At 38.7% G+C, this 57,671-nt stretch carries 55 protein-coding genes and 1 riboswitch (1 of these 56 only partly in view); of the genes, 53 read left to right on the forward strand and 2 right to left on the reverse strand.

All coding sequences use genetic code 11. The features are described from left to right. Positions 1–747 carry the 3' portion of an agmatinase gene (speB, locus tag LZ480_RS01370; RefSeq protein WP_241367535.1) on the forward strand. 126 nt of this gene lie to the left of the window's left edge, so 747 of the gene's 873 nt are visible here — the last part of the coding sequence; its start codon lies off the left edge, out of view; it ends in the stop codon at positions 745–747. 21 nt (positions 748–768) lie between these two features. Here speB and LZ480_RS01375 read toward each other — a convergent pair whose 3' ends face one another. Then, entirely contained in the window at positions 769–1,863 is a 1,095-nt protein-coding gene (locus LZ480_RS01375) for a GGDEF domain-containing protein (RefSeq protein ID WP_241367536.1), read from the reverse strand. A 190-nt stretch (positions 1,864–2,053) separates the two neighbouring features. On the opposite strand from LZ480_RS01375, the gene LZ480_RS01380 reads away from it, so the two are divergent. From LZ480_RS01380 to LZ480_RS01480, 21 genes are all read left to right on the forward strand, one after another. Next, on the forward strand, positions 2,054–2,494 hold the full coding sequence (locus LZ480_RS01380; RefSeq protein WP_241367537.1) for a DUF1934 domain-containing protein: 441 nt from the start codon (positions 2,054–2,056) through the stop codon (positions 2,492–2,494). Beyond that, positions 2,494–4,161 carry an arginine--tRNA ligase gene (gene argS, locus LZ480_RS01385; protein WP_241367538.1) on the forward strand — a complete coding sequence of 556 codons (1,668 nt, stop codon included), beginning with the start codon at positions 2,494–2,496 and terminating at the stop codon, positions 4,159–4,161. Before LZ480_RS01380 ends, argS begins: the two co-directional genes overlap by 1 nt. Before the next feature lie 316 nt (positions 4,162–4,477). After that, positions 4,478–5,656 carry an acyl-CoA dehydrogenase family protein gene (locus tag LZ480_RS01390; protein WP_241367539.1) on the forward strand — a complete coding sequence of 393 codons (1,179 nt, stop codon included), beginning with the start codon at positions 4,478–4,480 and terminating at the stop codon, positions 5,654–5,656. Then, positions 5,653–6,525, forward strand: a complete 873-nt coding sequence (locus tag LZ480_RS01395) for a transporter substrate-binding domain-containing protein (RefSeq protein ID WP_241367540.1) — start codon at positions 5,653–5,655, stop codon at positions 6,523–6,525. Before LZ480_RS01390 ends, LZ480_RS01395 begins: the two co-directional genes overlap by 4 nt. Positions 6,526–6,774: 249 nt before the next feature. Next, positions 6,775–7,485, forward strand: a complete 711-nt coding sequence (locus tag LZ480_RS01400; protein ID WP_241367541.1) for an amino acid ABC transporter permease — start codon at positions 6,775–6,777, stop codon at positions 7,483–7,485. An 11-nt stretch (positions 7,486–7,496) separates the two neighbouring features. Next, the gene (locus LZ480_RS01405; protein WP_241367542.1) at positions 7,497–8,207 is read left to right on the forward strand and encodes an amino acid ABC transporter permease; all 711 of its coding nucleotides are present in this window, start codon (positions 7,497–7,499) and stop codon (positions 8,205–8,207) included. Between the two features lie 12 nt (positions 8,208–8,219). Continuing rightward, positions 8,220–8,975, forward strand: a complete 756-nt coding sequence (locus LZ480_RS01410) for an amino acid ABC transporter ATP-binding protein (protein WP_241367543.1) — start codon at positions 8,220–8,222, stop codon at positions 8,973–8,975. A gap of 77 nt (positions 8,976–9,052) precedes the next feature. Then, a riboswitch (cobalamin riboswitch) is annotated at positions 9,053–9,237 on the forward strand. Between the two features lie 187 nt (positions 9,238–9,424). Continuing rightward, positions 9,425–10,372 carry an ABC transporter substrate-binding protein gene (locus LZ480_RS01415; RefSeq protein ID WP_241367544.1) on the forward strand — a complete coding sequence of 316 codons (948 nt, stop codon included), beginning with the start codon at positions 9,425–9,427 and terminating at the stop codon, positions 10,370–10,372. After that, a complete protein-coding gene (locus tag LZ480_RS01420; protein ID WP_241367545.1) occupies positions 10,362–11,360 on the forward strand; it encodes a FecCD family ABC transporter permease in 999 nt (332 codons plus the stop codon). Before LZ480_RS01415 ends, LZ480_RS01420 begins: the two co-directional genes overlap by 11 nt. Further along, positions 11,360–12,826, forward strand: coding sequence for an adenosylcobinamide amidohydrolase (locus tag LZ480_RS01425; RefSeq protein ID WP_241367546.1), 1,467 nt, complete (start codon positions 11,360–11,362; stop codon positions 12,824–12,826). Before LZ480_RS01420 ends, LZ480_RS01425 begins: the two co-directional genes overlap by 1 nt. 20 nt (positions 12,827–12,846) lie before the next feature. Next, positions 12,847–13,407: a cob(I)yrinic acid a,c-diamide adenosyltransferase gene (locus tag LZ480_RS01430; protein WP_241367547.1), complete on the forward strand. Its 561-nt coding sequence runs from the start codon at positions 12,847–12,849 to the stop codon at positions 13,405–13,407. A 205-nt stretch (positions 13,408–13,612) separates the two neighbouring features. Continuing rightward, the gene (locus LZ480_RS01435; RefSeq protein WP_241367548.1) at positions 13,613–15,925 is read left to right on the forward strand and encodes a heterodisulfide reductase-related iron-sulfur binding cluster; all 2,313 of its coding nucleotides are present in this window, start codon (positions 13,613–13,615) and stop codon (positions 15,923–15,925) included. 208 nt (positions 15,926–16,133) lie between these two features. Continuing rightward, positions 16,134–17,324 carry an acetyl-CoA C-acetyltransferase gene (locus LZ480_RS01440; protein ID WP_241367549.1) on the forward strand — a complete coding sequence of 397 codons (1,191 nt, stop codon included), beginning with the start codon at positions 16,134–16,136 and terminating at the stop codon, positions 17,322–17,324. Positions 17,325–17,336: 12 nt separating this feature from the next. Then, complete coding sequence (locus tag LZ480_RS01445) at positions 17,337–18,191, forward strand: 3-hydroxybutyryl-CoA dehydrogenase (protein ID WP_241367550.1); 855 nt, start codon at positions 17,337–17,339, stop codon at positions 18,189–18,191. A gap of 11 nt (positions 18,192–18,202) precedes the next feature. Continuing rightward, positions 18,203–19,339, forward strand: coding sequence for an acyl-CoA dehydrogenase (locus LZ480_RS01450; RefSeq protein WP_241367551.1), 1,137 nt, complete (start codon positions 18,203–18,205; stop codon positions 19,337–19,339). A 225-nt stretch (positions 19,340–19,564) separates the two neighbouring features. Further along, complete coding sequence (locus tag LZ480_RS01455; protein ID WP_241367552.1) at positions 19,565–20,701, forward strand: acyl-CoA dehydrogenase; 1,137 nt, start codon at positions 19,565–19,567, stop codon at positions 20,699–20,701. A gap of 3 nt (positions 20,702–20,704) precedes the next feature. Next, the gene (locus LZ480_RS01460; RefSeq protein WP_241367553.1) at positions 20,705–21,337 is read left to right on the forward strand and encodes a TetR/AcrR family transcriptional regulator; all 633 of its coding nucleotides are present in this window, start codon (positions 20,705–20,707) and stop codon (positions 21,335–21,337) included. A 94-nt stretch (positions 21,338–21,431) separates the two neighbouring features. After that, positions 21,432–24,674: a fused isobutyryl-CoA mutase/GTPase IcmF gene (gene icmF / locus LZ480_RS01465; RefSeq protein ID WP_241367554.1), complete on the forward strand. Its 3,243-nt coding sequence runs from the start codon at positions 21,432–21,434 to the stop codon at positions 24,672–24,674. A gap of 384 nt (positions 24,675–25,058) precedes the next feature. Then, entirely contained in the window at positions 25,059–25,646 is a 588-nt protein-coding gene (gene rpoE / locus LZ480_RS01470) for a DNA-directed RNA polymerase subunit delta (protein ID WP_241367555.1), read from the forward strand. Between the two features lie 321 nt (positions 25,647–25,967). Beyond that, positions 25,968–27,572, forward strand: a complete 1,605-nt coding sequence (locus LZ480_RS01475; RefSeq protein ID WP_241367556.1) for a CTP synthase — start codon at positions 25,968–25,970, stop codon at positions 27,570–27,572. A 74-nt stretch (positions 27,573–27,646) separates the two neighbouring features. Further along, a complete protein-coding gene (locus tag LZ480_RS01480; protein ID WP_241367557.1) occupies positions 27,647–27,799 on the forward strand; it encodes a hypothetical protein in 153 nt (50 codons plus the stop codon). Here the strand turns inward: LZ480_RS01480 and LZ480_RS01485 are convergent. Beyond that, positions 27,785–28,348 (reverse strand): DUF2529 family protein, encoded by a 564-nt coding sequence (locus LZ480_RS01485; protein WP_241367558.1) that lies wholly within the window; start codon positions 28,346–28,348, stop codon positions 27,785–27,787. The two genes, LZ480_RS01480 and LZ480_RS01485, sit on opposite strands and share 15 nt — an antisense overlap. A gap of 137 nt (positions 28,349–28,485) precedes the next feature. Here LZ480_RS01485 and LZ480_RS01490 point away from each other — a divergent pair, with 137 nt between their 5' ends. The 31 genes from LZ480_RS01490 to LZ480_RS01640 all read left to right on the forward strand — a co-directional run bounded on the left by LZ480_RS01490 (position 28,486) and on the right by LZ480_RS01640 (position 57,263). Next, positions 28,486–28,857 carry a response regulator gene (locus LZ480_RS01490; protein WP_305037306.1) on the forward strand — a complete coding sequence of 124 codons (372 nt, stop codon included), beginning with the start codon at positions 28,486–28,488 and terminating at the stop codon, positions 28,855–28,857. A gap of 183 nt (positions 28,858–29,040) precedes the next feature. Then, on the forward strand, positions 29,041–29,895 hold the full coding sequence (locus LZ480_RS01495; protein WP_241367560.1) for a class II fructose-bisphosphate aldolase: 855 nt from the start codon (positions 29,041–29,043) through the stop codon (positions 29,893–29,895). 173 nt (positions 29,896–30,068) lie between these two features. Then, positions 30,069–30,719, forward strand: a complete 651-nt coding sequence (gene fsa, locus LZ480_RS01500) for a fructose-6-phosphate aldolase (protein ID WP_241367561.1) — start codon at positions 30,069–30,071, stop codon at positions 30,717–30,719. 61 nt (positions 30,720–30,780) lie between these two features. Beyond that, complete coding sequence (locus LZ480_RS01505; protein ID WP_241367562.1) at positions 30,781–32,058, forward strand: UDP-N-acetylglucosamine 1-carboxyvinyltransferase; 1,278 nt, start codon at positions 30,781–30,783, stop codon at positions 32,056–32,058. A 53-nt stretch (positions 32,059–32,111) separates the two neighbouring features. Continuing rightward, a complete protein-coding gene (glpX, locus tag LZ480_RS01510) occupies positions 32,112–33,077 on the forward strand; it encodes a class II fructose-bisphosphatase (RefSeq protein WP_241367563.1) in 966 nt (321 codons plus the stop codon). A gap of 238 nt (positions 33,078–33,315) precedes the next feature. Beyond that, positions 33,316–34,599: a transcription termination factor Rho gene (gene rho, locus LZ480_RS01515; protein WP_241367564.1), complete on the forward strand. Its 1,284-nt coding sequence runs from the start codon at positions 33,316–33,318 to the stop codon at positions 34,597–34,599. 186 nt (positions 34,600–34,785) lie between these two features. After that, on the forward strand, positions 34,786–34,986 hold the full coding sequence (rpmE, locus tag LZ480_RS01520; RefSeq protein ID WP_241367565.1) for a 50S ribosomal protein L31: 201 nt from the start codon (positions 34,786–34,788) through the stop codon (positions 34,984–34,986). A gap of 378 nt (positions 34,987–35,364) precedes the next feature. Continuing rightward, on the forward strand, positions 35,365–35,937 hold the full coding sequence (locus tag LZ480_RS01525; RefSeq protein ID WP_241367566.1) for a thymidine kinase: 573 nt from the start codon (positions 35,365–35,367) through the stop codon (positions 35,935–35,937). A 239-nt stretch (positions 35,938–36,176) separates the two neighbouring features. Then, a complete protein-coding gene (prfA, locus tag LZ480_RS01530; RefSeq protein ID WP_241367567.1) occupies positions 36,177–37,253 on the forward strand; it encodes a peptide chain release factor 1 in 1,077 nt (358 codons plus the stop codon). Continuing rightward, positions 37,246–38,100: a peptide chain release factor N(5)-glutamine methyltransferase gene (gene prmC / locus LZ480_RS01535; RefSeq protein WP_241367568.1), complete on the forward strand. Its 855-nt coding sequence runs from the start codon at positions 37,246–37,248 to the stop codon at positions 38,098–38,100. Before prfA ends, prmC begins: the two co-directional genes overlap by 8 nt. Before the next feature lie 44 nt (positions 38,101–38,144). Continuing rightward, a complete protein-coding gene (locus tag LZ480_RS01540) occupies positions 38,145–38,741 on the forward strand; it encodes a stage II sporulation protein R (protein ID WP_241367569.1) in 597 nt (198 codons plus the stop codon). Positions 38,742–38,789: 48 nt separating this feature from the next. Then, positions 38,790–39,824 (forward strand): L-threonylcarbamoyladenylate synthase, encoded by a 1,035-nt coding sequence (locus tag LZ480_RS01545; RefSeq protein WP_241367570.1) that lies wholly within the window; start codon positions 38,790–38,792, stop codon positions 39,822–39,824. Between the two features lie 217 nt (positions 39,825–40,041). Then, on the forward strand, positions 40,042–40,536 hold the full coding sequence (locus LZ480_RS01550) for a manganese efflux pump (RefSeq protein WP_241367571.1): 495 nt from the start codon (positions 40,042–40,044) through the stop codon (positions 40,534–40,536). Positions 40,537–40,549: 13 nt separating this feature from the next. After that, positions 40,550–40,996 (forward strand): low molecular weight protein arginine phosphatase, encoded by a 447-nt coding sequence (locus tag LZ480_RS01555; protein ID WP_241367572.1) that lies wholly within the window; start codon positions 40,550–40,552, stop codon positions 40,994–40,996. 1 nt (position 40,997) lies between these two features. Beyond that, positions 40,998–42,287 (forward strand): methyl-accepting chemotaxis protein, encoded by a 1,290-nt coding sequence (locus LZ480_RS01560; protein ID WP_241367573.1) that lies wholly within the window; start codon positions 40,998–41,000, stop codon positions 42,285–42,287. Between the two features lie 235 nt (positions 42,288–42,522). Next, a complete protein-coding gene (gene rpiB / locus LZ480_RS01565; protein ID WP_241367574.1) occupies positions 42,523–42,969 on the forward strand; it encodes a ribose 5-phosphate isomerase B in 447 nt (148 codons plus the stop codon). An 8-nt stretch (positions 42,970–42,977) separates the two neighbouring features. Then, a complete protein-coding gene (locus LZ480_RS01570) occupies positions 42,978–43,523 on the forward strand; it encodes a TIGR01440 family protein (RefSeq protein WP_241367575.1) in 546 nt (181 codons plus the stop codon). 81 nt (positions 43,524–43,604) lie between these two features. Then, positions 43,605–44,849 (forward strand): serine hydroxymethyltransferase, encoded by a 1,245-nt coding sequence (gene glyA / locus LZ480_RS01575; protein ID WP_241367576.1) that lies wholly within the window; start codon positions 43,605–43,607, stop codon positions 44,847–44,849. A 227-nt stretch (positions 44,850–45,076) separates the two neighbouring features. After that, positions 45,077–47,167, forward strand: coding sequence for a putative bifunctional diguanylate cyclase/phosphodiesterase (locus LZ480_RS01580; protein ID WP_241367577.1), 2,091 nt, complete (start codon positions 45,077–45,079; stop codon positions 47,165–47,167). A gap of 106 nt (positions 47,168–47,273) precedes the next feature. Further along, on the forward strand, positions 47,274–47,903 hold the full coding sequence (upp, locus tag LZ480_RS01585; protein WP_241367578.1) for a uracil phosphoribosyltransferase: 630 nt from the start codon (positions 47,274–47,276) through the stop codon (positions 47,901–47,903). A gap of 85 nt (positions 47,904–47,988) precedes the next feature. After that, on the forward strand, positions 47,989–49,104 hold the full coding sequence (wecB, locus tag LZ480_RS01590; RefSeq protein ID WP_241367579.1) for a non-hydrolyzing UDP-N-acetylglucosamine 2-epimerase: 1,116 nt from the start codon (positions 47,989–47,991) through the stop codon (positions 49,102–49,104). A gap of 729 nt (positions 49,105–49,833) precedes the next feature. Then, positions 49,834–50,205: an ATP synthase subunit I gene (locus LZ480_RS01595; protein WP_241367580.1), complete on the forward strand. Its 372-nt coding sequence runs from the start codon at positions 49,834–49,836 to the stop codon at positions 50,203–50,205. 30 nt (positions 50,206–50,235) lie between these two features. Then, positions 50,236–50,964, forward strand: coding sequence for a F0F1 ATP synthase subunit A (gene atpB / locus LZ480_RS01600; RefSeq protein ID WP_241367581.1), 729 nt, complete (start codon positions 50,236–50,238; stop codon positions 50,962–50,964). Between the two features lie 78 nt (positions 50,965–51,042). Further along, entirely contained in the window at positions 51,043–51,267 is a 225-nt protein-coding gene (gene atpE / locus LZ480_RS01605; RefSeq protein ID WP_241367582.1) for a F0F1 ATP synthase subunit C, read from the forward strand. A 167-nt stretch (positions 51,268–51,434) separates the two neighbouring features. After that, positions 51,435–51,956 carry a F0F1 ATP synthase subunit B gene (gene atpF, locus LZ480_RS01610; protein WP_241367583.1) on the forward strand — a complete coding sequence of 174 codons (522 nt, stop codon included), beginning with the start codon at positions 51,435–51,437 and terminating at the stop codon, positions 51,954–51,956. After that, the gene (locus tag LZ480_RS01615) at positions 51,953–52,489 is read left to right on the forward strand and encodes a F0F1 ATP synthase subunit delta (RefSeq protein ID WP_241367584.1); all 537 of its coding nucleotides are present in this window, start codon (positions 51,953–51,955) and stop codon (positions 52,487–52,489) included. The genes atpF and LZ480_RS01615 overlap by 4 nt, the downstream gene beginning before the upstream one ends. A 29-nt stretch (positions 52,490–52,518) precedes the next feature. Beyond that, on the forward strand, positions 52,519–54,027 hold the full coding sequence (gene atpA, locus LZ480_RS01620) for a F0F1 ATP synthase subunit alpha (RefSeq protein WP_241367585.1): 1,509 nt from the start codon (positions 52,519–52,521) through the stop codon (positions 54,025–54,027). A 98-nt stretch (positions 54,028–54,125) separates the two neighbouring features. Next, positions 54,126–54,983: an ATP synthase F1 subunit gamma gene (gene atpG / locus LZ480_RS01625; RefSeq protein WP_241367586.1), complete on the forward strand. Its 858-nt coding sequence runs from the start codon at positions 54,126–54,128 to the stop codon at positions 54,981–54,983. A gap of 48 nt (positions 54,984–55,031) precedes the next feature. Beyond that, on the forward strand, positions 55,032–56,447 hold the full coding sequence (atpD, locus tag LZ480_RS01630) for a F0F1 ATP synthase subunit beta (protein ID WP_241367587.1): 1,416 nt from the start codon (positions 55,032–55,034) through the stop codon (positions 56,445–56,447). Between the two features lie 23 nt (positions 56,448–56,470). Further along, positions 56,471–56,878: a F0F1 ATP synthase subunit epsilon gene (locus tag LZ480_RS01635; RefSeq protein ID WP_241367588.1), complete on the forward strand. Its 408-nt coding sequence runs from the start codon at positions 56,471–56,473 to the stop codon at positions 56,876–56,878. Between the two features lie 142 nt (positions 56,879–57,020). After that, positions 57,021–57,263 (forward strand): DUF1146 family protein, encoded by a 243-nt coding sequence (locus LZ480_RS01640; RefSeq protein WP_241367589.1) that lies wholly within the window; start codon positions 57,021–57,023, stop codon positions 57,261–57,263. Positions 57,264–57,671 lie beyond the last annotated feature (408 nt).

The raw sequence follows: 57,671 nt of genomic DNA on the forward strand, positions 1-57,671 counted from the left end.
TTTGGCCCAGCGCGCATTCGTGAAGTATCGATTGGATTAGAAGAATATAGCTTCTATTTAAATCGTGAATTAGCAGATGTACCATTTTTCGATGCGGGTGATATTCCTTTACCATTCGGAAATGCAGAAAAATCATTAGCAGAAATTAAAACGTTTGTCCGAAAAGTATTAGCAGATGACAAAGTGCCAGTTGGTATGGGTGGCGAGCATTTAGTATCGTTACCGGTAATGGAAGCCGTTTACGAAAAGTATCCAGACTTAGCGATCATCCATTTTGATGCGCATACGGATTTACGTACGGATTACGAGGGTGAAGAGTATTCACACGCGACACCAATTCGTAAAATTGCCGATACAATTGGACCGAACAATGTGTATTCATTCGGGATTCGTTCAGGATTAAAAGAAGAGTTACAATGGGCAAAGGAAAATGGTATGCATATTTCATTGTTTGAAGTGTTCGAGCCATTAAAAGAAGTGCTACCTACATTAAAGGGTCGTCCTGTTTACGTAACGATTGATATCGACGTATTAGACCCAGCACACGCACCAGGTACAGGTACTGTGGATGCGGGAGGAATTACACCGAAAGAGCTTTTAGCGTCCATTCATGAAATTGCACGCGCTGAAGTAAATGTCGTAGGGTTTGACTTAGTAGAAATCGCACCCGTATATGACCACTCGGATATTACTGTAAACACAGCAGCAAAATTAATTCGAGAAATGATTTTAGGCTGGGTGAAATAATAAAACGCATGACGATTATTACTATTCGTCATGCGTTTTATTTTGCCTATTTTTTAATTGATTATCGTGACAAATCCAAGTCGTAGTTTGATTTTTAGCAAATCTTAAGGCACGATAGGTAGCGTTTAATAACTGAGGTAATTGTACATAATTGCTTGAAGAGCAAATGCCAATAGCCGATGTGATTTGAAGCGTTAAATCTTGCTTAAAAGCACTATTTTTTATGGCCTCATTGATCTGATACGCCTGCATAATTGCTTCTGCGGGCGTAGTGTTTAGTAACGCGATATAAAATTCGTCACTATCGATTCGCCCGATAAAACTTTCTTCTGGTAACTGACGTTGAATGATGTTCGCTATTTTGGCAAAAAACTCATCACCTAATTCATAGCCATATTGATGGTTAACGGTACTAAATTTTCGCAAATCCAAATGAAGCAATTCGAATGGAATTTTTGTTTGCATGAGGCATTTTAGTTTTTGCTCTGTCGCCACATGATTTGGAAGCTGTGTTAATAAATCCATTTGCTTCAGTACATATATTTGCTTGATTTGTTTATTACGATGATCAAGCTGCAATAAAATTACACGCAGTAAATAAAAGATAATTGAAGTAAAAATTAAAAGCAACATTAGGTAGTGGATAATTTCTAACGAAAAACGCCAATAGATGAGCAATAGTAAAATATGTTCAAATGTAACGGCTAGAAAATAATATGTAATGTTACGATACGTTATGGGATATTTTCGGGCAGCGTAATACAGCGCGATTGTTATGATAAACAAGTTCAACATCATAATAAACGAGATTGTAGATGTAAAGCATAGGTCATAGCGGCTAATCAAAATGATCATACCTGAAATAAGCATCGAAACCGGTCCCCCGAGTAATCCACTAAAAAGAACAAGAATATTGTAATTGTGAATTAAAATACCATCTACAAAAGGTGCAGTAATTATTGTTAAAGTAAACGCAGCAACACCAAATAAAAGACCGATCAGCATCGAATTATATTTTTTAATAAACGGCACATCTTCGGATAGAATAAATGACCAATGGATTATGGTAGTAAAGCAAAATAAAATTGAAAAATAAATAATAAATTCTAGAAACATATCATTTCCTCATAATATATAGTAATACCTACTATATTAAGTTACTCACATAAAAATAGGAAGAACTTGATTTTCCTTTGCATGATGTTGTGCAAGTATGTGCAAAGATTATGTTTCCGTCTTGCTTAAAGCGAGCAATCTATCCTATAATAAAAAGGTTATAGAAATACATGCATAGGAGCTGACTGCTGTGGCGAACGAGAATGGGAAAACAGTCAAAATTAAGCTAGTTTCCTCGATCATTCCAACCGAGGGCGAGCTTGAACAATACGAAATGTGGCTAGAGGGTAGCTGTATTGAGAAGGGCGAAAGTCATTATTTGCGCTATGAGGAAGTTCAGGAAGAATTACCAATACAAACAACGATTAAATTAAACGACAAACGTGGATTTATTAATCGAAGTGGTGGTGTCAATATGCGCTTACCATTAAATCCTGGCATGCGTGAAAATGGCCATTATGAAAGTCCATTTGGCTCTTTACCAATCGTTACCGATACACATCAATTAGCGATTGACGTACAAAAAAATGAAAAAGTATCAGGGCGCTTTAATACGCAATATGATCTTATTATAGGCGGCAATTCAGTTGGCCGTTACACATTAGATATTCAATTTACGGAGGTACAGTAATGAACGCAGTAGAACAATTACAGCAATCCATTAAAGCCGCATTAGCTGCAGCAATCGAAAAAGCGGGCTTAGTAGAAGCTGGCACAGAAGTGAACATTCACTTAGAAACACCAAAAGACAAAGCGAACGGCGACTACGCAACAAACGTAGCAATGCAGTTAACAAAGTTAGCGAAAAAGCCACCTCGTGCGATCGCTGAAGCCATTTTAGAAAACTTAGAAACAGCTGGCACAGATATCGAGAAAATCGACATCGCAGGCCCAGGTTTCATGAACATTACAGTGCGCAAAGACTTTTTAGCAGGCGTTGTCAAAGCTGCATATGAGCAAGGCGAAAACTACGGTCGCTCAACAGCTGGTAACGGTGAAAAGGTACAAGTAGAGTTCGTATCAGCGAACCCAACTGGTGACTTACACTTAGGTCACGCGCGCGGTGCATCTGTAGGGGATTCGTTATGTAACGTAATGGATTTCGCAGGCTACGACGTTTCTCGCGAGTACTACATTAACGATGCAGGTAACCAAATTAACAACTTAGCGTACTCACTAGAAGCACGTTACAAGCAAGCTTTAGGTATGGACGCACAAATGCCAGAAGACGGCTACCACGGTCCAGACATTATCGGAATCGCAGGCAAATTAGCTGAAGAATTCGGTGCAGCAATTTTAGAAAAAACAGACGAAGAGCGCTTTAAATTCTTCCGTGAGCATGGCTTAAAATTAGAGCTAGCAAAATTACAAAACGATCTTAAAAACTTCCGCGTAGAATTTGATGTTTGGTATTCAGAAACTTCTTTATATGAAAACGGCAAAATCAACGTAGCATTAGATAAATTAAAAGCAAACGGTCACGTATTTGATGAAGAGGGTGCGACTTGGTTCCGCTCAACAACATTTGGTGACGACAAAGATCGTGTATTAATTAAAAACGACGGTTCATTCACATACTTAACACCGGATATTGCGTACCACGAAGATAAATTACAACGTGGTTTCAATAAATTAGTGAACATTTGGGGCGCTGACCACCATGGGTATATCCCACGTATGAAAGCTGCAATTGAAGCATTAGGCTATGACCGCGGCACATTAGAAGTGGATATTATCCAAATGGTTCAACTATATAAAAACGGCGAAAAATTCAAAATGTCGAAACGTACTGGTAACGCAGTAACAATGCGTGAACTAGTTGAAGAAGTAGGCTTAGATGCAGTACGTTACTTCTTTGTAAAAACAGCAGGCGACTCACATATGGACTTCGATTTAGATTTAGCGGTTTCTCAATCAAACGAAAACCCAGTGTATTATGCACAATATGCACACGCACGTATTTCTTCCATTTTACGTTCGGCGGCAGAGCAAAGTTACGCGCCTTCTATAGAAAACTTAGAGCTACTAACTGCTGAAAAAGAGGAAGATGTATTGAAGAAAGTAGGCGCATTCCCACAAATCGTGGCTGATGCAGCGAAACACCGCACTCCGCACCGTATCGCTAACTACATTCAAGAACTAGCGGCAGCATTCCACAGTTTCTACAATGCAGAAAAAGTATTAAACCAAGACAACAAAGCGTTAACTGAAGCGCGTCTTGCTTTAATTACAGCGGTAAAAACAACTCTTGCAAATGCACTGAAATTAATCGGTGTATCTGCTCCTGAAAAAATGTAATGATTAACTCAAATCCCTGTACTATTTGCTTTACGCAAATAGCGCGGGGATTTTTTTTGGTTAAGATAGTATACATTTTTCAAAGAAATCCACAAAAAATGCAAAAACATTTCACCCTATTTGGAGTGAAATGTTTTTTTCTTATGTTAAAGCGAGAGACAATCCGTTCATTCCATTATCAAAAATCTTCAAAATTTAAAAGTTAATAATACCTATAAAAAAACTTGGAAATAACTATTGACTTCCGAAAATTCAGAAAGTATCATTAAGACTAATAATAAAACTGAGTAATGAACTTGGAATTAGGTGGTGCATTATGAGTAAGCAATTATTTATAAAATCAGATAACCAACGCGAATGGTTAACAAAACTGGAGTCACTGGAACAAAGCTTTAAACAACAGGCACAACAAATCGATGAAGCTGCAGTTTTTCCATTTGACAATTTTAAAAAGCTACGTGAAGTTGGCTATACAAAAATTACATTACCGAAAGAATTTGGCGGAGAAGGCTTTTCGCTTTACGATACAATTCTGTTACATGAAACATTATCAAGTTATTGTGGAAGCACTGGTTTAGCAGCTTCTTGGACGATTCAAAATGTCGGTGAAATTTTTGAAAATCGTTATTGGGATGAAAACAAACTAAAATGGTTTGGCGAGCAAGTTAAAAATGGAGCAACAATAAACCGTGCTGTAAGTGAATTTGCAATGGGCAGTCCAGTTCGTGGCGGAAAACCAGCAACATCTGCAAAGCGTAAAGGCGATGGATATGTATTAAATGGTCGAAAAAATTATACGAGCGGTGCGCCTGATTTAGATTATTTCTTAGTTTCAGCTTGGGTAGAAGATGATAATCATTTGGGCTTTTTCTTAGTACCTAAAACAGCTGAAGGCGTATCAGTGGAAAATACCTGGGATGTTGCATCAATGCGAGGCACAGGTAGCGATGATCTCGTACTTCAAAATGTAGTGATGGAGCAATCTTCGTTAGTTGAAATTCCGAGTTATTCTACAGGTTTTAAGCTAAATGGCTGGTTATTATTAATTCCAGCAACGTATTTAGGTATTGCTCAGGCAGCGCGCGATTATGCCGTAAAGTTTGCTACAGAGCATTCACCGAACAGCATTCAAGGAACAATCGCCGAGCTTCCGAATGTGCAAACACTAATTGGCGAAATGGATATAGCGTTAACCAAAGCCCGCTTTACGCTTTATGGTGTAGCGGGGTTATATAAGGACCCGGCAAAAAAATTAGCCATTATTAATGAAGTAAATATCGCGAAGCATGTGGTGACAAATACTGCAATTGAAGTTGTTGACAAGGCTATGCGCTTAGTCGGTGCAAAAAGCCTACAGCGTTCCAATCCATTACAGCGTTATTATCGCGATGTACGTGCAGGTCTTCATAATCCGCCAATGGACGACATTACCATTAAGCGCTTAGCGGAAACAGCCATTCAAAATCAATTAAAACAGAAAGAGGTAACTGTATGAAATTCAAGCAAATTGTGAAATTAGCAACAATTAGTATTGCTGCTTCAGCATTATTAGCTGCATGCGGTAATAATTCAGAATCGGGTTCAGCTTCATCATCAACAGAAAGTAAAGATGGCGTAACAGTTGTCAAAGTCGCTTATGACCAAGCAAGTAAACCAATGACGTATTTAGACGAAAACGGTAATCCAACAGGCTATGATGTCGAAGTAATGAAGCTAGTGGATGAAGCATTACCAGAATACGAATTTGAATATGTTGGTACAACAAGTGATGATTTATTAATCGGCGTGGAGCAGGGCAAATATCACGCAGGTGTCAAAAATGCTTTCTGGACAGAAGAACGCACACAAAAATATATTTTCCCGAAAGAATTTTTAGGGTTAAGTAGTGCTGGCTTAGTGTTGAAAAAAGAAAATGAACATATAAAAAATTTAAGTGATTTCGCTTCAGCAGGCTATACGCTAGCACCAATCGCGGCGAATAACGCACAGTATACTATAATTGCAGAATACAACGAAGCAAACCCAGACAATCCAGTAAAATTACAAGCGGGTGAAGAATTTACAGTGGATGTTGTGCAATGGGTAAATGAAGGTCGTGTAGATGGTGGCGTTCAAATCGAAGGTGCATTCACAGGTCAAGTATTAACAGAGGGTGGTCCATACTACAACTTAAAAGATGAAGTCGTTTATAACGAATTTGCCGTTATTAAAACATGGCCTCTATTCAACAAAAAACAGCAAGAATTTGCAGATGCCTATGACAAAGCAATTGCAGAAATTAAAAAGACGGACGCTTTAAAAGAATTAAGTAAAGAATTTTATGGCAAAGACTTATTCGAAGTATTAGATTCAGTAAAACGCTAAACTGCAAGGGGTCTGCCCGAGAAGTAATTCTGGGGTAGACCCTTTGCGCCGAGGATGGAGGCCGGCACGATGCTGGTCATGAATGCGTTGTCACACGATGTGACGATTTTAGCATTCGTTCCTACTTCTGACCACCGCAGAAGCACCGCCTCAAGCGGATAATTAATACATGAGGAAGCATCTGTCTAAAAAGTTTTGACTTTTTAGACAGCCTCTTTTTTATCACAAACATACGAAGGTGGGGAGCACATGGAAAAGTATTTTGATGTGTCATACATTTGGTCGGCATTGCCGAATTTATTACCGTACTTATGGATTACATTATATATCGCAGCCCTTTCAGTAATATGCGGAACATTATTTGGCTTAATGCTTGCAGCGGCGAAGTTAAGTAATCATAAATGGCTACGTAGGCTCGCGAATGGCTATACGACGATTATTCGTTGTACGCCATCCATCGTTTTATTATTTCTAGTGTATTACGGAATCCCATCGTTTTCAGAAGGGCTATTCGGCATTTACTTGCAAAATGTTCCGACTGGTGTATTTGTTGTTGTGACGTTTAGCTTACAGTTTGCAGCGATGATGTCAGAAGTCATTCGTTCATCGTATTTAGCAATTGATCGAGGACAATTTGAAGCGGCAGTAAGTGTTGGTTTAACGCCTCTTCAAGCATATCGTCGCATTATTTTCCCGCAAGCTTTGGTCGTTGCATTTCCTAATTTTGGGAATGGCTTAATTTCGGTACTTCAGGAAGGTGCACTTGCTTATACAATTGGTTTTATTGATATTGTGGGCAAGGCAAATTTAATTATTGCGAATAACTATGGTACACATACACTAGAAATCTATATCGCTTTAGCGGTGATATATTGGGTGTTATCGATCTCAATTGAAAAGATCTTCGCACTCTTAGAAAAAGCGTTTAGTAAAGGAAAACAACCAATTAAAGCGACGTAGGAGGTACGCATATGGACATTATGAACTGGCAATTTTTATTTGATACTTTTTTTGTTGCGTTAAGCGGCGTGCCGGTAGCGTTACTCGTAACGGTTGTTTCACTTTTTATTGCGGTTCCACTCGGTTTTTTGTTAGCACTAGCACGTGTATATGAAGTGCCAGTCATTAATTTCTTCGCGAAAATATATATATCATTTGTGCGTGGGACACCAGTAATTATTCAAATTTTCGTGCTGTATGCAACGATTCCACTTTTACTGAAGGGTCTATTTGAGAAATATAATATTGATTATCCGATTTATGAAGTGAATCCACTTTGGTATGCGTTTATTATTTTCTCGTTCAATACAGCAGCTATTTTAATAGAAGTATTTCGTTCGGCATTACAAACGGTTCCAAAAGGGCAGCTTGAGGCGGCACAATCGGTTGGCTTAACGGCTACACAAGCATATCGCCGTATTATTATTCCGCAGGCACTTGTTGCAGCAATGCCGAATCTTTGTACAGCGACGATAAATTTAATAAAAGCTACGTCGCTCGGTTATGCGATTTCATTGCAAGAAATTACGTTAAAGGCAAAGGTAGAGGCAAATTTGGGTTACAACTATTTAGAGGCTTATATTGATATTTTCATAGTCTATTTAATTGTTTGTATGACGGTCGAATATTTATTTAAATGGTCTGAAAAACGATTAAGCCGTTACAAAGTGGCCACGGTATAAGGAGGGAAAGCGATGCTAGAAATTAAAAATGTGCATAAAACATTTGGTGATAATGAAATATTAAAAGGTGTTAATTTAACAATTGATAAGGGGGACGTTGTCGTTATTTTAGGTCCGAGTGGTTCAGGGAAAACGACATTGTTACGCTGTATTAACTTTTTAGAACGTGCCGATGAAGGAAGCGCAAATTTTGATGAAATCGAAGTGGATTTACATAAAGCTTCGAAAAAGGAAATTTTAGAAATCCGCAAAAAAACCGCATTTGTATTCCAAAACTATAATTTATTTAACAATAAAACGGCGCTTGAAAACGTGGCAGAAGGGCTAATTGTTGGTCGTGGTATGAAAAAAGATGCTGCTTATGATATTTCAAAAAAAGCACTCGCTAAAGTAGGGCTATCGGCAAAATATGATGCCTATCCAAGTCAATTATCGGGTGGGCAGCAGCAACGTGTTGGTATTGCACGAGCGGTTGCGTTAAATCCAGATATTATTTTATTTGATGAACCAACATCGGCACTAGATCCTGAGCTAGTAGGAGAGGTACTTAGTGTCATGAAGGATATCGCCAAAGAAGGAACAACAATGCTTGTAGTAACGCATGAAATGTCCTTTGCGAAAGATGTAGCAAATCGCGTCATTTTCATGGATGGCGGCAATGTTATTGAAGAAGGCTCACCACATGAAATTTTTGTCCAGCCAAAAGAGGAACGTACGAAGCAATTTTTACGCCGTGTCCTTCCAGATGATTACACGTACCATATTTAGTTGTTGATGAATTATCTGAAAATTTATATGGGGTTGCATACAAAAGTGATTTTTTCCGCTATAATGAAATGTAAGAATTTCATAAGGATTGTAAAGGTTCTTATTTTTAACAAGTAAGAAGTAAAAGGGAAATCGGTTGAAATCCGATGCGGTCCCGCCACTGTAAATGCGAGTTTAGAGCACGTTGCCACTGTTCACACGGGAAGGCGCTCACAAACGCTATAGCATAAGCCAGGAGACCTGCCTTTATAATGCCCAAAGTAAACCTACGAGGATAGGATGTGGCGGATAAGTTCTCTTTTTACGTTGAATTTTATTTGCAAACACAAGGCTTCCTTCTCATAAGAGTGGGAGGCTTTTCTTTATGTCAAATAACGAGCGCTAAAGAGCTTATGAATCAACGAGCACATCATAATGTGTTTTTCTAAATCTAAGGAGGCAGTTTTACAATGAAAAAATGGCAAGTACTTTCTTCAGTTGCATTATTATCATTATCATTAGCAGCATGCGGCGAGAAAGAAACAGACAAACAGTCAATAAATGATAGCGCGGAAGTTACTGAAACAGCACAATTTCCAATCACACAAATGGATGCACTAGGCAAAGAGATTACAATCGAAAAAGCACCAGAACGTATTATTTCATTAGTTCCATCAAATACCGAAATATTATTTGGTCTAGGTTTAAATGATCAAATTATTGGTGTTTCTGACAATGACACATACCCAGAAGAAGCGTTAACAAAAGAAAAAGTTGGCGGTACGGAATTTAACTTAGAGCAAATCATTGCTTTAGAACCAGATTTAGTATTAGCACACGAATCAGGTATGTATAGTTTTAACGAGGAAGCGATTGCACAGCTAGAAGCAGTTGGGATTCCCGTATTTGTTGTGAAAGATGCAAAAACATTTGAAGAAACTTACTCGACGATTGAACAAATTGGTCGTATTACAAATAAAGTACAAGAAGCAAAAGATATTATTGCTTCAATGAAAGAAGGCATTGAAGAAATCGAAGTGAAGGTGGCCGACTTAGAAGAGAAGTCTGTGTTCATCGTTGTAGGGACAGACCCAAATCTTTATGCGGTAGGACAGGATACATTTATTAATGAAATGTTAGAAGTACTAAATGTTGAAAATGCTGTACCAGAACTAGGTTGGCCAATGTATAGTGCTGAGCAATTTGTCAGCAGTAATCCAGATACCATCTTGGTGACTTATGAAAATGATATCGAGGAAATTACAACAAATGATGCTTATGCAGAGATGACTGCGGTGAAAAATGGCGAGGTAAAATTAGTTGATGCCGATACAACAAGTCGCCAAGGTCCACGTTTAGTTGAGGGCATTGAATCAATAGCAGAAGCAATTTACCCAGAGGTATTTAATGAGAAGTAAATATTCAATCGCCTATTTTTCATCGATTGGATTGCTATTAGGGAGTATGTGGATCGGTATTTCATTTGGTTCGGTCGATATTCCGCTATCCACTCTGTGGGATAAAACGACAGACCCGGTTGCGTACAGCATACTATGGAAAATCCGAATGCCACGTGTTATTTTAGCAGCACTTATTGGGGCATCACTTGCAATTGCAGGTGCTGCTTTCCAAGGATTACTTAAAAATCCGTTAGCTGATCCTTATACACTTGGTGTTTCTTCAGGTGCTTCAGTTGGTGCAGTAATGACAATTTTTTTAGGCATATCCCTACCTGTGCTAGGCGCGTTTACGCTACCGATTTTTAGTATGCTAGGCGCGGCTATTACAATGGTTATCGTGCTCCTATTTGCCCGTTTAGTAGACCGTACTATGAAAATGGAAACACTTATTTTAACAGGGATTATTTTTAGTTCTTTTTTAGGTGCTTGTATTTCATTAATGGTGGCATTAACAGGTGAGCAGCTTCGTGAAATTATTGGCTGGTTGCTTGGCAGTGTGTCAATGCGTGGTTGGCCGTATGTGAGAATGGTTGTTCCGTTTATGATAATTGGCGTGTTGATTATTTGGCTGAATCGTCGTGAGTTAAATGCGATGATTTATGGGGAGGAGCGCGCACAATATTTAGGGGTCAATGTTAAGCGTAGTAAATACATGATTTTGGCAGGTGGCTCGATTTTGACGGGTGCTGCGGTTGCAGCATCAGGAACGATTGGTTTTGTTGGGTTAGTTGTCCCGCATATGATTCGTATTTTAATCGGTGCTGATCATCGCCATTTGCTCAGCCTGTCGTTTTTAAATGGCGCGAGTTTACTTGTAATTTGTGATTTAGTGTCGCGTACGATTATCGCGCCTGTCGAATTGCCGATTGGTGTCATCACGTCATTTATAGGTGCCCCAGTATTTGCGTATATTTTCTTCAAGCAACGTAGAAAGGGTGTCGCATAATGTTAAAGGTAAATGACTTAAGCGGTGGCTATAGTGGCAAGAGCATTGTGAAAAACGTGACGTTTCACGTGAAAAAAGGTCGAATTTTAGGGATACTTGGTCCGAATGGTAGTGGGAAATCGACATTGTTAAAAATGATTAGTGGCATTATTAGTCCAACTTCTGGTGAAGTATTGATTGAAAACCAACCGATTAAAAGCTATGACGTTAAGCAATTGGCAAAAAAAATGGCGGTACTACCACAGTTAAACGCGAGTACATTTTCAAATCTTGTATATGATGCGGTTTCATTAGGTCGTTACCCGCATCAAACTGGTTTTTTTTCAAGTTGGTCGGATGAGGATGAATACATAGTACTGCAGGCTATGGAAAGCACCGGTGTTACAGGTTACAAAGATCATTATTTGGAATTTTTGTCTGGCGGTGAACAGCAGCGAGTGTTTATTGCGCAGGCACTTGCACAAAATTCCGAGCTACTACTGCTTGATGAACCGACGAACCATTTAGATATCGCGCATCAAAAACAAATATTAGATATGATTCGTTTACAAGTTGAACAGCATGGATTAACGGTTGTGTCGATTTTCCATGATATCAATTTAGCTTCGTTATATTGTGATGAATTATTACTTTTAGAAGGCGGCGAAGTGCGAGCATTTGGTTTACCACATGAAGTTATTCTGGAAGAGCAAATTGCGGATGTGTATAAAGCTCGTATCGCAACGTACCCACATCCCGAAGTACCAAAGCCACAAATTACAATGCTACCTACAAATGAATTACAGCGTAAAGAAGTACAAATTCAAGTATCTGATTTTTCGATTACAAAAGAGTACATTCAATTAAAAGTCAGTTCGCCACTAAAGGTAATTTCGTCTGCAGTCCTTAATGCAGGAATTGGTTGGTATGATACGTTTTTAAATCGCACCGTTGCACCAAATTATGATATTTATCATGTAAAAGATGAGACGGTTAACTTTTTAGTAGCAAATCATTTTGCACCAACGAGTACAGTTGTTATGCTGACGGCTGTTGAAACAAAATGTGTTGAAATTCAGTCATTTACACAGCGGGAATTAGAAATTATCATTATGGTAACAGCTGGTGTTGGTAATAGTGTAGATGTAACGAAAACGTATTTACGTGAAGAGAAGCCGCATGCTGGAACAATTAATACATGGGTATTTATAAACGGCAAATTGACAGATGAAGCGTTTATTCAAGCGATGATTACCGCGACAGAAGCAAAAACAAAAGCGCTCGCAGATCAGCAAATTAAAGATTCTGTTACTGGAACGATTGCAACGAGTACCGCAACAGATAGTTTACTCATTGCGGCAACACAGCACGGTCAAGAGATTCAATACGCAGGGCCCATCACAGAAGTCGGTAAATTAATTGGGCGCGGTGTTTTCGAAACAACGGTAGCGGCGATAAAAAAATATAAGGAATTACAAAATTCGTGAAAGAAGGAAAGGTGAAGGCTATGAAATTATATACAAAGCAAGGTGACACGGGGAAAACTAGTATTATCGGAGGCCGTGTTGACAAAGACCATTTACGTGTCGAGGCATATGGCACGATTGATGAATTAAATTCATTTATCGGAAAAGCAATTTCAGAGTTAGGTCCAGACAAGTTTAAAGATGTCATTAAAGATTTAACAGCCATTCAGCACGAGCTATTCGACGGTGGAGGCGACTTAGCAAATGTCATGAAAGAGCGCCATTACAAGCTGACAGAACAACCTATTACTATTTTAGAAGAGCGAATTGATGTACTTTCAGATGAGGCGCCACCATTAAAACGTTTTATTTTGCCAGGTGGTGCACCAGCAGCAGCAACGCTTCATATCGCCCGTACTATAGCACGTCGAGCTGAACGTCAAACGGTGTCATTAACGAAGGAAATTAAAGATGTTTCACCGGTTGTACAAAAATATTTAAACCGTTTATCGGATTATTTATTTGCAGCTGCACGAGTTGTTAATCACCGCTTAGGGATTCAGGACGTCGAATATATTCGTAGTGCCGACGTATTTAAATAACACAAAAATGCTAGCTTAAACAATGAAAATTGTCGAGCTAGCATTTTTTATGGATTCATTTAATTTTCAGAATTAATAACAAATTTTGTTGACTGAATGCTCATTCATAATTACAATAGATTTATAGATTAATATGGAAAAATAGCTTATTAGTTGGGGGAAAGTAACTAATCAGTTTAGCATTCAGGTTTCTAGGGGGAAAAGTATGAATACATTTTTAATTATTAACTGGATTGCATTCATCGTTGTGTTGGCATATGCGCTTGGTTTATTCGCATATTTGTTAAAAACACGATACGCCTATGTTCAATTAGGTCGTAGAGAAGAATTCAATATTAAAATGTCGCAGCGTATTAATGACATCGTCGAAAAAGTATTTGGTCAATCGAAATTATTGAAAGATAAAAAGATGGGTCTTGTACACGTACTATTTTTCTATGGATTCCTAATGGTACAGCTTGGTGCGATTGATTTAATTTGGAAGGGGTTAGCGCCAGGTTCACACATTCCATTAGGCGGCTTATATCCTATGTTTACATTTACGCAGGAAATTGTTGTTTTAACAATTTTAATTGCGGTAGCTGTCGCATTTTACCGTCGTTATTTAGAAAAATTAGTTCGTTTGAAACAAGGGTTTAAAAACGGTTTAGTATATTTATTCTTATCGGTGTTAATGTTTGCGACATTGTTCGGGAATGGCTTTTATTTAATTTGGCAAGACCATGGCTTATCAGGTTCTGAGCCAGTTGCTTCGGCCATAGCATGGGTATTCCAGTGGATGAGTCCAACAATTGCAGCAGTAGGTTTCTTCATCATGTGGTGGGCGCACTTACTAGCATTACTGTCATTCCTTGTATACCTTCCACAAGGCAAGCACTTCCACTTAATTACGTCGATTTTAAATGTTTACTTCAACCGTCAAGATAGAATCGGAACATTACGCCCGATTGACTTCGCGGCATTAGAGGAAGCAGAAGATGAAGAAAGTATGCCACCACTTGGCGTAGGGAAAGTTCAAGATTTCACGCAAAAGCAAATGTTGGATTTATATTCTTGCGTAGAATGTGGTCGTTGTACAAATATGTGTCCAGCTACAGGGACAGGGAAAATGCTGTCACCAATGGACTTAATCGTTAAATTACGCGATCATTTAACATTCACTGGTGCGGTGGAAACAAAGCAAAAGCCTTGGGTACCGTTCCAATTCTTTAACAACACACAGGGGAATCAGTTAGCAATGGCTGCTGGAGCTGAAGGTGCGGTTATTGAAAACATCTATAGCCCATCATTAATTGGTGATGTGATTACAGAAGAAGAAATTTGGGCTTGTACAACATGCCGTAACTGTGAAGATCAATGTCCAGTAATGAATGAGCATGTCGATAAAATTATCGATTTACGTCGTTATTTAACGATGACAGAAGGGAAAGTAAACCCAGATGCACAGCGCGCAATGACAAATATCGAGCGTCAAGGCAATCCTTGGGGTTTAAACCGTAAAGAAAAAGAAAATTGGCGTGAGCTTGATGAAACCGTTACTATTCCTACAGTAAAAGAACTAAAAAAGTCAGGCGAAGAAATGGAATATTTATTCTGGGTTGGTTCAATGGGTTCATTCGACAACCGTTCACAAAAAATTGCGTTGGCATTTGCACGTTTAATGAACCAAGCAGGTGTGAAGTTTGCGATTTTAGGTAACAAGGAAAAGAACTCGGGAGATACACCACGCCGCTTAGGGAATGAATTCTTATTCCAAGAAATTGCTGGGGAAAATATTGCAGAGTTCGAGAAAAATAATGTCACAAAAATCGTAACAATTGATCCGCATGCATACAATATTTTTAAAAATGAATACCAGGATTTCGGCTGGAAAGGTGAAGTCCTGCACCATACGGAATTACTATACGATTTAGTGCAAGCTGGTCGTTTAACAATGAATCACCGTGTTGACGAAACAATTGTGTTCCATGATTCATGTTACTTAGGTCGTTACAACGATGTTTATGATCCGCCTCGTGAAATTTTAAAAGGTATTCCAGGTGTGAAGCTTGTTGAAATGGCACGTAACCGTGAAGAAGGAATGTGCTGTGGCGCAGGTGGTGGTTTAATGTGGATGGAAGAACATGTGGGTAACCGTATTAATGTTGCACGTACTGAGCAAGCAATCGCGACACAAGCTTCGGTTATTTCTTCAGGCTGTCCGTACTGCTTAACGATGCTTTCAGATGGTACGAAGGCGAAGGAAGTAGAGGATACAGTAGGCACGTACGATATTGCAGAGCTATTAGAGCGCGCGGTATTCGGTACACCACAAGCAGCACCAGTGGATAAAGTTGAAGAAGTAGAAGTTGCATCGACTATAGAAACGGTAGAACAACCAGAAGTGTCTATTAAGGAAACTGCAACAGATCAACTAAGTGAGTTGGAAGTGGTTTCAGAAGAAGTAGCTACTGTAGAAGAATGCCAACAAGCTGGTGAAACAGAAAACGTATCGTTAAACGAAGAAAATAAGAATTAGTGAGCACAAATTATTAATTTCAGTATATTCTAATAATATTGTTGCGAAATAATTAAGGATTTAATACAATGAAATTAATTAAAAAATGAGAGTCCTTGTTACTCTCATTTTTTTTAAAACATCAAATTGAGCGAGCGTTCAGTCGGATGTCAAACAAAGGGGATTTTCATAAAAATAGTTCGATTATTCAAACAAAGGGGTGTGTGGATTGTCGAGAACAGTCATTTTAGATGGGGCAAGAACGCCATTTGGTAAATTTGGTGGTGCATTAAGCACATTAACTGCAAGTGATTTAGGTGGTATTGCCATAAAAGCCGCTTTATCAAAGGCAAATGTAGCGGCTGAAGAGGTTGGAGAAGTAATTATCGGAAACGTTTTACAAGCGGGACAAGGGCAAATTCCGTCTCGTCAAGCAGCGACAAAAGCAGGTATTGCATGGGCTGTGAAAACAGAAACCATTAACAAAGTATGTGCATCAGGCATGCGTAGTGTGACGTTAGCCGATCAGCTCATTCGTTTAGGGGACGAAGAGACGATTGTAGCAGGGGGCATGGAATCGATGTCAAATGCACCGTACTATATGCCGAAAGGCCGCTTTGGTTTACGCATGGGTGATGCGAGTTTAGTAGATGGCATGATTTATGATGGCTTGTCTTGTGCATTTCATCCGAATCAAGTGCATATGGGGATTTACGGCAACGAAATTGCTGACAAATTCACAATCTCTCGTGATGCCCAAGATGGATGGGCAGTACGTAGTCATAATAAGGCTTTGGAAGCAATTGAAACAGGAAAATTTGCTGAGGAAATTGTGGCAGTCGAAATTCCGCAGCGTAAAGGAGATCCAATCGTAGTCGCACAAGATGAAGCACCACGAGTAGGCACAACAATGGAAACGCTTGCAAAGTTAAAATCAGCCTTTAGTCAAGACGGTACGATTACGGCAGGGAATGCACCAGGGGTCAATGACGGAGCATGTGCGTTAGTACTAATGAATGAAGAGAAAGCAAAGCAAGAAAATCGTCCAATACTCGCAACGATTTTAGGCCATGCTGAAGTAGGTGTTGCACCAGAGGATTTCCCGCAAACACCAGGGCTAGTTATTAATGAGCTATTACAGAAAACAGGGAAGTCGCTTGAGGAAATCGATTTAATTGAAATTAACGAGGCCTTTGCGGCAGTAGCACTTGTTAGTAATCAAATTGCAGGGTTAGATGCAGAAAAAGTCAACGTCAATGGTGGCGCGGTGGCACTTGGTCATCCAATTGGTGCAAGTGGCGCGCGTATTATTTTAACGCTTGCCTATGAGTTAAAGCGTCGCGGTGGGGGATTAGGGATTGCCGCGATTTGTTCAGGTGGCGGTCAAGGAGATGCGGTATTAATCGAAGTATCAAATTAAGGGGATGTAGAAATGAACATTGAAAAAGTAATGGTTATTGGCGCGGGCCAAATGGGTTCAGGGATTGCTCAAGTTTGTGCTCAGGCTGGTTTTACAGTCATTTTAAACGATGTGAAAGACGAATTTTTTGAGCGTGGTTTAGCGACAATTACGAAAAATTTGGCGCGTGATGTGGAAAAAGGGCGAAAATCAGAAGACGAAAAAGCGCAAATACTCGCACGCATTACAAAATCAACATCAATTGATGATGCAAGGGATGCGGATATTGTCATCGAAGCAGCCGTTGAAAATATGGAAATTAAACAATCGATTTTCAAGCAGCTAGATGCCATTGCGCCAGCACATACGATATTAGCGACGAATACATCAAGTTTACCAATTACGGAAATTGCAGCGGTGACAAGTCGTCCTGAAAAAGTAATCGGTATGCACTTTATGAACCCGGTTCCAGTGATGAAGCTTGTTGAAGTTATTCGTGGTTTAGCAACAGCGGATGAAGTTTATGAAGCTGTTGCAGAGATGACGAAGCATTTAGGGAAAACAGGTGTTGAAGTAAATGATTTCCCAGGCTTTATTTCGAATCGAATTTTATTACCGATGATTAATGAAGCAATTTATGCGCTTTATGAAGGGGTTGCGACGAAGGAAGCAATTGATGATGTCATGAAAATGGGCATGAATCATCCGATGGGCCCATTAACATTAGCTGACTTTATTGGTTTAGATACATGTCTATCCATCATGGAAATTTTACATGAAGGGCTTGGCGATAGTAAATACCGCCCTTGTCCACTTCTACGTAAATATGTGGCGGCTGGCTGGTTAGGTAAAAAATCTGGTCGTGGCTTCTACGTGTACGAAAGCTGAGGTGCACATGCATGAACTTACAATTTACAGATGAACAGTTGATGATGCGTAATATGGTCCGTGATTTTGCACAAACAGAAATTGCACCGTTTGTTGAACAAATGGAGGCGGGCGAGTTTCCGCGCCATTTGCTAAAAAAAATGGGCGAGCTTGGCTTAATGGGGATTACAGCACCTACAGAATACGGCGGGGCAGAAATGGATTTTACGTCGTATATCATTGCGATTAATGAGTTATCGAAGGTTAGTGCAGTAATGGGCGTCATTTTATCAGTACATACATCAGTTGGAACAAACCCAATTTTGTATTTCGGAAATGATATACAAAAGCAAAAATACGTCCCAAAGCTTGCAAGTGGTGAATTTATTGGTGCATTTTGCTTAACCGAGCCAGGAGCGGGTAGTGATGCAGGTTCTTTAAAGACACGTGCTGTCCGTGACGGCGATGACTATGTATTAGATGGCTCGAAGGTGTTTATTACAAATGGTGGTGAGGCAGACGTTTACATAGTGTTTGCTTCAACGAATTCTGAAGCAGGGACACGTGGAATTTCAGCATTTATTGTAGAAAAAGGAACACCAGGATTTATTATCGGAAAAGACGAGAAAAAGATGGGGCTTCACGGTTCTAGAACAGTGCAATTAACATTTGAAAATATGCGTATTCCAGTTGGAAATCTACTTGGTAATGAAGGGGAAGGTTTTAAAATTGCGATGGCGAATTTAGATGCTGGTCGCATTGGGATTGCCGCACAAAGCTTAGGTATAGCAGAAGCAGCGCTTGAAGCGGCAACAGATTATGCCAAAGAGCGTGTGCAATTTGGTAAGCCAATCGCACAGCAACAGGCAGTCGGTTTTAAGTTAGCCGATATGGCAACGGCAGTGGAAGCCGCCAAGCTACTCGTTTACCGCGCAGCTCATTTACGCAGTGAAGGATTACCGTGTGGTAAGGAAGCAGCAATGGCGAAGTTATTTGCCTCACAAGCGGCAATGGACTCAGCAATCGAAGCCGTTCAAATTTTTGGTGGCTATGGCTACACCGAAGATTACCCAGTAGAGCGCTATTTCCGCGATGCTAAAGTAACGCAAATTTACGAAGGAACAAGCGAAATCCAGCGCATTGTCATTAGTAAGCATTTACTTGGCTAACGCTTAAACTTGATTCAGCTGAAGTCCCCTACTTCTATAAGTGGGAGATGAATGCCAAATATACAATTCGATTCAGTGGGGGTTCAAACCCAGGCTGAATCAAGTTAAGCCCCGGCGGATGTCACAGATTTTTAAGAGGAGTTTTTCGAGCGAGCTCGAAAAAAATCTGGACGCAATTACGCCGAGGCGTAAATGATAAATAAACAATAAAGGGGTTATGGGGAAATGAACTTTCAATTATCAGAAGAGCATCAACAATTACGCGAAATGATTCGCGACTTTGCAATGAACGAAGTAGCACCAACCGCAGAACACCGTGATGAGCACGAGGAATTTGATCGTGGGATTTTCGATAAAATGGCGGAGCTTGGTTTAACAGGGATTCCATGGCCAGAAGAGTACGGCGGCGCAGGCTTTGACTATTTAGCATACTGTATCGCAGTAGAAGAATTATCACGTGTTTGTGCATCAACTGGAGTAACATTATCTGCGCATACTTCACTAGCAGGTTGGCCGATTTTCAAATTCGGTAACGAAGAACAAAAGCAAAAATACCTACGTCCAATGGCAGAAGGTAAAAAAATCGGAGCATACGGTTTAACAGAGGCCGGTTCAGGGTCTGATGCGGGTGGTATGAAAACATACGCAGTAAAAGATGGCGATGATTACGTATTGAATGGCTCAAAAATCTTCATCACAAATGGTGGCGTTGCAGATATTTACGTTGTATTTGCTGTAACAGATCCGAATTCAAAAAATGGGACTTCGGCATTCATCGTAGAGGCAGATTTCCCTGGCTTCTCTGTTGGGAAAAAGGAGAAAAAGCTTGGAATCCGTTCATCACCGACGACAGAAATTATTTTTGACAACTGCCGCGTACCAAAAGAAAACCTACTGGGCGAAGAAGGTCAAGGCTTTGTTATCGCGATGAAAACATTAGACGGTGGCCGTAACGGGATTGCAGCACAAGCAGTTGGGATCGCACAAGGTGCACTAGATGCAGCAGTGGATTATGCCAAAGAGCGTGTACAATTTGGTAAGCCAATTACTGCAAATCAAGGCGTATCATTTAAATTAGCGGATATGGCAACAGAAATCGAAGCATCTCGCTTATTGACGTATCAAGCAGCATGGTTAGAATCAAATGATTTATCATACGGAAAAGCATCAGCAATGGCAAAATTATTAGCTGGGGATACAGCGATGAAGGTAACGACAGAAGCTGTACAAGTATTTGGTGGTTACGGCTATACAAAGGACTACCCAGTCGAGCGCTATATGCGTGATGCAAAAATTACGCAAATTTACGAAGGCACACAAGAGATTCAACGACTTGTAATTTCTCGTATGATTACGAAATAATGTATGACAAACATAGATAAGCTGCATGTAGAATCGTCAATAAAAGATGGAAACAAAATTATCGAAAGACGCCAACAAATTGTTGATGCCGGTGTAAAGCTCTTTAAAGAAAAAGGCTTTCACCGCGCGACGACACGAGAGCTCGCAAAAGCAGCAGGATTTAGCATCGGTACGCTGTACGAATATATCCGTACAAAAGAAGATGTGCTGTTTTTAGTATGTGACAATATTTTCAACGAAGTAACAAAATGCTTATCGCAATTTCCAGCTGATAATGGCACGATTACAGCATTGGAGGAAGCGATTCGTCAATATTATTTATTGATCGATAAAATGCCTGAAGAATTTACGATTATGTATCAAGAAACGAAGTCATTGCAAAAAGAGGCAATGCATTACATTTTGGATAAGGAGCTTGAAATGGTCGCTATTTTTGAACGCATGTTAAAGGGCTGTGTCGAGGCTGAAAGTTTAACTTTGAGCGACGAAGCAATTTATTTGGCTGCTAATCAAATTGTGATTCAAGGCCAAAGTTGGGCGTTTCGTAAATGGGCATTGCAAAAGCGTTATACCATTGAACAATATATAAAATTACAAACAACAATGTTTTTACAAGGCATTATGAAGTTTGAATAATACCAAGAAATCTGCCATGTAGAGCGCTAGTAATGAATACGTGCTTTATATGGTGGGTTTTTATTATTTTGATATAACAAAGGGGTAGAGAGACATGGGGAAAATCGAAGTATATAAACCAAAAAACCACGTTCGTTTTGTTACTGCATCAAGCCTTTTTGATGGTCATGATGCATCCATTAATATTATGCGTCGAATTTTACAAGGAAGTGGCGTGGAAGTAATTCATTTGGGGCATAATCGTTCTGTTGAAGAAGTAGTAAATGCGGCGATTCAAGAAGATGCGCAAGGGGTGGCCATCTCTTCTTATCAAGGCGGGCATATGGAATACTTTAAATATATGTATGACCTACTGCGTGAAAAAGGTGCACCACATATTAAAATTTTTGGCGGTGGTGGTGGTGTTATTTTACCGCGTGAAATTAATGAGCTACATGCATATGGGATTGCGGGTATTTTTTCTCCAGAAGATGGCCGTCAATTAGGGTTACAGGGCATGATCAATAAAAATATAGAAGGTGCTGACTTTTCAACATTAAAAGGAAATTACAGTGAGTTACTAGAAGAATTATCAACAGATACGCCAGAAATTTTGGCAAATTTAATAACAGCTGCTGAAAATGGTCATGATGTAGAGATTGAATCGATGTTAGAACTAGCTCGTAAAAAATCAAAAAATACGCCAATTATCGGCATTACTGGAACAGGTGGCGCTGGGAAATCTTCATTAACGGATGAATTGATTCGTCGCTTTTTACAGGAATTTCCTGACAAGAAAATCGCTATTTTGTCAGTCGATCCTACGAAGCAAAAAACAGGTGGGGCCTTACTTGGTGACCGAATTCGTATGAACGCAATATTCAATAATCGTGTGTATATGCGTAGTTTAGCAACACGTGGCTCACGTTCGGAATTATCAAGCTCGATTGGCGATGTGCTGGATGTTGTGCGTGTAGCAGGATTTGACCTAGTCGTTGTTGAAACTAGTGGTATTGGCCAAGGTGACGCAGAAATTACGAAGTACACTGATCTTTCGATGTATGTAATGACGAGTGAATTCGGTGCGCCAACGCAGCTTGAAAAAATCGATATGATTGATTATGCCGATTTAATAGCGATTAACAAATTTGAACGGAAAGGTTCTGAAGATGCACTAAGACAAGTGCAAAAGCAATACCAACGTTCACGTGAATTATGGGATGAATCAATTGATACAATGCCAGTGTTCGGAACGATTGCGTCACAATTTAATGATTTAGGAACGAATTCATTATTCGCTGCACTTGTCGGTAAAATTAATGAAAAATTTGGCTTCAATTGGCATACATCGTACGAGCAATTTGTAAAAACACAAAAGCAAAACATTGTCATTCCAACAGACCGTCGCTATTATTTACGTGAAATTTCAGAAGCGATTCGCAACTACCATAAGCATGCTGAACAACAAGCTCAATTAGCGACAAAATGGTATCAATTAGAAGGAACAAAAGCGCAATTAGCTCCATCTGAAACAGCATTAATCGAGTCATTGAATGTGTTAATCGAAGGTGTCCAAAATGAATTAACCGCTGAAACGAAGCGTATTTTAAACAATTGGCATGCATTAAAAGAGGCCTACATGGGTGATGAGCTTATTACAAAAGTGCGCGATAAAGAAATTAAAACGATTTTACGTACCGAATCATTATCGGGCTTAAAAATTCCGAAAGTGGCATTACCTAGCTTTAAAGATTACGGTGATATTTTACGCTGGGTATATAAAGAAAACGTACCTGGCGAATTCCCATATACAGCAGGCGTATTCCCATTTAAACGTGAAGGGGAAGATCCAAAACGTCAATTCGCAGGGGAAGGTACACCAGAGCGTACGAATAAACGCTTCCACTATTTATCGAAGGATGATGATGCGAAGCGTCTTTCAACGGCATTTGACTCGGTAACATTATACGGTGAAGACCCGCATATACGACCTGATATTTACGGTAAGGTTGGCGAGTCGGGTGTAAGCATCTGTACATTAGATGATATGAAAAAGCTGTATGCCGGCTTTGATTTATGTGCACCCTCTACGTCTGTGTCGATGACGATTAATGGTCCAGCACCGATTATTTTAGCGATGTTTATGAATACCGCGATTGATCAGCAAGTGCAAAAGCGTGAACAAGCACTGGGACGTACATTAACTGTTGAGGAATTTACTGAAACACGTGAACAAACACTACAAGTTGTGCGCGGTACGGTGCAAGCAGATATTTTAAAAGAAGATCAAGGTCAAAATACTTGTATTTTCTCGACAGAATTTGCATTACGTATGATGGGCGATATTCAGCAATATTTCATCGACCATAAAGTACGCAATTATTATTCTGTATCAATTTCGGGCTACCATATTGCAGAAGCAGGTGCAAATCCGATTTCACAATTAGCGTTTACATTGGCAAATGGCTTTACGTACGTGGAATATTACTTGAGTCGTGGTATGAATATCGATGACTTTGCACCGAATTTAAGCTTTTTCTTCTCAAACGGTCTAGACCCGGAGTATACCGTTATTGGTCGAGTTGCCCGTCGTATATGGGCAGTTGTCATGCGTGATAAGTACGGTGCGAATGAACGCTCGCAAAAGCTGAAGTATCATATTCAAACATCAGGTCGAAGCTTGCACGCACAGGAAATTGATTTCAATGATATTCGCACAACATTACAGGCATTAATGGCATTGCAAGACAACTGTAATTCACTGCATACAAATGCATATGACGAAGCGATTACAACACCAACAGAGGAATCGGTACGCCGCGCGATGGCCATTCAAATGATTATTACAAAAGAGCATGGCTTATCGAAAAATGAAAATCCATTACAAGGGGCATTCATTATTGAGGAGTTAACGCAATTAGTGGAGCAAGCGGTATTGGAGGAGTTCGACCGCATTAATGATCGGGGCGGTGTCTTAGGTGCTATGGAAACGCAATATCAACGCGGTAAAATTCAAGAAGAATCAATGTACTATGAGCATTTAAAGCATTCAGGTGAACTACCGATTATCGGCGTAAATACGTATTTGAATCCAAATCCACCATCTGATGAAGCGATTAACAACATGGAAATCGCGCGTGCATCTATAGAAGAGAAAGATTTACAGATTACTAATTTACAAAATTTTAAAGCTCAACATGAGGCAACGAGTGAAGCGGCCATTGAACAATTAAAGCAAGTGGCAAAAACAAATGGCAATATATTTGAACAGCTAATGGAAACAGTAAAGGTTGCAAGTCTAGGACAAATTACAAATGCTTTATACGAAGTAGGCGGACAATATCGCCGAAATATGTAGATGAAATTAGCTACTTCAATAAATAAAATTTCTTTTTAATTTGTGATTTTGAAAAAAATATAAAAACTGCGACTTGAAATTCCACGTTTGGTTTAAATTTCGTTATACTAAATAGCATGAACAACTATTTTTGAAAGAAGGTGCGGCACGTTGCGACAATATATACATTACATTTTAATTTTAGCTTGCCTTGTGGCGACCTTCTTTTTATATAACAAACAACTAGCTGCAATACCACTGCTTCTGTTATCATTAATTTTGTTTTACGTTGCCTATAAGAAAGCAACAAATTTAAAAAACAAGAAATGAAACTAGCATAGTAGTAGCATGTTTGTATATAATGGGTATTATGCTTATCAATAGACATGTAACAAAGGAAAGGACGTGCACGATTTGAACTTTCGTGGAATGACAGACGAGCAATTAGCAGAAGAGTCGTTAATCGACTTAGCATACGGAATTTTAGAAGATAAAAAACAAGCAATGCCTTTAAATGATTTATTAAAAGAAATCCAAAAATTTAATGGTATATCAGAAGAGGACTTAAAATCACGCTTAGTACAATTCTACACAGACTTAAATGTAGAAGGGCGCTTTTTATTAAACCACGAAAATGGTTGGGGCTTACGTGAATGGTACAAAGTTGAAACAATTGAAGAAGAAACAGCACCAACAATTAAAACACGTAAAAAGAAATCAAAAGTGGCTGACGATGAAGACGAAGATTTAGTTGAGCTTGATGAAGAAGATGTATTATTCGAGGAAGACTACGATGAGTTCGTAGACAGTGAAGATGATGCAGATGATTCAGAAGAAGAAATCGATTTCGTTGAAGAAGATATCGAAGACTTAGATTCTGATATCGATGAAGAATTAATCGATGAAGAAGATGATAGCTTCATTGTTGAAGACGACGAAGACGTTGAAGAAGACGAAGACGAAGACGAGGAGTTTGACGACGAATTAAAATAAGCACTTTGGATTTTTAATGTAAAGTACTTGACTTCTAATTCACTTCCGTATAATCTTTTACTTGGGCTCCTTTAAAGAGGAGAATGACCGTATAAGTAATACGCTCCCCCTGCAAGCAAGATGCAGGAGGAGCGTTTTTTTATTTTTTAGTGGATATGGAAGTATAAGTTTTCAAAAAAATCCACATAAGAAAAGACAACAGTTCATGCCGTTTGGTACGAAATGCGCTTTTCTATAAAACACTTTATTAGAAAAACATTCATTTGCACAGGGAGCAACGGATGTTTTTCTAATTTGTTTAGCAACGAGGAGGAATTAGCAATGACAAAGTATATTTTCGTAACAGGTGGTGTAGTTTCATCACTTGGTAAAGGGATTGTAGCAGCATCTTTAGGTCGCTTATTAAAAAACCGTGGACTAGAAGTAACGATCCAAAAGTTTGACCCTTATTTAAACATCGACCCAGGCACAATGAGCCCATATCAACACGGTGAGGTTTTCGTAACAGATGATGGCGCAGAGGCTGACTTAGACTTAGGTCACTATGAGCGTTTCATCGACATCAATCTTGGTAAACACTCAACAGTAACGTCTGGTAAAGTATACCAATCTGTATTGAATAAAGAACGTCGTGGCGATTATAACGGTGGTACCGTTCAAGTAATTCCTCATGTAACAAATGAAATTAAAGACCGTGTGCAACGTGCGGGTCGCGAAACTTCTGCTGATGTAGTAATTACAGAAATCGGTGGTACGGTAGGTGACTTCGAATCACTTTCATTCTTAGAAGCCATTCGTCAAATGCGTCGTGACTTAGGTCATGAAAACGTAATGTACATTCACTGTACGTTAATGCCGTATATCGCAGCTGCTGGTGAAATGAAAACAAAACCAACGCAACACTCTGTAAAAGAGCTACGTTCATTAGGGATTCAACCAAACATCATCGTTTTACGTACAGAACAACCTGTACCACAAGATATGAAAGAAAAAATTGCGCTATTCTGTGATGTTCGCTCATCAGACATTATCGAATCTCGTGATGCTGAACACCTATATGAAGTACCATTAAACTTACACGCGCAAGGCTTTGACCAAATCGTTCTTGATCACTTCGGTATTAATGCTCCAAAAGCAGATATGGAAGATTGGAAAGAGCTTGTACATCTAGTGAAAAACCTAGAGCACAAAACACGTATTGCATTAGTTGGTAAATATGTAGAGCTACAAGATGCCTACATTTCTGTTGTTGAAGCACTTAAACACGCAGGTTATGTTTACAATTCAGATATTGAGATTGAGTGGGTCAACGCGGAGCATGTAACAGCCGAAAATGTTGATGAATTACTTGGCCAAGCTGATGGTATTTTAGTACCTGGTGGCTTCGGTGATCGTGGTGTTGAAGGTAAAATCGAAGCAATTCGCTTTGCACGTGAAAACGATGTACCATTCTTCGGTATTTGCTTAGGTATGCAAATGGCGACTGTAGAATTCGCACGTAACGTAATGGGCTTAGAAGGCGCACACTCTACAGAATTAAACAAAGATACGAAGTACCCAATTATTGACTTCTTACCAGATCAATCAGAGAATACAGATATTGGTGGTACATTACGTCTTGGTTTATATCCATGTAAATTAAAAGAAGGTTCAGTTGCTCGTGCGGCTTACAACGGCGAAGAGTTAGTTTACGAACGCCACCGTCACCGTTACGAGTTTAACAACGAATTCCGTGAAGCGATGGAAGCAGCGGGAATGGTATTCTCAGGTCTTTCTCCAGATGGCAAATTAGTTGAAATCATTGAATTACCAGAGAAAAAATTCTTCGTAGCTGGACAATTCCACCCAGAATTAATTTCACGCCCTCAACGTCCACAATCACTATTCCGTGAGTTCGTAGGCGCGGCTTTTAATAATCGTAAATAATGTAAAATACAAAGGGAATGTCCGAGAAGTAATTCTGGGACATTCCCTTTGCGCTGAGGATGGAGGCCAGCACGATGCTGGTCATGAATGCGTTGTCACATGATGTGACGATTTTAGCATTCGTTCTTATTCAGACCATCGCCTACAGTGGATTATTAATACATGAGACAAACACTGTCCAAAAAGTATTTACTTTTTGGACAGTCCTTTACTTATGCAAATGGTGAAGTTATTTCTGATTCGTCCTCTTCATCATCATCATCTACCATTTCATCAAATTCCATTTTGATTGCTTCATAAATATATAAAGCGGCCATAATATGTGGGAAAACAATGCGCTCGCTAAGTTTTGTAGGGTGCGGTAAAATTCCCCCACGCATTTTTAATGAAATGTATGTGTACGCTAAATTGCTTAATTCATTGTCTTCTGACGCTACTTCGCTTGCCACTGCAGCAAATGGAATAAAATCAGCATGTAATTTTTGTGCTAATTGTATTACTTGTGCATCATTTGCCTGACGTGTGAAAATAATGACACGGTCTGCAGGGATTAATTTTACTGAATCGTTATAACGTGCAAATTTTGTGAACGGCTGTACACCCAGTTCTGCCTGCATCGAAATGGCATCCATTTCACCAAATGTTGCAAAGTAGACCGTTCCTTGACCAATTGCAGCTTGAGCAAGTAAACGTGCTGTTTCTTCAATCGCTTCTTCTTCTGATTGTCCGATACGCTGTAGAAGACCTGTTAATTGTGTTGTTAAAATTTTTGACATGATTCCACCTCAAAACTATTATAAAATTGAAGGTACGAAAAAGCAAAATGGTCAAATATTAGCTTGCTAAAGAAGGAATTTATTGATAATAATAGAAGTACATTACTTACATGTCGAGTTTTGTAAGGGGGATGGCTTTGAAGGAAATTTTAATAGTAGATGATCAATCAGGTATTCGATTGTTACTGAATGAAGTATTTAAAAAGGAAGGCTACAACACACATTTAGCAGCAAATGGTTTAGATGCATTAAAAATAGCGGAAACAGTCACACTGAATTGTGTATTATTAGATATGAAAATACCGGGTATGGATGGCTTAGAAATTTTAGCACGTTTAAAAATGATGCAGCCAAATTTACCGGTAATCATGATGACAGCTTATATTGAGCAGCATATGATTGATAGCGCGACGGAACTTGGTGTCACAAAATATTTTGCAAAGCCATTTAATATTTTTGAGATGCGCGATGAAGTGGGGAAGATACTAGCTGTTACAGAAAAAATATAGTGAAAAACAAGTTAGCAGGCAGTAGCGCATACTGTCTGTTTTTGTTATGATTAATCTGAATGTTTTTTGTCTTTTCAACTTTAAAATTTTATGATTTCTGGCAAAAAACGCAGTACTTCAAAAAGTAATCTATTTTTTTACTTGTAGTAAACTAACTAACTATCTTCGAGGAGGATTTTAATAATGGCATTAGTTTCGATGAAAGACATGTTAATTAAGGCAAAGGCAGAAGGTTATGCTGTTGGTCAATTTAACATCAACAACTTAGAGTGGACACAAGCAATTTTACAAGCGGCAGAAGAAGAAAAATCACCAGTTATTTTAGGTGTTTCTGAAGGTGCGGGTAAATACATGGGCGGTTTCATCACAGTTGTGAAAATCGTTGAAGGTTTAATCGAGTCTTACAAAATTACAGTTCCAGTTGCAATTCATTTAGACCACGGATCAAGCTTTGATAAATGTAAAGAAGCAATCGATGCTGGATTCACTTCAGTAATGATTGATGCTTCTCACCACTCATTCGAAGAGAACGTAGCGATTACAAAAGAAGTTGTAGAATATGCACATGCTAAAAATGTATCAGTTGAAGCAGAATTAGGTACAGTTGGTGGCGAGGAAGACGGCGTAATCGGTGGTATTATGTACGCGAATCCACAAGAATGTAAAGCGTTAGTAGAAGCAACAGCAATCGACTGCTTAGCTCCTGCACTTGGCTCTGTGCATGGTCCATACAAAGGTGAACCAAACTTAGGTTTCGCTGAAATGGAAGAAATCTCTACATTAACTGACTTACCTTTAGTATTACATGGCGGTACTGGTATCCCAACAAAAGATATCCAACGTTCAATTTCTTTAGGTACAGCCAAAATTAACGTAAACACTGAAAATCAAATCGCGGCTACAAAAGCTATCCGTGAATTTTTAGATAACGACAAGAAAACTTACGATCCACGTAAATTCTTAGGCCCAGCTCGTGAAGCGATTAAAACAACTGTAATCGGTAAAATGCGCGAATTCGGCAGCTCTCAAAAAGCGTAATTTATGATGGATCCAACGAAAAAGGGATGTACTGAAATGACTTTTCGAACAGTCCCTTCTTTGTGAACATTTGTTTTCTACTAAAGCATCTCGTTCACAATTGGGCGGGATGCATTTTGTTAATTATAAAAGAATTCTTTGCATTTAAATTTAATTTTGGAGGAAAATAATTTATGAAATTTTTTATCGATACAGCAAACTTTGATGAGATCAAAGAAGCATATAACTGGGGAATTTTATCAGGCGTAACGACAAACCCATCATTAGTAGCAAAAGAATCCGGCGTTAATTTCCACGATCGTTTACGTGAAATCGCGGAATTAGTAAATGGTTCAGTTTCGGGTGAAGTTATTTCTCTAGACGCTGAAGGCATGATTCGTGAAGGGGAAGAGCTAGCAGCTATTCACCCAAATATCACAGTGAAATTACCAATGACGCCAGCTGGTTTACAAGCTTGCCGTCACTTCGCAAATAAAGGGATTAAAACAAACGTAACATTAATTTTTTCTGCAAACCAAGCATTAATGGCTGCTCGTGCAGGTGCAACGTATGTATCACCATTTATCGGTCGTTTAGACGATATTGGTCAAGATGGTTCAGAATTAATTTCAACAATTGCAGAAATGTTTGCGATTCACGGTATTGAAACAGAAATCATCGCTGCATCGATTCGTCACCCACAACATATTCAAGCAGCAGCTTTAGCAGGTGCGCATATTGCAACAACACCATTTAAAGTATTACAACAATTGTTCAAACATCCATTAACAGACAAAGGAATTGAAGGATTTTTAGCGGATTGGGCAAAGCGAGAAGGGAAATAATAAGACTAACCTTTAAAAGCTTCTTGTAATTGCTCAATTGTAAAGTAAGGGAGAACTCAAAATGGATGTTTATAAAATTAAGGGCGGAAATCGTCTACAAGGTAAAGTAACAGTAAGTGGCGCTAAAAATAGTGCGGTCGCTTTGATTCCTGCATCAATTTTGGCAGGTTCTTCCGTTACGATTGACGGAATTCCTGAAATTTCAGATGCATGGACGTTAAAAGCACTATTAGAAGAAATTGGCGGAGAAGTGTCATTTGAAAATGGCACAATGACGATTGACCCTACAAAAATGGTTGCAATGCCTTTACCAAACGGAAACGTTAAGAAGTTGCGCGCATCATATTATATGATGGGTGCGATGCTAGGACGTTTTAAAAAGGCAGTTATCGGTTTACCAGGCGGCTGTTTTTTAGGTCCTCGACCAATCGACCAGCATATTAAAGGCTTTGAAGCATTGGGTGCAAAAGTAACAAACGAGCACGGTGCAATTTATTTGCGTGCGGATGAGCTAATCGGTGCGAAAATTTATTTAGACGTTGCAAGTGTAGGAGCGACAATTAACATTATGTTAGCAGCAGTGCGTGCAAAAGGGAAAACAATTATCGAAAACGCTGCAAAAGAACCGGAAATTATCGATGTAGCAACGCTGTTAACAAATATGGGTGCCAATATTAAAGGTGCAGGTACAAGTGTCATTCGTATTGAAGGTGTCGAAGAGCTTAATGGCACGAATCATACGATTATTCCTGACCGTATCGAAGCAGCAACTTTTATGATTATGGCTGCTGCAATGGGGGATGGTGTACTAATCGATAATGTCATTCCCCTGCACTTAGAGGCAGTAACCGCAAAGCTACGTGAAATGGGCGTTAAAATTGAAGAAAACGAAGAAAGTATTTACATCCCAAAGCACGAGAAATTCCGCGCAGTCGATGTTAAAACACAGGTTTATCCAGGTTTCCCGACAGATGTACAGCAGCCGTTAGCGGTGTTAATGACCCTATCGGAAGGTACATCAAAAGTGACGGACACAATTTATTCTGCTCGCTTTAAACATATCGATGAATTGCGCCGCATGAATGCAAAAGCGCGTGTGGAAGGTAGTACAGCAATTATCCAAGGTCCGTCTGCTTTAGAGGGATCTGCAGTAACTGCAACTGACCTTCGAGCGGGTGCCGCACTTGTTTTAGCGGGATTAATTGCGAAGGGTGAAACAGAAATTCACGACATTTATCATATAGAACGTGGTTATAGCGAGCTAATCCAAAAGCTTTGTGCACTTGGCGCAGATATTCGCAAAGAATCAATCATGGTAAATACAAATAATAAGGCGTAAAATGGCGTAAGACAGTTTCGGTTTTAACCGAACAATCAGGAGGCAAATATAAAATGGAACGTAGTTTATCAATGGAAGTAGTTCGTGTAACAGAAGCAGCAGCAATTGCATCAGCAAAATGGATGGGGCGCGGACTAAAAAATGAAGCAGACGACGCAGCGACAACAGCAATGCGTGTCATGTTTGATACAATCCCAATGCATGCGACAGTTGTAATTGGTGAAGGTGAAATGGATGAAGCGCCAATGCTTTACATCGGTGAAGAATTAGGACTTCGTAACGGCGGACCGGAAGTTGATATTGCAGTTGATCCATTAGAAGGAACAAATATCGTAGCAAAAGGTACGAACGGTGCAATGACAGTTCTTGCAATTGCAGACCGTGGCAATCTTTTAAATGCACCAGATATGTACATGGATAAAATTGCTGTAGGCCCAGAAGCAGCAGGTAAAGTAGATATTAACGCGTCTGTAACATATAACTTATTACAAGTGGCAAAAGCGAAAAACAAAGACATCGCAGACGTAGTGGCAACATTACTGGATCGCCCACGTCATCAGCATATCGTTGATGAAATTCGTGAAGCAGGCGCGCGTATTAAATTTATCCAAGATGGGGATGTAGGTGCTGCAATTAATACAGCATTCGACGAAACGGGTATTGACATTATGTTCGGTATGGGTGGTGCTCCAGAGGGCGTTATCTCAGCAGTTGCATTAAAATGTTTAGGTGGCGATTTCCAAGCGAAATTAGTACCGGAAGACGAAGAGCAATTAGAGCGATGCAAAAAAATGGGCATCGACGTGGACAAAGTGTTAATGATGGATGACTTAGTAAAAGGCGATGATGCTATTTTCGCAGCTACAGCAGTAACAGACTCAGAGCTTTTACGTGGTGTTCAATACAAAGGTTCTTATGCGTTAACACATTCAGTAGTAATGCGTGCAAAATCAGGGACAGTTCGCTTTATCGAAGGGCGTCACAGTATTGCTAAAAAACCAAAATATGGTCAAAAATAACGTTCAAAAGTATAAATGATTTTTATCTTTATTTAAGCGGGTGCCCAAACATTCGCTTTAAAGAAAAAAATACTATTTCCACATCATTTACGCTATTATATACTTAATGCCCGGTGATTTTTTACCGGGCATCTTTCAAATAAAAGTAAATATACTTCTTCTACTAAACCCTTAAGTTTGCACACATTCAAGTGTTATTACCCACAGACAGAAATTTTAAAAAGACTGGAGAAAATTTATGACAGCATTAACAATTGCTCAATTAGAAAGCATGACGTTAAAAGAATTATATGCTTTAGCGAAGCAATACAAGTTAACAAATGCGAGTAAACTAAACAAAAAGGAACTGATTTTTGCTATTTTAAAATCTCGTTCTGAACAAGAAGGCTTCTTTTTCATGGAAGGCGTACTTGAAATTATTCCAACAGATGGCTTTGGCTTCTTACGTCCAATCAATTATTCCCCATCAAAGGAAGATATTTATATTTCGGCTTCACAAATTCGCCGTTTTGACTTACGTAACGGAGATAAAGTTTCGGGGAAAGTACGTCCGCCGAAAGAAAACGAGCGCTACTATGGGTTATTACAAGTCGATGCAGTCAATGGGGAAGACCCTGAAATTGCAAAAGAACGTGTTCATTTCCCTGCATTAACGCCACTTTATCCGGATCGTCATATCATATTAGAAACAACGTCTGCTAATCTTTCGACGCGTATTATGGATTTAGTAGCGCCAGTTGGTTTCGGGCAACGTGGCTTAATCGTAGCGCCTCCAAAAGCAGGTAAAACATCATTATTAAAAGAAATTGCTAATTCAATTACAACAAATTACCCTGAGGCAGAGTTAATCGTGTTACTAATCGATGAACGTCCAGAAGAGGTAACAGACATTGAGCGTTCGGTAAAAGCTGATGTCGTATCATCAACATTTGACCAAGTCCCTGAAAATCACGTAAAGGTAGCAGAAATGGTATTAGAGCGTGCGCGTCGTTTAGTAGAGCATAAGCGTGATGTTATCATCTTAATGGATTCCATTACACGTCTTGCTCGAGCGTACAATTTAGTCATTCCACCAAGTGGCCGTACGTTGTCAGGTGGTATTGACCCAGCTGCGTTCCACCGCCCTAAACGCTTCTTTGGTTCAGCACGTAATATTGAAGATGGCGGAAGCTTAACAATTTTAGCGACAGCACTTGTTGATACAGGAAGCCGTATGGACGAAGTAATTTACGAAGAATTTAAAGGTACTGGTAATTTAGAGTTACACTTAGATCGTAATTTAGCAGAACGTCGTATTTTCCCTGCACTTGATATTCGCCGCTCAGGTACGCGTAAGGAAGAGTTGCTTATCCCGAAAGATCAGCTTGATAAATTATGGGCAATTCGTAAAACATTCAGCGATTCTTCAGATTTTGCAGAGAAGTTTTTACGCAAATTACGTCCAACAAAAACAAACGAAGAGTTTTTCGCGAAGCTTGATGCGGATATGAAAAAAGCAACGAATGGTAAAGGGTTGCTATAAAGGATTGAAACTATAAATTAAATAGTTGCAACATAAAAATAATCTTGTTATAATTTTTTAGGTATGTAACGTGCACATATATAGCTGACCTCAAACATTGCTTAGCAGTGATATATTCGGGCTATGTAAGGTGCAGTACGAAAATACTCTGTTCCAGATGGTTCAGGGCGAGAGGAGAAAACGAATATGAAACAAGGTATCCACCCAGATTACAAAACTGCAACAGTAACTTGCTCTTGCGGTAACTCATTTGAAACTGGTTCAGTAAAAGAAAAGATCGTTGTCGAGTTCTGTAACGAATGTCACCCATTCTACACAGGTCGTCAAAAGTTCGCTTCTGCTGACGGTCGTGTTGATAAATTCAACAAAAAATACGGTATCAAGTAATATCGTGACCCATTTTCACATTTGTGGAGATGGGTTTTTTAATGTTCTTTCAACATGGTATAATCAATAGAAAAAATGTAATATTATATAGATGATAGTAGGTGCTAATCATTTAGAGTGGGAAGTAGCTATATCTAGATTCGATAAAACAATGAATGATAATAATTAACTGCTGATTTAATGAAACAATGTGCTTGGTTAAACGTAAAAATAGTGTTTACTAATAAAGGCAAGCTTCAGCAGTCATTAAAAATAATTAGAAATTAAAATAGGTCGAGTGAGAGAACATTTTCTAAAAAGAGGATGTCCCGGAATTACTTCTTGGACATCCTCTTTTTAGAGGGACTTTTCAGGAAAGTATGAAATGGGGTATTAAAGATGGCACAATTATTTTACAAACACGGTGCGATGAATAGCGGGAAATCGATTGAAATTTTAAAAGTCGCGCACAATTATGAAGAACAACAAAAAGCAGTATTAATTTTTACCTCAGGTATTGATACACGTGATGAGGTTGGGACTGTTTCAAGTCGTATCGGATTGCGTCGCCCTGCAATAGCGGTATTTGAAGATACGAATCTATATGAAATCGTAAAACAGCATAATGAAAAATTGTATTGTGTATTAGTCGATGAAGTCCAGTTTTTATCAAAAGAGCATGTACTACAATTAACGCAAATCGTCGATGAATTAAATATTCCTGTAATGGGCTTTGGCTTAAAAAATGATTTCCAAAACGAACTTTTTGAAGGAAGCCGCTATATGATGATTTATGCTGACAAAATTGAGGAAATGAAAACCATTTGCTGGTTCTGTCACAAAAAAGCGACGATGAATTTACGTGTCGATGAAAATAAAAAGCCGGTGCGCACAGGTGATCAAATTCAAATTGGGGGTAATGATAGCTACTACCCAGTATGTCGCCAATGTCATACAAACCCACCATTATAAACGGTATAGAAATTCAAGAAAGTTTCAGCATATAGGTAGCAACAAGCGCTGAATTTCTTTATACTAATATAGGTACATTTTACAATGATTCTATGGTTTGAATCGATTGACAATATATATTAATGTTTTGTTTTATGATGAAATTTACTGTTGCTTGAAGCGGAGAGGTGCGACTCCAAGGGCAGCAAGTAACTTTTATAAAAACAAAACCTAAAAATTATCTCTAGAGGTGAAAATAGATGTTTGATCGTTTACAAGCGGTTGAAGACCGTTACGAAAGATTAAATGAATTACTAAGTGATCCGGATATCGTTAGTGATTCGAATAAATTACGCGAGTATTCTAAAGAACAGTCGGATATTCAAGAGATGGTAGACGTATACCGCGAATACAAATCCGTAAAAGAGCAATTAGCTGATACACGTGAGCTGATGGAAATGGAAAAAAATGCAGATATGCTAGACATGATGAAGGAAGAGTTTAATGATTTAAACAAACAAATTCCTGATTTAGAGGATCGTCTACGTATTTTATTAATTCCAAAAGACCCGAACGACTCTAAAAACGTAATTATGGAGGTTCGTGGCGCAGCAGGTGGGGACGAAGCAAATATTTTTGCGGGCGACTTATTCCGTATGTATACACGCTATGCAGAAACGCAAGGCTGGAAAATCGACATTATGGAAGCCACGCCAAACCCTGCTGGTGGATACAAAGAAGTGATCTTCATGATTAATGGTCAAGGTGCTTATTCAAAATTCAAGTATGAAAACGGCGCACATCGTGTACAACGTGTCCCAGCGACAGAGTCACAAGGCCGTATTCACACGTCTACAGCAACAGTAGCGTGTTTACCAGAAGTACATGTTGAAGAAGTAGAAATTCATGAAAAAGATATCCGTGTAGACACATTCGCATCATCTGGTGCAGGTGGTCAATCGGTAAATACAACGATGTCTGCCGTACGTATGACTCACTTACCAACAGGGGTTGTCGTGTCGATGCAAGATGAGCGTTCACAAATTAAAAACCGTGAAAAAGCGATGAAAATTTTAGTGGCACGTGTAGCGGATAAACACCGTGCTGAGGCGCAAGCAGAAATCGATTCTACACGTAAGTCGGCAGTTGGAACAGGCGACCGTTCTGAGCGTATCCGTACTTACAACTATCCACAAAACCGTGTAACAGATCACCGTATTGGTTTAACGATTCAAAAATTAGACCAAATCGTTGAAGGGAAGCTGGATGAAATTATTGATGCACTCATTTTAGATGAGCAAGCAACACGCTTAGCGAACTTAAACGAAAATGCATAAAACAATTTTTGAGGCCCTTAATTGGGCTTCTTCTTTTTTAGAGGACAATGGTCGCGAAGGAAATGCCGCAAGATTATTATTGCAGCATGTATTGCAAACAAATTATTCTGGCCTAATGATGAAAACGCATGATGAAATTTCAGCAGAACAGATGCAACAATTTACTGCTTATATCGAGGCCCATGTAAAAGGACGCCCAGTACAATACATTACAGGTGTTGAAGAATTTTATGGTCGTATATTTGAAGTAGATGACTCGGTATTAATTCCACGTCCTGAAACAGAGGAATTAATTGTGGGAACAATAGAGCGCATCAATCAATTATTTAACAATAATGATTTAACGCTTGCTGATATTGGAACGGGTAGCGGTGCTATTGCGATTACGATGAAAAAGGAATGTCCCAATTTAGCTATTACGGCAACCGATCTTTCAACAGCCGCACTAAAAACAGCGCAGAAGAATGCGGATAATTTACAGGCAGAACTTACATTTATTGAAGGAGATTTAACAGCACCAATAGCCCATCAAAAATGGGATATTGTTTTATCGAATCCCCCGTATATCGCGTTTGATGATATGGCTTCAATGTCCGATGTTGTTGTCGAGTATGAGCCGCATAGCGCATTATTTGCTGAAGAGGATGGACTTATTTTATATCGTAAATTGGCAGAACAATTGCCACCACTTATGAATACACCAGGTTTGATTGGCTTAGAAATCGGTTATACACAAGGGGATACGGTAGCAAATTTCTTCCGTGAGCATTTCCCACAAGCACAAGTTTCTGTTGTAAAAGACATTAATGGCAAAGATCGTATGGTATTTTGTGAAATTACTGAATAAAATCTTCTATTCTTGCAAACAATGAGTTGCAAGGGGGAGAGAACATGTTAAATGATTACGAGATTATAAAAAAATCAAAATGGTGGATTGCTAGCTGGAAGTTGCTCGCAATGACATTTGTTTTATATAGTGCATTAATAATGATTCCAACTGTTGTAGCGGATGTACAGGCTGAACGTCAGCAGTTAAATGAACAATTGAAGATACGTGTGATTGCAAATAGTTCATCAAAGGCTGATCAGCTTATAAAGCAGCAAGTTGTGGATAATATTCAATATTTCATTGAAAGTTCAGACGAGTGGACTGTGGATAATCAAGGAATGGAACGGATTGTTCAAGAAATTCAAAAAAATTACCCACAATTAAAATTCCGCTATGAATTTGGGGATAACTTAATGCCACCGAAATGGCAATTTGGTGAGTTTTATCCACAAAATCATTATTATTCTGTGAACTTTATTATTGGACAAGGGCGCGGAGAAAATTGGTTTTGTTCAGTATTTCCAACGCTTTGTGTACCGAAAAAACAAGAAGTAAGTGAACGTCCGCAATTTTATTTGAACGAATGGTGGAACAAAAAGAAAAATAAAAATAATCCACAAATTTCAGAAAATTACCCACAGTCACCTGTGAATTATTAACGATTTGTGGATATAGTACAGAAAAATTTAGAGAAAGAAGCAGAATAAATGGAGACGTTATTATTAACTGTGGATGAATTTGTGGATAATTCAGAAAATTATACACAAGCGGTAGATTTATTAAATAATGGGGAAGTTGTAGCTTTTCCTACTGAAACGGTTTACGGTTTAGGGGCAGTAGCAACGGATGAGCAAGCGGTAAAGAAAATATTTACTGCGAAAGGTCGACCGTCTGATAATCCACTGATTGTCCATATTGGAACAATTGAAGAAGTGGAAGACTATGCTGTGGATATCCCTGAAGTAGCAAAGAAATGTATGGAAGCGTTTTGGCCAGGGCCGCTAACATTAGTGATGAATGTGAAGCCAAATGTATTGGCAGCTAGTGTGACGCCTGGTATGCAAACAGTAGGACTTCGAATGCCGGATCATCCTGTTGCACTAAATTTGTTAAAAGTATTAAAAAAACCATTAGCTGCACCAAGTGCAAATCGTAGTGGGAAACCAAGTCCAACGAAGGCAATTCATGTATTTGAGGATTTACAAGGTATTATTCCTTGTATTTTAGATGGTGGAATGACTGGAATCGGTGTGGAATCAACGGTGCTTGATGTGACATTAGATCAACCTGTTATTTTACGTCCAGGCGGTGTGACAAAGGAAATGCTTGAGCAAGTGATTGGTTCAGTATTAGAGCCGAACTTTGAGCAACAAAAAATTGAATCAACACCAAAAGCACCAGGCATGAAATATACGCATTATGCCCCGGATGCACCGGTCTATTTAATTGATCAAGACAAGAATCAAATCGAGTGTGCGGTAGAAAAGTTACAGCAACAACAGCATAAGGTAGCCTTGCTTGCCCCACAAAAATTTGACGATGTAAATGCCGATTATTTTTTCTCATTTGGGGATGAACATGAGCTAGAGCAAATGAGCGGTAAACTATACGATGCGTTACGTGCATGCGATAAAACGGATGCAACAATTATATTAGCAACTGTAACTGAGCGAAAAGGTGTCGGTACAGCTATTATGAACCGCCTCGAAAAAGCAGCGGGCGGCAATTGGTATCAACAATAATGAAATCCATATTTTACACGGATGATGTGTAGAATGTGGATTTTTTTGCGTTAAAGAAAAGATTGAAATTCGTATTGTGGATAACTTAAGCACTTAGGTTTATACACCTAAAAAATTAGACTTCAGTTAGCATTGGCGTATTTGAATAGGGTAACGCATACCGTATAAGAGGAATGTATTTTTGTGATTAACAAAAAATAAATGAAAGAAGGCCTTTATGCAGGAAATTATAGCAGGCATATTAATGTCATTTGATGTAGTGGCACTGTATTTAGTAGCGAATAATGTAAAATATAAATGGCTGCTTGCGAGTTGGACAGCCTGCTTACATATGGTTTTCCCATTAATTGGTTTTTATTGTGGTCAGTGGCTTGCGGATTTATTAGTGCAATGGTCAAATAGTATTTCGCTGTTGTTATTATTTTTTATTGGATTACAATTACTGCTATCAAGGGAAAATGAAAATTTTCCAGCAAAAACTTTACCTATAATCGCAATATTTGCGAGTTTTGATACCTTTTCAGTAAGCCTATCTTTTGGTATGCTAAATTTAGACAAATACACTTTTATTTTAAGTGCCGGGATTTCGACTCTGATTTTGTCTTATATGGCACTTATTATTGCGCAAAAAAATACAATTTTAAAAAATGGCTTGTTAAAAAAATTGGCAGGATTATTATTAATTATTATGAGTGTTTTACTATTAATATAAGGAATGATTGTAGATGAACATATATTTTATTTGTACAGGAAATACTTGTCGTAGTCCAATGGCAGCAGCTATTTTAATGAATAAACATATTCCAAATGTAGAAGTGCGTTCAGCTGGGATTTATGCTCAGTCTGGAAGCATAATGTCGATTAATGCACAACACGTTTTAAATCAACAAAATATTAAACATAGCCATTCATCAGCGCTATTTAATGAACAAGATGCTCAGTGGGCAGATTTAATTTTGACGATGACCGCGGCCCATAAAGAGCTAGTCTTACATTTAGTAAATAATATTGAACATAAAACATTTACATTAAACGAGTATGTAGCGCAAGATGTTCGTGATATTCAAGATCCTTATGGTGGCAATATAACCGTCTATGAACAAACATTCGAACAATTAAATGAAGCAATTGAAAAGTTAGAGACAAAAATACGTTTGGGGGAACATCAATAATATGGAAACGAACAAAAAAATGTTTACATTACGTAGTAAGCTTGTACTGTTTGTAGGGATTTTAGCATTAATCACTTATACAACGAGCTTTCTATTTATCAAGTTTATTCATCCTATGTTTTTTGTACAAACCAATCCACTAATCTTTCAAATCATTACATATGCGCTAGGGATTTTTTGGTCGTGCTTACTAGCAGCAGTATTTAGTTTAATCATTGTGCGCCCGTTACAGCGATTAGAAAATAGTGCAAATCAAGTAGCGGAAGGCAAAATTGGTAAAGATGTAGAAATGCCACGAACGAATGATGAAATTCGAAGCGTTGGGGAAGCATTTCAAGCGATGGTCGTTAACTTACGCAAAATGGTAAGTGGGATTGAAGATAACTACAAGTCAACAGATGCTACGATTGAGGATTTATCTAAGCAAAGTAGCTCCGTAGCGAAAAATGCAGAATCGATTTCAAGTAATATCGGGCAAATTTCGCTGGGTGCGGAATCTTCAGCCATGGCCATTCAAGAAACAGTAGAAGCAATTGAAGAAGTCCGTGAATTAGCAACGGAAGTGAATCACAAGGCAATTGGCTCGGCAAATCGTTCCAAAGAAATCTTATCCAATCTATCTTCGACAACAGAAGCGATTCACGGTGTAGTATTAAGTATTCAGAAAATCGCCTCCGATAACGAGGATGCGTTAATAAATATTCGTGAACTTGAAAAAAATGCAGAGCAAATTGAGCACATTATCGGTCTAGTGGGGGATATTGCAGGGCAAACGAACTTACTTGCACTCAATGCCTCAATAGAAGCTGCACGTGCTGGTGAACATGGAAAAGGCTTTGCGGTAGTAGCTGAAGAAGTGCGTGGTTTAGCGGATGAAAGTGCCAATGCGGTGAAGGGGATTACGACATTAGTACAAACAATGCAACAAAATGTAAACGTAGTAGTAGCACAAATGAATAAGCAAGTTTCATTTGCCGTAAATGAATCTTCAAGAGTATCAGAAACGACAGTTGCTGTAGAAGGTATGTCCAAAGCAGTTCATGAAATGGCAGATGATGTTGTTCAAATATCACAATTAGTTAGTCAACAAATGCAAAATATTGAATATACTTCACGTCAATCACAAGAAGTAGCAGCGATTGCTCAAGAAACGTCAGCGAGTGCACAGGAAGTGAACGCCGCATCAAACGAACAATCCTTTGCTATTCAGCAAGTAGAAGCATTAGCGAATGATTTACAAAAACAATCTGCTGAGCTATACAAGATGATTCAGCAATTTGATAACAATTAATCTTACACCGGAATTTTAATTAAATTAAAGTTTCGGTGTTTTTTCCGTATATTACTCGTATTTGTACAATCAAATACACGTTAAAAACTAACGATTATTCACACAGACGCACAATTATTCGTGTTTTATACCGAAAATTGAAAATCATTATGGAAAATACGTGTCATTCTGATGTAATAAATGGTACACTGTTGATGAAAATAAAAGTAAATAAATATTAGGGAGGAAACCCTCTATGAAAATTGCCATTTCTTCAGATCATGGCGGCAATAATTTACGTAAAGAAATTATGGCACTATTAGACGAATTAGCGATTAGCTACGAAGACTTTGGTCCACAATCGAGCGACTCAGTTGACTATCCAGATTACGCGCGCCCTGTTGCAGAGCGTGTTGCATCAGGTGAATTTGACAAAGGTATTTTAATTTGCGGAACAGGGATTGGAATTTCAATCGCTGCTAATAAATTTAAAGGTATCCGTTGTGCATTAGTACATGATACTTTTTCAGCTAAAGCGACACGTAACCATAACGACTCAAATATTTTAGCGATGGGTGAGCGTGTTATTGGTGCGGGTCTAGCACGAGAAATTGTAACAACTTGGTTAAACGCAGAATTCGAAGGTGGACGTCATATCCGCCGCGTTGAAAAAATTTCTGAAATCGAAGAACAACAACAATAGGTGACCACATGAAAAACTTACGCGATGTTCAAAAACAGTTGGCCGGAGCCTTACATGAATTCGAGCAGCAAGTGAAGTTTACCGAGGATCAGTTATTTGTTGTCGGCTGTTCGACGTCCGAAATACTTGGCGAAAAAATTGGAACAGCCGGTGCACTCGATGTTGCGCAAATGCTGTATGAGGAGTTTTCAAACTTCGCACACAAGCATAAGATGTATTTAGTTTTTCAAGGCTGCGAGCATATTAATCGTGCGTTAACATTAGAAGCAGCAGCCGCTAAAAAGTACCATTTAGAGCCTGTTTCAGTCGTCCCTGTACGAACAGCAGGTGGCTCGATGTCAGCTTACGCTCATACACAAATGAACGAACCTGTTGTTGTAGAATCCATTCAAGCTCATGCGGGTATTGATATTGGACAAACATTAATAGGCATGCATTTAAAGCATGTGGCAGTACCCATTCGTACATCAGTAAAGTTTGTAGGAGAGGCAGTCATTACGTTAGCTACAACACGTCCAAAGCTAATTGGCGGCGAACGTGCGCAATATAAGTAACGTTATTACGTTACATAACTATCATTTTGAATTGGAAACTCCGAAGTTAATTCGGAACAAAATTTAGGAGGATTTAGACAAATGGCATTTGAAAAATTAGCAGGACAAGACAAGGCAATCTTAGACGCGATTTTATTAGAGAAAAAACGTCAAAATACAAACATCGAATTAATCGCATCAGAAAACTTCGTATCAGAAGCAGTAATGGAAGCACAAGGTTCTTACCTTACAAACAAATACGCTGAAGGTTACCCAGGTAAACGTTACTATGGTGGCTGTGAGCATGTAGACGTAGTGGAAAATATCGCGCGTGATCGTGCAAAAGAATTATTCGGTGCAGCTTATGTAAACGTACAACCTCACTCAGGCGCACAAGCGAACATGGCAGTTTATCATACAATTTTACAACCAGGTGACACGGTGCTTGGTATGAACCTATCACATGGTGGTCACTTAACACATGGTTCTCCAGTAAACTTCTCTGGTATTTTATATAACTTTGTTGAGTACGGTGTAACAGCAGATACAAACGTAATCGACTATGAAGATGTTCGTCAAAAAGCTTTAGAATCAAAACCAAAATTAATTGTTGCTGGTGCTTCCGCTTATCCACGTGCAATTGACTTCGCAAAATTCCGTGAAATCGCGGATGAAGTAGGTGCATACTTCATGGTAGATATGGCGCACATTGCAGGTTTAGTAGCTGCTGGTGAGCATATGAACCCAGTACCATACGCTGATTTTGTAACAACAACTACACATAAAACATTACGTGGTCCACGTGGCGGTATGATTTTAACAAATGATGAAAAATGGGAAAAAGAATTAAATAAATCAGTATTCCCAGGTATTCAAGGTGGCCCATTAATGCACGTAATCGCTGCAAAAGCAGTAGCATTTGGTGAAGCATTACAACCTGAATTTAAAGACTATGCAAAACAAATTAAAGTAAACGCAGCAGCACTAGCAAAGAGCTTACAAGAAGAAGGCGTTGAAATCGTATCGGGTGGTACAGACAACCACTTATTATTATTAAACGTAAAATCTTTAGGCTTAACTGGTAAAGTTGCAGAGCACATCCTTGATGAAGTGGCGATTACAACAAACAAAAACACAATTCCTTACGATACTGAAAAGCCATTCGTAACATCAGGTGTTCGAGTTGGTACAGCAGCAATCACTTCTCGAGGTTTCAATGAAGAAGATGCAATCGAAGTAGGTAAAATTATTGCATTAGTACTTAAAAACCCAGAAGACGCAGCTGTGAAAGAAGAAGCACGTAAGCGTGTAGATGCATTAACTGCGAAACACCCATTATATGCATAATAAAAAATAATATAAAAAAGGCCTTTTTATCTCCTAATTATGGGGTAAATAGGCCTTTTTTTAAAATAAGAGTGATTAATATAAAGATTCCGTACATAATGACCTATTTTTCTAAATTATTTGATTGATTTATATTGAAATGGATATAGAATGTAAAGTATGTTATTACTATTTATAGAATAATAATACAGAGCGAGCGAGGGAAATTGAAATTTGATGGAGGTACTATGGAAAAAATAAGTGTAAGCTATTTTGAAAGATTAAAAAAAATTGGCGACCATATACAAACAAACCGCATTATTATTGATGATACTTTCCAAATTATAGATAGTAATCTCGTTTGTTCGCAAGGAAACTTCCAACAATTATCTAATCTTTTGGAGTTTCTTATCTTTCAACCCGAAGAACAACAGCGATTTGTAAGCTCTATTATCAATGCAACTGGTGAACCGATAAAAGTTCACTATAGTCGGCAAGATGGTTCTACTTGTTTAGTTCAACTTCACAGTGTACCTATTTTATTAGAAAAACAATACTATATGTTAATAATGGTAGAGGTCGAACCGAACGCATCAGTAGTACTTACACACACCGCGAATGATATTATCATTCAAGAAACAAGTTTCGAAAATAAGATTCAAAAAATTTGTACAGAATTAGAGCGCTTGTATCGTGTGATGATTACATTTACATATACAAAAAAACATTCAATCTTACTTATTCCCTCAAATAGTTTTAAGGGAGTTGAAATTCCGCCGATTTCAAGCGAAGAGCAGCATTACCACAGTCAGATGCGAGGTAAAGCATTAGTGCAGTTAGCATTGCATCAGTCAACAAAACAATATGCAGAACAAAATGGCTATAGTAATAGCTTTGTTGTACCAGTCTGCACAATAGAAAATGAAGCAATCGGCTATTTTGTCATCTATCATAATGAACGAGAAATATTTGATAAAGAAGATGATTTGTTTCAGGAGAGGCTAATACAAGTTGTCCAACTGCTCGATAAAATTTCGATGTATGAACAGCAAATTCAAATACTACAAACGATTGATAGTACAACGAATTTGCCTAGTTATCAACAATTTATTAAGCAACTCAATTTACATAAACAACAGCAAAAGGTAGGGGTCATCAAAATTATCGAGCCAGGTGAGTTTTCAAAAGTAGTGGAACTATATGGCCGACCTGCTGGAGATGAATTACTAAGACAATTAGGAAAACATTTGAAACAGGCTTCAATTAGTAAAGATAGTGAAATTGCACGTTTCACAAGCTCTTCACTCATCATGTATACACCGGTCGATTTTCAAACACTCTTCAATCGCCAATCAGTAATAAGTGGAGATGAAATGGAGTCGTTTACGATATTCAATCAACAAATACATATCACACTAAAAGTTGGGATTGCGCCATTAGATGACTACACATCAACGCATGATTCGGTTCGCTTTGCGGAATATGCATTGACGAAGGCACGTCAAATTCATGGCGCACATACGGAATTTTATACCGCACGCCATGATGATATTCTGGGTCGTGAAATACAACTGAGTAATCATTTAAAAAATGCGATTCGAAGTAAGGAAATTACCGCATATTTTCAGCCGAAATATGCAGTTTATAATGAAAAAATCGCCAGCATGGAGGCATTAGCACGTTGGTTTTCGCCTTCGCTAGGATTTATTTCGCCGGTAGAGTTTATTGCAATTGCCGAAAATACAGGGCTGATTAGAGATTTAGAGTTGCAAATTATTGAAAAGGTGCTCGCATGGCAGCAACAACGTCAATATGATGGTAAGCGGATTGTGCCAATTGCGGTGAACATTTCGCCAGATCATTTCTATCATCCACAGTTCATTCCAAATTTAAAACATTTGCTTAATCACTATTATGCTGACCCAAAATATTTAATTGTAGAAGTGACAGAAAATATGGGGCTGTTTGATTTTGAACGAGCCAACAAAATTATAAATAAATTACAAACAATTGGGATTGTGACAAGTATAGATGATTTCGGAATTGGCTACTCATCTCTCAGTTATCTACAAAAATTTTCATTCAACGAATTAAAAATTGATCGTAGTTTTGTTATGAAAATTGAAGAACTGGCAACACAGACAATCGTGAAGGCAATTATTGATATCGCACATACACTTGATATGGTCGTTATTGCTGAAGGTGTTGAAACAAAGGAGCAACGTGATATATTAAAAGCTATTCACTGTGATGAAATTCAAGGGTACTATTATTCAAAACCATTATCGATGGAAGAAGCCTCGAAGTTAATTGATGACGAACGTCAAAAACGAAAGTGAATTTGATAATCTTTGTGAACGTATAAAAAACATCCGGTGAATAGTTTTCGATAATATCCTTTTCTGTTATACTAACTTAGATAAACAACAGTTAGGAGATGTTAACGTGAGCAAAGTATACGTATTTGACCACCCGTTAATTCAACATAAGTTAACTTATATTCGAGATAAAGAAACAGGTACAAAAGAATTCCGTGAGTTAGTTGATGAAGTAGCAACATTAATGGCATTCGAAATTACACGTGAATTACCATTAGAAGAAATTGAAGTGGAAACACCAGTTACAAAAGCGAAAGCAAAAGTCTTATCAGGTAAGAAAATTGCTATCGTGCCAATTTTACGCGCTGGTATCGGGATGGTAGACGGTGTATTAAAATTAATCCCTGCCGCAAAAGTAGGTCACATTGGTCTTTACCGTGATCCAGAAACGTTAAAACCAGTAGAATATTATGCAAAACTTCCAGCAGATGTGGAAGAGCGTGATTTCATCATTGTTGACCCAATGTTAGCAACAGGTGGTTCAGCAGTAGAGGCTATTAACTCACTGAAAAAACGTGGTGCGAAAAGTATTAAGTTCATGTGCTTAATCGCTGCTCCAGAAGGTGTAGAAGAAATTCAAAAAAATCACCCAGATGTAGATATTTACATCGCAGCTCTAGATGAAAAATTAAATGATCACGGTTATATCGTACCTGGCTTAGGTGACGCAGGTGACCGTTTGTTCGGCACAAAATAATATACAACAACGCCCGTGAAGTCGTTTACGGGCGTTTTTTATAGAAGAAGCCAATATTATTTAAATTAATAAAAGGAGCTCTATCATGACTAACAAATATAAAGTAATGACAATTTTTGGTACGCGCCCTGAGGCAATTAAAATGGCGCCGCTTGTATTAGAACTTCAAAAACATCCAGAACAAATCGAATCAATCGTTACCGTAACTGCACAGCACCGTCAAATGCTTGACCAAGTGCTTGAAACATTCAAAATTACACCAGACTATGACTTAAATATTATGAAAGATCGCCAAACGTTAGTGGACGTGGCTACAAACGCATTAATTGGCTTAGATCGTGTTATGAAAGAGGCGAAACCGGATATCGTACTTGTACATGGTGATACCGCGACAACCTTTATAGGAAGCTTAGCAGCATTCTATAACCAAATTGCAATTGGTCACGTAGAAGCAGGTTTACGTACGGGTCAAAAATACTCTCCATATCCAGAAGAAATGAACCGTCAATTAACAGGAGTTATGGCAGATCTACACTTCTCGCCAACTGAGCAATCACGCGAAAACCTAATAAAAGAAAATAAGCCTGCTGAAGCAATTTTTGTAACAGGCAATACGGCAATTGATGCATTAAAAACGACAGTAAGCGAAAACTATACACACCCAGTGCTAGAAAAAATGGGTACGGACCGCATGGTTCTTTTAACTGCGCACCGTCGTGAAAACTTAGGGGAGCCAATGCGCAATATGTTCCGTGCAATCATGCGCTTACTAGCTGAGCATGAGGATGTACAAATAGTGTATCCAGTGCATATGAACCCAGCTGTGCGTGAAGTAGCAAACGAAATTTTAGGGGACAATCCACGTGTACATTTAATCGAGCCATTAGAAGTGTTTGACTTCCATAATTTCGCGGCACGTTCATTTATGATTTTAACGGATTCGGGTGGGGTACAAGAAGAAGCGCCATCTCTAGGTAAGCCAGTACTTGTATTACGCGACACAACAGAGCGCCCAGAAGGTATTGCAGCAGGTACATTAAAGCTTGCAGGGACTGATGAAGAAGTGATATACACAATGGCAAAGGAATTACTAACGAATCAAGCAGCCTATGACAAAATGGCACATGCCTCAAATCCGTATGGTGATGGATTTGCATCTCAACGAATTGTAGAAGCACTAATTAAACACGCTAAGTTATAGAATGAACAATCTTTTTAAATTTAATTGAAATCTTCCTTTAAAAATTCGTGATACTTTCCAAAGGTTTAACAACTTTTACATGAGTGTAGAAGTTGTTAAACTTCACTCAAAAATAATAGGGTTTGATGAGTAAGCGTTTTTTTATGGGAATTTATATAATAAATAAAAAAATAGATTTGTCAATAGTTAAAATCAATATAAATACACGAAAAAAATCTTTTTTTATATAGAAATAAATGGAAAACAGAAAAAAAGCGTGAAATAGCGAATTATGTTGTTAGTGAAGAAATGTAGATTGAGATTATGCATAACTTTACACAAATTTGTCAACAATTTGACGAGGACTTCAACTGTGTGAAGTTTTTCACCAATAGCAATTGACATCAAAAACCCCCTATTGTATGCTTACAAAGGGTAAGAATGATAAGAGTTTCCTCTAGTCTCAAGACGTTGAAACACTTGTTATATCAAGTTTCTACTAGATTGACATTTGAAACTAAACTTGTCAATTTGCAACGTTTTATGCGTCTGGATTAAACGTCCACAAGATTACGAGTCATTTAGAAGTATGGAATGATTAGTGACGTTGGATAATGCTTCCATAGTCAAAATTATTTAGTACTTGTAACGGCCTCTGATTTTGTAGTGCATTCACTACAATTTAAATTCACTTAATGGTCGAAGAACGCTTTCTTTACTCGAAAAAATGTTTCAGGAGATTAATTGCCAATGCTAAATTTGCATCACATGTTCGCAATGCAGAAAAAGGCGTTCTTTTTTTTGCTTGCTATTTGTGCGTTAGGCTGGGGATTTTCGCCGTATGATTCGATATTTGCTGGTATAGCCCTAGGTGCTTTCTTTGGTACGTATAACTTTTGGATATTAGTTCGACGTATGGAAAAATTTGACCGTTCCATGAGTGAAGGGACAAAAGCACCATCTATAGGCACGGCATATCGCTTTTTTTCAGGTGTTGCCGCAGTCGCAATCGCAATATCGTTGCCACAATATTTCCACTTAATAAGCACGGTCATTGGGCTCATGATTCCGTACATCTTTTTAGTAATAGAAAGAATTGTACACCAGAATAAAAGCCATTAATGTGCATTTGAAAGAGAGGTGAATGCAGAAATGAATCATACAGCTCCAGAGTTTAACTTGGATTTAGGCTTTATGATGCTTACGTTCAATAAATCGACAGTAATGATGCTTTTAATATCTGCTACTATTGTGTTTTTAATCGCGTTTATCTCAACACGTAGACTTGCTTTAAAACCAACTGGTATGCAAAACGTCATGGAATGGATTATGGATTTCGTGAAGGGTATTATTAAGAGTAACATGGACTGGAAAACAGGTGGTCGCTTCCACATTCTAGGTATTACACTAATTATGTTCATTGCCGTTTCGAACTTAATTGGTTTACCATTTGGTGGTATCACAGTTGGACATGACTTATGGTGGAAATCACCAACAGCCGATCCAGTTGTTACGATGACATTAGCAGCGATGATTTTAGTTTTAACGCAGTACTATGGTGTGAAAATGCAAGGTACAGGTGGTTATGCTAAAACGTTCTTCCAACCAATGTCATTCATGTTCCCGTTAAAAATTATCGAGGAGTTCGCCAATACGCTAACACTCGGTTTACGTCTTTACGGTAACATTTATGCGGGTGAGATTTTAATCGGTCTTATCGCAAGTTTAGCCGCATCAGGCACAGTATTTGGCTTCGTTGGTGCAGTTGTTCCAATGATGGCATGGCAAGGATTCTCGATCTTCATCGGGTTTATCCAAGCTTTCATTTTCACTATGTTAACAATGGTATACATGTCTCACAAAGTGAGTTCAGACCATTAATTATAAATTCTCGCATTCAATGTAGTGCGGTAATTTGAACCACAAAAAAATCACATAATCCAAGGAGGATATTTACAAATGGTAGGTTCAGTAGGTTTATTAGCAGCAGCAATCGCAATCGGTTTAGCAGCACTAGGTGCAGGTATTGGTAACGGTTTAATCGTTTCAAAAACAGTAGAAGGTATTGCTCGTCAACCAGAAGCACGTGGCGCACTTCAAACAGTTATGTTCATCGGGGTTGCATTAGTAGAAGCATTACCGATCATCGCAGTAGTAGTAGCATTCATCGTAATGAACAAGTAGTCTTTATAAAAAGATTATTTTACAGTGGCGAAGAAGACTTTTCGAAGGCCCTTCGCCATTACTTTTGTATAAATAAGGTATAACCTTATTTATTGTTTTTTAACATGAAAGTAAAAGTTTTACAAATATAGATTTCTATTTAAGCTCTTGAAGGGAGTGAAACAATCGTGTTTTTAGACTATCTTGTACTTGGTGCAGGCGCTAACCACATCAATTTAGGTGACGTTTTCGCTACATTAGTTATCTTCTTAGGTTTAATGGCACTTCTTAAAAAGTTCGCTTGGGGTCCTTTAATGGGTATCATGCGCGAGCGTGAAGAGTTAGTAGCAAGCGGCATTGATGCAGCTGAAAAAGCTAAGAAAGAAACGCAAGCACTATTAGAAGAACAAAAGAGCCTTCTTAAAGAAGCTCGCACAGAAGCGCAATCTATCGTAGAAGGCGCTAAAAAGCAAGGCGAAGCAACTCGCGAAGAAATCGTGTCAGCTGCACGCGCTGAAGCTAACCGTCTAAAAGAATCTGCAGTTCGTGATATCGAAGCAGAGAAAGAAAAAGCAATCGCTGCGGTACGCGAAGAAGTGGTTTCATTATCAGTTCTTGCTGCATCTAAAGTTCTTGGAAAAGAAATTTCTGAAGCAGACAACAGCGCATTAATTAAAGAAACGATTGCGAAGGCAGGCGAAGCGAAATGAGTCAATCGACTGTAGCAAATCGCTATGCTCAAGCAATTTTTAAATTAGCGTCTCAGCAAAACTTACTTTCTGAAGTGGGTGCAGATTTAAAAGAGATCAAAGAAGTATTAGCTTCAAACGATGAGTTTATGGCATTACTTACTGCTCCAAAAATCTCAGCTGACCGCAAAAAAGAGCTTATTGCTCAAATCTTAACTGGTGCTCAGTCAATCGTTGTAAACATGGTTCAATTTTTAATTGAAAAGAAACGTTTAAACGAATTATCAGCTGTAGCTGAACAGTTTCAAGCATTAGCAGCAGCTGCTCAAGGCGCTGCAGATGCAAAAGTATTCTCTACTCGTGAATTAACTGAACAAGAGCGTGCAGAAATTTCTGTTGCTTTCGGTAAATTAGTAGGTAAAGAAACACTTAATATTACAAACATTATCGATGCGTCACTAATCGGTGGCGTACGCGTTCAAATTGGCAACTATATTTTCGACAGCACTGTAGCATCTAAGCTAGAGGACTTAAAAAAAGTTTTAGTTGGTTAAATCTTAAGAAATGTGAGAGGTGAACATACATGGGCATCAAAGCTGAAGAAATCAGCAGTCTGATTAAACAGCAGATTGAAGGTTATCAATCGGAATTAAAAGTAAGCGAAGTAGGTACAGTTATCACTGTTGGTGACGGTATCGCTCGTGCTCATGGCCTCGACAACGCCATGGCTGGAGAACTTTTAGAGTTCTCAAACGGTGTTATGGGTATGGCACAAAACCTAGAAGAAGGTAACGTTGGTATCGTAATTTTAGGGGACTACCTAGGCATCAAAGAAGGCGATGAAGTTCGTCGTACAGGTCGTATTATGGAAGTACCAGTTGGTGAAGCACTAATTGGTCGTGTTGTAAACCCACTTGGTCAACCAGTGGATGGATTAGGTCCAATCAACACAACAAAATCTCGTCCAATCGAAAGCCCAGCTTTCGGTGTAATGGCTCGTAAATCAGTACACGAACCATTACAAACAGGTATCAAAGCGATTGACGCTTTAGTACCAATCGGTCGTGGTCAACGTGAGTTAATCATCGGTGACCGTCAAGTTGGTAAAACTTCTGTAGCGATCGATACAATCTTAAACCAACATGGCGAAGATATGATTTGTATCTACGTTGCAATTGGCCAAAAAGAATCAACTGTACGTGGTACTGTTGAAACTTTACGTAAGCACGGTGCATTAGATTACACAATCGTTGTAACTGCATCTGCTTCACAACCAGCGCCATTATTATTCTTAGCACCTTTTGCTGGGGTATCAATGGCTGAAGAGTTCATGTTAGATGGTAAACACGTATTAATCGTGTATGATGATTTATCTAAACAAGCATCAGCTTACCGTGAACTTTCATTATTATTACGTCGTCCTCCAGGTCGTGAAGCTTACCCTGGTGACGTATTCTACTTACACTCACGTTTATTAGAGCGTGCAGCGAAGTTAAACGAAACTTACAAAAACGGTTCTATTACGGCGCTTCCATTCGTAGAAACGCAAGCGGGCGATATCTCTGCATATATCCCAACAAACGTAATTTCTATTACAGATGGTCAGATCTTCTTACAATCTGACTTATTCAACTCTGGTGTACGTCCAGCGATCAACGCTGGTTTATCAGTATCACGTGTAGGTGGTTCTGCTCAAATCAAAGCGATGAAAAAAGTAGCTGGTACATTACGTCTTGACTTAGCAGCATTCCGTGAATTAGAGTCATTCGCTCAATTCGGTTCTGACTTAGACGCAATCACACTTGCTAAATTAGAGCGTGGTAAACGTACAGTTGAAGTTTTAAAACAAGACTTAAACAAACCACTTAAAGTTGAAAAACAAGTAGCGATTCTTTATGCATTAACTAAAGGTCACTTAGATGATATTCCAGTACAAGACATCGTTCGTTTTGAAAATGAATTCTTAAGCTGGTTAGATTCAAACCACACAAACGTTTTAGATCACGTTCGTACAACTAAAGAACTTGCTCCAGATGCTGAGTACATCGAAGCTATTAACGCATTCAAAAAAACTTTCGCTAAATCTGAGTAAGATTTGAACAGTTTTTTTACGTGTGTATTCGTATGCACGTAAAAAACTGAACAGCTCTTTTAAGAACTTGATAAAAATCAAAAGGTGGTGAAATACCAGTGGTAAACTTACGCGAAATTAAAGGTCGTATTAACTCTACAAAGTCAACGAAACAAATCACAAAAGCGATGCAGATGGTTTCTTCTTCAAAGTTACGTCGTGCAGAGCAAAACGCTAAAGCTTACGTTCCTTACATGGAAAAGATTCAAGACGTAGTAGGTGCAATCGCATCAGGTACAAAAGACATCGGACATCCAATGTTAACTATACGTCCTGTTAAGAAAACAGCTTACTTAGTTATCGGTTCTGACCGTGGTTTAGCAGGTGCTTACAACTCAAGCATTTTACGTGAAGTTCAAAATACAATTAACTCACGTCACAAGTCTAAAGACGAGTACGTAGTATTAGCAGTAGGTCGTGTTGTTCGTGATTACTTTGTAAAGCGTGGACACAACGTTATCGCAGATGTAGTTGCTCTACCAGACCAACCATCATTTGCTGATATTAAAGAAATCGCACGTAATGCTGTTGGTATGTTCACTGATGGTACGTATGATGAACTTTATATGTACTACAATCACTTCGTATCAGCAATCGCTAACGAAGTGACTGTGAAAAAAGTTCTTCCTTTAACTGATATTGCACCTTCATCAAGTAACGCTGCATATGAATTCGAGCCATCAGGCGAAGCAATTCTTGAAGTATTATTACCTCAATATGCAGAAAGCTTAATTTACGGCGCTTTATTAGACGGAAAAGCGAGTGAACATTCAGCGCGTATGACAGCAATGAAAAACGCTACAGACAATGCAAACGACCTTATTGCAGACCTTTCTCTACAATACAACCGTGCACGTCAAGCGGCGATTACACAAGAAATTACAGAAATCGTTGGTGGAGCTGCTGCCTTAGAATAGGCGCACTCACCAATGTCGTATAAGAATACGATAGGAGGGTACACAGTAATGAACAAAGGACACGTTCTTCAGGTAATGGGTCCAGTAGTAGACGTAAAGTTTGCTAATGGTGAATTACCAGCAATTTATAACGCATTAACAGTTACAATCGAACGTCCTAACGAAGAGCCAACTACTCTTGCATTAGAAGTAGCGCTTCATTTAGGTGACGATTCTGTTCGTACGATTGCCATGTCATCTACTGACGGTTTACAACGTGGAGCAGAAGTAACAAACTCAGGAGCACCAATCTCAGTACCAGTTGGTGAAGCTACATTAGGTCGCGTATTTAACGTACTTGGTGAAGTTATCGACTTAGGCGAAGAGATTCCTGCTGAAGTTCGCCGTGATTCAATTCACCGCGAAGCTCCAACATTTGATGAATTATCAACTACTGTTGAAATCCTTGAAACAGGTATCAAAGTAGTAGACTTATTAGCACCATACATTAAAGGTGGTAAAATCGGTCTATTCGGTGGTGCCGGTGTAGGTAAAACAGTATTAATCCAAGAATTAATCAACAACATCGCACAAGAGCACGCTGGTATCTCAGTATTCGCAGGTGTAGGTGAGCGTACTCGTGAGGGTAACGACTTATTCTTCGAAATGACTGACTCAGGCGTAATCAAACAAACTGCGATGGTATTCGGTCAAATGAACGAGCCACCTGGTGCACGTATGCGCGTAGCATTATCTGGTTTAACAATGGCAGAATACTTCCGTGATGAGCAAGGTGCAGACGTACTTTTATTCATCGACAACATCTTCCGTTTCACTCAAGCAGGTTCTGAGGTTTCTGCCCTATTAGGTCGTATGCCTTCTGCGGTAGGTTACCAACCAACACTTGCTACTGAAATGGGTAAATTACAAGAGCGTATCACATCTACAACTAAAGGTTCTGTAACTTCTATCCAAGCGATTTACGTACCAGCCGATGACTATACTGACCCGGCTCCGGCTACAACTTTCGCCCACTTAGATGCAACAACTAACCTTGAGCGTAAATTATCTGAAATGGGTATCTACCCTGCGGTTGACCCATTAGCTTCGACTTCTCGTGCATTATCACCAGAAATCGTAGGTCCAGAACACTACGCTATCGCAACTAAAGTTCAACGTACAATCCAACGTTACCGTGAGTTACAAGATATCATCGCCATCTTAGGTATGGATGAGTTATCTGATGAAGATAAACAAACTGTAGAGCGTGCTCGTCGTATCCAGTTCTTCTTATCTCAAAACTTCCACGTAGCGGAGCAATTCACTGGTCAAAAAGGTTCTTATGTACCTGTAAAAGATACTGTTCGTTCATTCAAGGAAATCCTTGATGGCAAATGGGATCACTTACCAGAAGATGCTTTCCGTCTAGTTGGTTCTATTGATGAAGTAGTAGCGAAAGCGAAAGAAATGGGCGTACAAGTTTAATTAGCTGACGAGGAGGAAAAAATATGAAGACAGTTACAGTCAATATTGTCACTCCCGACGGCCCAGTATACGATTCAGAGGTAACGATGGTTATCGCTAAAACAACTTCAGGTGAAATTGGTGTCCTTGCTGGCCATATTCCTATGGTTGCTCCACTAACAATTGGTGCAGTGAAGCTGAAAAAAGCAGATGGCACTTTTGAACTTGCAGCAATTAGCGGCGGTTTCATTGAAGTACGTCCTGAGAAAATTTCGATTTTAGCTCCTTCTGCTGAAGTTGCTTCTTCAATCGATGTTGCACGTGCTAAAGAAGCATTATCTCGTGCTGAAGGTCGCCTTCAAAAGAAACAAGATGACGTCGATTTCCAACGTGCTGAACTAGCGTTAAAACGTGCGTTGAATCGTATCAACGTTCAAGAGGGTAATATCTAATTTTGATAAAAAGTGGGCAGAGCAATCTGCCCGCTTTTTTAAATATTATTTTTGACGTTGGAAAACTCTAAGGATTTATAATCTTTAAATAGCAAATTCATTGATTTAAAGACTTAATGAATAGAAGGAGTGAAAGTGTGAAATGGATTTAATCGTACAAACTGGTCAACAAGCACTAATGAATATTATTGCAAATATTATTTTTATTGGTATGGCTTTGTATGCTTTACAAGGACTTCGTATTGAGCAGCTGTTTAAAAAAGGGAAAACATTTCAAATTCAACTATTTTATATATTTATGAGTATTGTTATAGGATCAACTGTGGCAGATTTCTTTTTAAATTTTTTGAGTTGGTCTAAAATGATCCCCTATATTTACCAATAAAACAGGAAATTTAATGTGTCATTTTATTTCTTGTAGGGGGAAATAATCACTTGTTTTTCACTACAAGGAATAAAAATTTCCTAGGAAATACAGTACGTTTATAAGATTATAACGTGCGAGTAGTTATTTAGGTCTGGTACTTCTTTCTTGATTGGTTAGGACTGCATAAGACTTCATATCGCGTTATTCTGCGTGTGATTTGTATTTCTAATGAATATTTGTCTATTCACAATAATTACTTGTCCTGCGTATTATATATTTATAGCTATTTTGATAAAATTAGCTTAAAATAGTGATTTGGGTGCTTGAATATGCACCATTATTTATGTAGTATGTTCTAGTGTGTAAAATAACAGTCAAATGAAAAAATTAATTGAACTTATCCATTCATTTATTAATTATATGAGA

Source organism: Solibacillus palustris, from assembly GCF_022549215.1.
GTDB lineage: Bacteria > Bacillota > Bacilli > Bacillales_A > Planococcaceae > Solibacillus > Solibacillus daqui.

Bases quoted from the DNA above. Each gene is read 5' to 3' on its own strand.
- LZ480_RS01570 (WP_241367575.1), top strand. From the start codon at position 42,978: ATGAAAAACTTACGCGATGTTCAAAAACAGTTGGCCGGAGCCTTACAT.
- LZ480_RS01420 (WP_241367545.1), top strand. From the start codon at position 10,362: ATGAGAAGTAAATATTCAATCGCCTATTTTTCATCGATTGGATTGCTA.
- LZ480_RS01395 (WP_241367540.1), top strand. From the start codon at position 5,653: ATGAAATTCAAGCAAATTGTGAAATTAGCAACAATTAGTATTGCTGCT.
- atpB (WP_241367581.1), top strand. From the start codon at position 50,236: ATGAATCATACAGCTCCAGAGTTTAACTTGGATTTAGGCTTTATGATG.
- rpiB (WP_241367574.1), top strand. From the start codon at position 42,523: ATGAAAATTGCCATTTCTTCAGATCATGGCGGCAATAATTTACGTAAA.
- LZ480_RS01435 (WP_241367548.1), top strand. From the start codon at position 13,613: ATGAATACATTTTTAATTATTAACTGGATTGCATTCATCGTTGTGTTG.
- LZ480_RS01445 (WP_241367550.1), top strand. From the start codon at position 17,337: ATGAACATTGAAAAAGTAATGGTTATTGGCGCGGGCCAAATGGGTTCA.
- atpE (WP_241367582.1), top strand. From the start codon at position 51,043: ATGGTAGGTTCAGTAGGTTTATTAGCAGCAGCAATCGCAATCGGTTTA.
- LZ480_RS01525 (WP_241367566.1), top strand. From the start codon at position 35,365: ATGGCACAATTATTTTACAAACACGGTGCGATGAATAGCGGGAAATCG.
- LZ480_RS01495 (WP_241367560.1), top strand. From the start codon at position 29,041: ATGGCATTAGTTTCGATGAAAGACATGTTAATTAAGGCAAAGGCAGAA.
- LZ480_RS01455 (WP_241367552.1), top strand. From the start codon at position 19,565: ATGAACTTTCAATTATCAGAAGAGCATCAACAATTACGCGAAATGATT.
- LZ480_RS01555 (WP_241367572.1), top strand. From the start codon at position 40,550: ATGAACATATATTTTATTTGTACAGGAAATACTTGTCGTAGTCCAATG.
- LZ480_RS01540 (WP_241367569.1), top strand. From the start codon at position 38,145: ATGTTAAATGATTACGAGATTATAAAAAAATCAAAATGGTGGATTGCT.
- LZ480_RS01400 (WP_241367541.1), top strand. From the start codon at position 6,775: ATGGAAAAGTATTTTGATGTGTCATACATTTGGTCGGCATTGCCGAAT.
- LZ480_RS01475 (WP_241367556.1), top strand. From the start codon at position 25,968: ATGACAAAGTATATTTTCGTAACAGGTGGTGTAGTTTCATCACTTGGT.
- LZ480_RS01375 (WP_241367536.1), bottom strand. From the start codon at position 1,863: ATGTTTCTAGAATTTATTATTTATTTTTCAATTTTATTTTGCTTTACT.
- glpX (WP_241367563.1), top strand. From the start codon at position 32,112: ATGGAACGTAGTTTATCAATGGAAGTAGTTCGTGTAACAGAAGCAGCA.
- LZ480_RS01615 (WP_241367584.1), top strand. From the start codon at position 51,953: ATGAGTCAATCGACTGTAGCAAATCGCTATGCTCAAGCAATTTTTAAA.
- LZ480_RS01410 (WP_241367543.1), top strand. From the start codon at position 8,220: ATGCTAGAAATTAAAAATGTGCATAAAACATTTGGTGATAATGAAATA.
- atpD (WP_241367587.1), top strand. From the start codon at position 55,032: ATGAACAAAGGACACGTTCTTCAGGTAATGGGTCCAGTAGTAGACGTA.
- LZ480_RS01640 (WP_241367589.1), top strand. From the start codon at position 57,021: ATGGATTTAATCGTACAAACTGGTCAACAAGCACTAATGAATATTATT.
- atpA (WP_241367585.1), top strand. From the start codon at position 52,519: ATGGGCATCAAAGCTGAAGAAATCAGCAGTCTGATTAAACAGCAGATT.
- icmF (WP_241367554.1), top strand. From the start codon at position 21,432: ATGGGGAAAATCGAAGTATATAAACCAAAAAACCACGTTCGTTTTGTT.
- glyA (WP_241367576.1), top strand. From the start codon at position 43,605: ATGGCATTTGAAAAATTAGCAGGACAAGACAAGGCAATCTTAGACGCG.
- LZ480_RS01550 (WP_241367571.1), top strand. From the start codon at position 40,042: ATGCAGGAAATTATAGCAGGCATATTAATGTCATTTGATGTAGTGGCA.
- LZ480_RS01405 (WP_241367542.1), top strand. From the start codon at position 7,497: ATGGACATTATGAACTGGCAATTTTTATTTGATACTTTTTTTGTTGCG.
- LZ480_RS01415 (WP_241367544.1), top strand. From the start codon at position 9,425: ATGAAAAAATGGCAAGTACTTTCTTCAGTTGCATTATTATCATTATCA.
- LZ480_RS01580 (WP_241367577.1), top strand. From the start codon at position 45,077: ATGGAAAAAATAAGTGTAAGCTATTTTGAAAGATTAAAAAAAATTGGC.
- LZ480_RS01425 (WP_241367546.1), top strand. From the start codon at position 11,360: ATGTTAAAGGTAAATGACTTAAGCGGTGGCTATAGTGGCAAGAGCATT.
- LZ480_RS01505 (WP_241367562.1), top strand. From the start codon at position 30,781: ATGGATGTTTATAAAATTAAGGGCGGAAATCGTCTACAAGGTAAAGTA.
- LZ480_RS01595 (WP_241367580.1), top strand. From the start codon at position 49,834: ATGCTAAATTTGCATCACATGTTCGCAATGCAGAAAAAGGCGTTCTTT.
- wecB (WP_241367579.1), top strand. From the start codon at position 47,989: ATGACTAACAAATATAAAGTAATGACAATTTTTGGTACGCGCCCTGAG.
- fsa (WP_241367561.1), top strand. From the start codon at position 30,069: ATGAAATTTTTTATCGATACAGCAAACTTTGATGAGATCAAAGAAGCA.
- LZ480_RS01635 (WP_241367588.1), top strand. From the start codon at position 56,471: ATGAAGACAGTTACAGTCAATATTGTCACTCCCGACGGCCCAGTATAC.
- LZ480_RS01430 (WP_241367547.1), top strand. From the start codon at position 12,847: ATGAAATTATATACAAAGCAAGGTGACACGGGGAAAACTAGTATTATC.
- LZ480_RS01460 (WP_241367553.1), top strand. From the start codon at position 20,705: ATGACAAACATAGATAAGCTGCATGTAGAATCGTCAATAAAAGATGGA.
- LZ480_RS01390 (WP_241367539.1), top strand. From the start codon at position 4,478: ATGAGTAAGCAATTATTTATAAAATCAGATAACCAACGCGAATGGTTA.
- argS (WP_241367538.1), top strand. From the start codon at position 2,494: ATGAACGCAGTAGAACAATTACAGCAATCCATTAAAGCCGCATTAGCT.
- rpmE (WP_241367565.1), top strand. From the start codon at position 34,786: ATGAAACAAGGTATCCACCCAGATTACAAAACTGCAACAGTAACTTGC.
- LZ480_RS01545 (WP_241367570.1), top strand. From the start codon at position 38,790: ATGGAGACGTTATTATTAACTGTGGATGAATTTGTGGATAATTCAGAA.
- LZ480_RS01480 (WP_241367557.1), top strand. From the start codon at position 27,647: ATGCTGGTCATGAATGCGTTGTCACATGATGTGACGATTTTAGCATTC.
- LZ480_RS01485 (WP_241367558.1), bottom strand. From the start codon at position 28,348: ATGTCAAAAATTTTAACAACACAATTAACAGGTCTTCTACAGCGTATC.
- prmC (WP_241367568.1), top strand. From the start codon at position 37,246: ATGCATAAAACAATTTTTGAGGCCCTTAATTGGGCTTCTTCTTTTTTA.
- LZ480_RS01450 (WP_241367551.1), top strand. From the start codon at position 18,203: ATGAACTTACAATTTACAGATGAACAGTTGATGATGCGTAATATGGTC.
- rho (WP_241367564.1), top strand. From the start codon at position 33,316: ATGACAGCATTAACAATTGCTCAATTAGAAAGCATGACGTTAAAAGAA.
- prfA (WP_241367567.1), top strand. From the start codon at position 36,177: ATGTTTGATCGTTTACAAGCGGTTGAAGACCGTTACGAAAGATTAAAT.
- LZ480_RS01560 (WP_241367573.1), top strand. From the start codon at position 40,998: ATGGAAACGAACAAAAAAATGTTTACATTACGTAGTAAGCTTGTACTG.